Here is a 57,671-nt window from a genome sequence, read left to right as displayed (position 1 = left end):
TGGATTAAAGAAGGGATGGCTTCTTATTCTGAGGTGATGTGGACAGAACAAGAATATAGCCTCCCAGAAGCAGCTTACTATCGTTTATTGGAAGCTCGTCGTTACTTAAGCGAAGATAGCAGCCGTTATCGCCGGCCGATGGTAACGCACGTTTACAGAGAAGCTATTGAACTTTACGATCGCCACATCTATGAAAAAGGGTCTTGTGTTTATCACATGATTCGCACCCAATTGGGAGATGAATTATTTTGGCAGGCAATTCAAACATTTGTCCAAGATAATGCTCACAAAACCGTAGAGACAATAGACTTACTCAGGGCGATTGAAAAAGCTACCGGACGTAATCTTTCGTTCCTCTTTGACCAATACGTTTATCGTGGTGGTCATCCCGATTTTAAAGTAGCTTACTCTTGGGATGGGGATGCCAATTTGGCAAAAATAACAGTAACTCAAACCCAAGCTGCTGAGGGTAAAAATGGCAGTAAGGATTTGTTTGATTTAAAAATACCTATCGGTTTTGGTTATGTACAGCAGGATTCATCTGCCAAAGCCAGCACTTCATTTTCAGCACTGACTACTTTCACAGTGCGCGTGAATGAACGCGAACAAAGCTTCTATTTTCCCCTAGAAAATAAGCCCCAATTTATCAGCTTTGATGTTGGGAATAATTACCTAAAAACAGTAGCTTTAGAATATCCAATCGCGGAGTTAAAAGCACAGTTAGAATTTGATCCCGACCCAATTTCGCGTATTTATGCAGCAACAGCTTTGGCGAAAAAAGGCGGATTGGAAGCAATCATTGCACTGTCTAAGTCGCTCAAAAATGACCCATTGTGGGGTGTGCGTGTGGAAGTGGCGAAGCAACTAGCCAAAATCAATTTAGATCAAGCTTTTGATGCCTTAGTCGCTGGGTTAAAAGATAAAAATGCTTACGTGCGACGATCTGTAGTGGAAGCACTTAATCAAATCAAAACTGCTGAAAGCTATAAACTGTTGAGAGGAATCTTGCAAAAGGGCGATCCTAGCTATTACGTGGAAGCTGCTGCTTCTCGTGTAATTGGGGCGATTGCATCCGCAAACTTGGAAGACAAACCCAAGGAAGACAAGGTATTAAAGCTGCTGAAATCAGTTTTAGAAGAAAAAGCAGGTTGGAATGAAGTTGTGCGGAGTGGGGCTGTTGCTGGTTTAGCTGAATTCAAAACCTCAGAAGCAGCTTTAAATATACTGATCGAATACACCAAACTCGGTGTAGCACAACCCCTACGTTTAGCCACAATTCGCGCTTTAGGAAAGATTTCTGTTGGTCAAAGTCCGGCTAATTTGGAACGGATTTTAGAAAAATTAACAGAACTAGCCAAAGAAACCTTCTTTTTAACCCAAGTAGCGGTAGCCGCAGCCTTAGGACAAATGGAAACACCTAAAGCAGTGGGTATTTTGCGATCGCTAGTTGAACAAACAGCTGATGGGCGTGTACGTCGTTCTGCTGAAGAAGAAATCTCCAAGGTGCAAAAGAATATTGGTTCAGAAAAAACTCTACGTCAATTGCGGGAAGATTTCGACCAACTCAAACAACAAAACCAGGAATTGAGAAGCCGTTTAGAAAACTTGGAGGCCAAATCTAAATAACACTACATGATAATTAAAAGTAGCTAATTGGTAATTGGTAATTGGGGCGAAACCACTACCAATTACTAAATTTTTACTTAACCTAGTAATTTTTATTGTGGACACGCTAAATATCGTATTTTCCACTTAAATCGCAGGGTATAAATAAACATAATACCAAGATCCCCGACTTCTATTAGAAGTCGGGGATCTTTATGTTGTAAGTGGTTACTGAGTTCTCATATCTTCCTTCAATTTGCATACATAAGCAAATATCTATATTTATATAAAGGATAGTTAAGAAAAGATAAAATCGTCTAGAGGCTGGATAATTAGTTGTAGTTTTATAAAGTATAATTAAGAAAAAGATAAACAAATCTAGGCAGTATATAGATACTAAAATCGCCTCGAACACTATGCCCAAAGGTAGAGTTCTAGTTGTTTTAGATAAAAAACTACCGGTATCCTGAACTTGCAACTAACTTGTGAGTCAAGAGAAAAACAATCATTGTAAATTTTTCAGTTGAAGAGGCAAAAAAAGGCGTGGGTCAGTATCAACCTACTCAGCTAAAACTCTATAATCCAGATGCGATCGCTCGCTACTATAGTTACCGCCCCTGGTTAGCTTGGGGGCGACTGCTGAGAATTATCTCCTCTTTTGCAGGATTTATATTCAATCTGAAGTGGGACGAATGGCAAGATAAAGTTGAGCAGAACAAGGGTAAACGAGCTATCCAGTTGCGAGAACTGCTCACCAACCTCGGCCCGACTTTTATCAAAGTTGGTCAAGCTCTCTCCACCAGACCAGACCTGATACGCAAAGACTTCTTAGAAGAACTGATCAAGTTACAAGATCAGTTACCACCTTTCGATAATGCGATCGCTTACCAGATAATTGAAACTGAACTAGACCGCCCCATTCACGAAAGCTTTAGCGAACTCTCACCTAACCCAGTCGCGGCTGCTAGCTTGGGTCAAGTATACCGAGGTCGTTTAATTAGCGGCGAAGAAGTCGCTGTCAAGGTGCAACGCCCCAACTTACACCCGGTAATCACACGCGACCTATATCTGATGCGTTGGGCGGCAAGTTGGCTAGCTCCTTGGTTGCCTTTAAATCTCGGCCATGACCTGACTTTAATTGTGGACGAGTTTGGCATAAAGTTATTTGAAGAAATTGACTATATTAATGAAGGCCGCAACGCCGAGAAATTTGCCAGCAACTTTCGCAACGACCCGCAAGTAAAAGTTCCAGGCATTTACTGGCGTTATACCAGTACCCACGTTTTAACCCTGGAATGGATTGATGGCTTTAAGCTGACGGATACTCAACACATCCGCGAAATAGGTTTAGACCCAGAAGCAATTATCCAAATTGGCGTTACCTCAGGATTGCAACAGCTTTTAGAATATGGCTTCTTTCATGCTGACCCTCATCCTGGTAACTTGTTTGCCGTGCCTGATGGTCGTATGGCTTACATTGACTTCGGTATGATGGATCAGTTGGAAGAAGGCACCAAAGAAACATTGGTAGATGCGCTAGTGCATTTGGTGAATAAAGACTACACCGATTTAGCCGAAGACTTTGTAAAATTAGGCTTTCTGACTCCAGACACGAATATTTGTCCAATAGTGCCAGCATTAGAAGCAGTGCTAGGAAACGCTATTGGTAAAAATGTCAAGGATTTTAACTTCAAAACTATTACCGATGAATTTTCGGAACTGATGTATGAATATCCTTTCCGAGTCCCAGCGAAGTTTGCTTTGATTATTCGTTCCCTGGTAACTCAAGAAGGTATCGCTCTGAGCCTTAACCCAGATTTCAAAATTGTGGAAGTGGGTTATCCCTACATAGCGCGGCGGTTGCTGACAGGGGAATCACCAGAATTACGGCGGCGGTTATTGAATGTGTTGTTCAAAGATGGTAAATTTCAGTGGCAGCGGTTAGAGAATTTAATTGCGATCGCACGTACTGATAACAACTTTGATGTATTGCCCACAGCCCAAATGGGATTCCAATTCTTAATGTCGGAAGAAGGCAAGTTTCTCCGGCGCCAGCTGGTGCTTGCTCTCACCGAAGATGACCGCCTGCACACCGAAGATGTCCAACGCCTGTGGAACCTGGTTAAAGATGACTTAAAACCAGATCGTTTATTCAATGTAGCGATCGGTATTTTAACAGACTTATCCAGAGAAGGCGCAGCGGCTATCCTCCCAAAAGCTACATTACTTGGATCTTTTGCTGAAAACCAGTCAACAAATACAAACTAAAAAATCTTTAATATAAATCAGGAGTTTTCATGTACTATTTCCCTGAGCAACCGCCTTATTTTCTCTTACTGGTTGGTTTTCTGACGGCATTAACATCTGGTTTAGCATTATCTGGCACTTTAAAATTAATTGTGCAGAAATGGCCAAGCCAGCGTACAGAAAATACTAAACCGCGTTCTTCACTGAAACAACTACTTGTACCATTTATCGGCATAACTGGCGGTACTTGCCTATTTCTCTCTTCAGGCTTAGAGATATTTGGCTTTCCCTCCTCTTTAGCTTTAGGAGTTGGTCTACCAATTAGTCTCTTTACTTGTTTATTAGTTTGGTTGCAGTTGGGAAGTATGATGACTTTTATAGAACGTGAAGGTATGCAATCTTTAGATTTAGATTCTTTTTCTTAGATTGGTAACAATATGTTTAAGTTATTATTAACTGAACTGTCTTGAGGTTTAGGATACTTCAGTAATATACCAATAAACCCAAATGCTCACCATACCTGGTGAGCATTTATACTTTTGTTTAAGCACTCGTCGATGCTTTGTACAAATGCAATTAGTCGCATATTAACATATTTTAGAGATTATATAAATTTAGTAATTAGATAAAAATAAGTACTATTACAGTAGTCAGTTTCCACATTGTATATGTGAATATAGTGTTTGATTTAAATCGGAGGACGCTGCATAATTCTGCTGTCTCTAAACCCCAAATTTATTAGAAAGCTTGAATAAATAGGGGTCAAAAACTACCAAAATCTATATTGCACAAGAATTACAGCAGTTTTAAGTATGACTCTAAGTCAAAACGATTGTATACCGGAACAGTTCATATTTGACAATCATATCTGATGCTATGAAAATAAGATATCTTCTTCACCGCTTAAAGTTAGGTCTGCATAACAAGTGGTGGTTGTTGAATTATAAATTTCGAGAACTACTGATTAAACTACAGTTCTATTGGCTTCTGTATCAAGGGAGTCAACAACTAAATATTAACCAGAAATCGGTAATTGTATTTTCTCCTCACCAAGATGATGAAGCACTAGGTTGTGGGGGTATGATTGCACTCAAGCGAGAACAAGGGATACCAATTAAAGTTGTTTTTATTACAGATGGAGGAGGTTCTCATCGAGGTCATACTAAGATTTCGCGTTCAGAAATTGTTCAAATTCGTAGAGAAGAAGCGCTAGCAGCTTTGAAAATTTTAGGGGTGGAATCAACAGATATTCACTTTCTTGATAAATGTGATGGTGCATTATCTAAAATGACAGAAACTGAACAACAGCAAACCATTGAAGAAATTGCCCAATTATTAGGTAGTTTTAAACCACAAGAGGTGTACGTTACTCACAAACAGGATCGCAGCCCAGATCATGAAACTACTTATCAATTGGTTAAAGCTGCTATTGCTAAAGCAGAAGTGACAGTAGAATTGTGGCAATATGCCATCTGGTTGCTTTGGAAGTCTTTATTATTTAGCAGCCTGAAATTTGATGAATTACTAGGCGCTCATCGAGTTGCAATTCATCAAGTGCAATCTAAGAAAAAGCAGGCTATTGAAATTTACCGTTCTCAATATTTACCTATAGATGCTGAATCGAGTGCCGTACTTCCCCCTGGTTTCCTCTGGAGGTTTTTCTTGCCTTATGAGGTTTTTTTCAAATCAGACTCTGGTCAAGAATAAAAAAGGCTTTTTATCTTGTTTGTAGAATAAAATCCTGTACCTAATTCAATACTTATCAGTAAATGCGGAAATAAAAAGGGTTTTAATTTACTTTTACCCTTTACTTCTCCTTTTTTTGAAATCAGACTTTTGTGAGTCAACCAGGATTGTTAGGTTTCTCAGAAAAATATTAGTACCTTACTAAAAAGCAATCCATTGCATTAACTAATTAAGTTCTTTCACCTTTTCAAGGCTTTACTATAAAATCCTCCAAATATGAGTCAACAAAAATTCTGCTTTTGTACTTTAGCATTAGGCAAAGTGTATCGGGAACTAGCTGGTTTATTAGCAAAAGACTTAGAGATATATTCACCCAATACTGCTTTTATAATTCTCACCGATCATCCTCAAGAGTTTAGCAAATATCCTCAGGTTTTAGCATTTCAGCATCAGCAGCAGGGTGTTAAGTGTTATCACGACAAAAAATTTGCCATTGCTAAGGCATTATCTCTATTTAATTCATGTATATTTATTGATTCAGATATGCGAATCTTAGCACCAGTGCCAGAAGATATGGAATGGCTTTTAGAGCCAGGAATAAGTGCTAGGGCTTGTATGGAAATGCCGAAAAAATTTGCCAAAGCTTTAACAAAAACTGACAAGAATTTTTCTAGAGAAATTGAAGTAATTAAAAAAGCTGCACAATTTTTAAATTTAGATCCAGAATGTAAAAATGTTACGTTTGTCCATGAGTATTTGTTTTCTGTTACTAAGTCAACAGGAAAAGAAGTTGAGTTTTTAGAAACATGGTCAATCCTTGCCAAATATTTTGAGCGAAATGGAGTTTATGAAGGCGAAGGCAATGCCATAGGTCTAGCTGCCTATAAAGCAGGGCTGCCAGTTAGATGGAGCGAGATGTCAGGTATTTCCTTTTTTAATAACAAAACCGAACTGATTAAAATTCAAAAGGGACAATCAAACATGGATGAAATGTTGACGTATTTTGAAGAACACAAAAGAATTGCACATCCTAAACGCTCTATCCTGGGGAAAATTGCCTTTAAACTTAGCAAAGCCATCATGCATTTTTATAGAGAAATAAAGTACAGAATCGAATGGCAGGAAGAAAAGCTCTAAACTGTACAGAATAAGCAAATGGCAGAATTGAATGAAAGTGTGACTGTGTAGAGTGTTTAAACTTATGGTTTCACCTATAACTCGAATTTCTGGTATTACTGGGGATTCTGCTTCTGATGCTAATGGATTGGGTAAAGGTATTGATAGCAGTTTTGCATTGAATTTAATCCCTTTACCAACAACTCCTCTGTTTGGTACAGATGGGATTCGCGGACGAATGGTGCAAAGTTATCTCATGTATTGCAAGCAGAAATTGAAGCGCGGAACACAACGCCGACTTAGGCTTTGCTTTTGATGGCGATGCCGATCGCGTTTTAGCTGTAGACAGTAGACCGCGATCGCCGTTTAGGAAAGATTGCCAACCCATACAAAAAGCGATCGCCCTTGCCGAAGGTGCGATGGGTGATTCTGGTAGGATTTTAGTTCGCGCCTCTGGCACAGAACCAGTAATCAGAGTTATGGTTGAATGCGCCAATGCAGACCTTGCCAACCACTGGACAAATGAATTAGTTTCCCAAGTTCAGCAACATCTAATGGAGTAATGTATCTGGATGCCTCCTAACCTAGATTTCTCACAAAGAGATAAAAAAAGGGGTCAAAAACTGCGAAAATGTATATAGCATGTTCAGTAATTTTAATTATTATCAACTAGGAAACTTTCAAAAAACATCAACAGGCTGATTTAATAGGCATATCTTTGGTACGTTACTAGTAACCATTAATTCTATCTTTGAAGTTACGATACTTTAATTTCATATTGTTCACTCTTTGTTGAAGAAAACTACTAGTAGACTTTTGCAAAAGCGTTATCTGGCTTGGGCGGGTAAAACTTTGAGGACGTTTCTCAGGTGATTTAAAATAGCGATAATATAAGAAAATATCACGGTAAGGAATATCTACATCTTCCCCCCCACAAAGCCGCACAAAAGCTGAAGAAGATACACTCATATAGTGTAAGTAGGTCAATCTGCGCCCTTGGTCATAGAGGATATTATCTACCACATCAAATTGAGAACTCCAGTGATTACCAGTTGCCTGTTCGCAGTCATAAAAAGCAAAGTTATAATAGGAAATTCCACTTCTCAATACCATGTAGTTAAATAAAGATTGGTCAGGCGCTAAAAAAGCCATGACATCAGCTTCACCCGCTGTTAACTTTTCAATTAATTCGGCTCTGACAGTTGCAGAAAAAATATTTTTCTTAGTGGCAAACCAACCAGCACAAAATACTTTAGATTGCAAATTATCTGATTTGAAAACTTGCTGCATAAGCTCTGGTGAACCATCAAAAATAAATTTCAAATCAGACTTATACTGAAAATCATTGACTACCCAATCGTAATTATCTAATTTTTCATATACATAATCTACGGGCCCCATTAACAAGGTATCTGCATCAAAATAAATAAATCTATCAAAGGGGCCATCCACAGCACAAAATTTCCGGTGCATTGGTAACTCATAGAGTTCTGGAAAGCCCCACTCTCGCCAAGTTTTTTGCGCTCTAGGATAATTTTTCCATATTTGAGTAGCAAAGTTATCCCAATAAGCGATGGAATCAGCATCTTCAAACAAAGTGATATTATCTCTAGATACAATCTCTGCTTTTACCTTGTCTAACCGATTATTATATGGAAGTATACAAATAGGAATTTTCCTACCAGCATTAGCTTCTATACTGTTGAGCAACGCAATCAATTGGTCATAAACAACATCATTGGCTAAGATGTAAATGCCATCAATCATTGGGATACTCCTAAATATTAAGTGCGGGCAACAACAAAGGGAAATAAACGGCGAGTCAGTTTGGGGATGAAAGCGAATTTACCCTCGTGGAGATAGCGATAGTGTTCCCATAATTGCCAATAAGGACTTCCAGTTTTCATCCGTGTACCAGCCCAATGGAGATATTTTAATCGTTGTCCTCGGTCATAAAGAGCATATTCTCGCTGTTGGAAATTTTGCGAACCTGCCCAACTACCAGGGCCTCCCCCAGGAATTTTGACGAGATTTCCACGTTTGGCAATTAGTTTGAGAACAAGATAATTTAAAATTGGTTGGTCTGTAACTCCTTCAGAAAAATCAAAATATTCGCGATGCGTTGCACACTCGCGCAAAGTTTCATCCATCTGTTGTTCGGTAATAATTCCTTTTCTCGAAGCCCAAAAACCGCTGTTGAAGACATCTTGAAGTTGGGCATCGGAAAAAATTTGCTGCTCTTTCACAAATGGGGAAAAGATATTTCGCAGCTTGTCATTAGCATGATGGTAATCACAACAGAAGAAATCGACTTCTGAAAGTTTGTCTAAATTGTCGGCGATTTTTTCAAAAACGACAATATCCGTATCAATATAAATAAATTCATCTAAAGGCCCAAACCACGCCACCAATTTACGCATTTTGTTTGGTAAGGCAAGGAAATCGCGATCAAAAATTTCTCCGATGCGTTTGGTAAATGTATCAATAAGTTCTAAATCTGGAAAAATTTGGACGTTGTGTAAGGTAGCAAGTTGTTCTGCTACTTTGTGATAATTGTCATTAAAAGGTATGAGATAAACGGTAACTTCTTGGTCATAGCAACGAATGCTATTAAGTAAAGCAATAGCATTATCAATAACTCGATCATTGGCAACTATATAAATGCCCCTACTCATAATTATCCTTGATTAATTAACTTAAGTTTTCGCAAAGCTCTTGTAAGTAAATTTGTTACTGGAGCGTCATTATAACTTCTAGGAGGATTTATAAATACTGGACGCTTCTCTGGCTCATGTAGGTAACGATAATAGAGAAATAAATCCCGATAGGGAAAATCAATATTTTCTCCAGCGCAGACTGCTTGATTAATATTAGGAGGAATACCAATATAATGAAGGTAGGTTAGTCGATTACCTTTGTCATAAAGAAGGTGTTCTCGTTCTTCAAAGTGCTTAGATGTGGCAGAACATCCCGTCTTTTCATTATCTAGTAGTTGGCGAGCAAAGTTATAAATAGCAAGATTAGACCTCATTACCATGTAGTTGAGTAGTGGTTGTTCACCAGCACCGCCATACAAAATTTCTGCCTCCCCATTTTTTAAATAAGATATCAGTAAATCTCTTTGTTGTGAGTTAAATATTCCCCGTTTTGCGCCATAGAAACCTGAGCAAAATATTTCGGAATCGATCCGTTTTTGCTCAAAAGTTTCTAGTAATTTTGGAGAAGTAACATTATATATTTTGCTAACGTCTTTAAACTGGAAATCGTAGACAACAAAATCATAAGTATCTAGCTTTTCAAACACCGCCGCGAGAGAGTTCATCACTAAGGTGTCTGCATCCAAATAAATAAACTTATCGAATGGCCCATCAAATGCACAAAAACGACGGTGAGCGCCATACAACCGTGATTTACTCCGATTCAATCGTTCTGGTGCTGCTGAGAGCATAAATTGATCCCAGTGGTTGATTGATTCTTGATTATCGTAAAGAAATACATTAGGGCGTTTAGCTATTTCATCAGCAATTCGCTGTGTCTGATCGTCGAAAGGATAGATACAAACAGGAGTTTCCGTCCCCAAAATAACATCAATACTGTTGAGCAAAGCTACCAGTTGATCGAAAACATAATCATTGCCAAGGGTACAAATACCATTCATAATTTATGAGTGTTGATCGACAAAGTTTGACAACCAGTTAAGCAGGTTTAATTTGTGTAAGATAATTTGACGTGCTTCTGCGATCGCATCTTTGGCAGCATGCCAAGCATCAGGTGTAGCGGTCACTTCTTTGATGTAAGCAATGCCTTTTTCGTCTAAACTGGGCAATCTTAAAAAACTACCCGGTGGCAATAATTTATCAGCTGCCGGGCCGCCATAATAAATTGGCAAACACCAAGCAAGCAAACTATCCCAAAGTTTCTCACTTACATACCAATTATTATCAGCATAGTTTTCAATTGCCAGATTGTAATAGTATGGTGCCATGCCATACCATTTGTTACCTAGCTCTCCCGATTTATTCGCCCATCCTGGTAAGTTCCGCCCATACAAATCAAACTTAATACCACTAGATTGTAGTGACTGCAAAAAGTCTAAACGCTCACGATGTTTAGCAGTGCGGTTAATTCCTGAAGTAATCCAACTACATGGAGCAACCTTTTGAGGCGGTGGCATTTCATTCAAATCTTGAAATGAATTTGAGTGATACCAAATAGCAGGCATATAGTTGGGGGTGGGAGCAAAATCATCGGGGCCAGAAATGTAACCGCAATATTTTTGTGATTGCTGATAATTATAATTAGTTACTTCTACAATTTCATCTAAAGGCGGTTCTCGTAGTAAATAAATAATCCGCTCTTTATTCACACCACGCAGTAGAGAATCAACATTAACTGCTGATTTTTGCTGGCGTTTGCGAAAACTATCTAACCAAGATTTTTGTGGCGATGCTTGGGGAAAATCAAATTGATACATTAGCAGAAAATCTGGTTTTTCTGCTAGTGCTTGCATTTGTATATTGCCCCAAGTTCCAAATTGATGCGGGGTTTGTTGCCATAGCCAATCGGCTCTAGTTTCTAAACCTCGATAGCTGCTAATCATTCCAACAGTTGTAATAGTCATTTTAGTTATTAGTCATTAGTTATTTTATTTAACCTCCTTTATTCTTCCTTATGCGATAAATGGGGAAGTAGAGATTTATCAACATAACTAAGAATTTTTGCCGCTCGATTTTCCCAAGAAAACTGCTTGACAAACTCGATACTATCTGGATAACCCTCTATTTTTCTGGGATGAGTTTCTAAAACCCGCTTCAGACTTTCGGTAAATTTGCTGGGGTTATCTGGTTCACACCAAGCGGCGATCGCTTGGGTATCTTGAAACTCAACTAATGATGGAATCTCCGTCGAAACAATGGGGGTTCCAGAGGCGAAGTAGTCAAACAGCTTTAAAGGAGATGTAAAACTTGCCGCTTTTCCCGAACAATGGGGATGAGCTAAAACATCGGCTGCTTGTAGCAAAGATGCTAACTCATGATGCAAAATATATCCCAAAAATTTAATATTATTAACCTGCTTTTCTTTTACCAATTGCTGATAATATTCAACTTCTGTTGGCTTACCACCTGCACAGGCAAATTGCACATTAGGCATTTCTTTAGCTACATCAATTAGGACATCAATCCCTTTAAATTGTTGTAGCGCTCCCGCATAAACTACCAACTTTTGGCTGTCGTTTTGCAAGAGTTTTTGACGCCATTCTGCCGCTTTTTCCGGTTGTCTCTCCATAAATAAGCGATTAAAACCGTTGTGTAGCTTAATCACTTTTTCTGGTGGCATCCCATTTTTAATCATACTTTCGCGGATGGTGTCTACAACTGTGACAGCAATTTGTAACAGCGGATTTGTAACAATTTCTAGCTCAAATGGCTTGTCTTCGTGGTGGTGATGTTCGTAAATTGCGGGAACGCCATTTTTGATGGCAGCTTTGACAAAGTTCCAGTTGCGACTATGGACAAGTTTAGTAGTTGGAAGTATGTGAAACGGTAAATAATACTTGCTGGCAATGGTGTTAGAGTCAGTAAATTTGCTCCGAAAATGGTCAATTGGCCAAGGCATCGGTAAGGGAGCAACTTTTAATTTGTCATGAAGATTGTAATACTTAATAAGTTCTATGGGTGTTTGTCTCGGTTGAAAAGGACGAGCTAGATTAACTAGGTTAATTGCTTTTGATCCTTTATCTGGGTACACCAAAACTGTTGAGTATCCCAAGTTGGCGGCGGCGTTAGCTGCATTTGTAGACTGTACTAGATGAGCCTCTGGCTGCGGCAACTCTTCACCGATGAAAAAAATATAGTGTTTTTTTAAATTAGGATTCTTCAGAATTTCAAACATTAATACTATCCTCAAATTTTCCTAAATCATCGAGTAGATATATAGCAGATTCATAACTTTCAGCAATTAATCCATTTTGTTCTTCTGTTGTGTATGTCAAATTATCAGCTAGAGAGCGGAGAGAGCTAAGTATGATGTTAAGAGAAGTCCGAAACTCAACGGAGATTTGATTAAAAACTTGATAATGCTTACTGATAACATTTTGATTTTGATCAGAAATTGAGAGCATTTGCCCCCGGATTTGCAAGTTAATAACATCCTCAAAAACATCAATGGTGTTGAGAATTCTCAAGGCTGATTTATAAGAGTCTTCAATTAATTCGTGCCGTTCTTGGGAATCGTCTACTAAATCATCAAGTAATAAACGTAGGAACCCAATCATCGAGTTCATCTGCGTCCGAATTTCGTGAGAGATACGGAGCAAGCTTTGATTGTGTTTGGCAGCAGTTTCAGGACGTTCTGCAAATTGCATTGAGTACAAACGTGAGTAGTAGCCACCCTTGTGTAAAAGTTCTTCATGGGTTCCGATCTCTACTACCTGTCCTTGATCTAGTACGGCTATTTGATGAGCTTTTTGGACTGTGGAAAGGCGGTGAGCAATTACTAGGGTGGTGCGATCGCGACTTAGATCGTCGAGTGCAGCCTGTACTAAGCGTTCGGAAACCGTATCTAAAGCGCTAGTGGCTTCATCTAAAATAAGAATTTCGGGATTTTGTAGGAGGGCGCGGGCGATCGCTAATCTTTGCCTTTGTCCACCAGATAACATGACGCCGCGATCGCCAATTAAGGTTTCAAATTCCTGAGGCAATTTGCTAATAAACTCATAAGCATTAGCCCGCTTGGCTGCTATCAGAATTTCATCATCACTAGCCTCTGCTTGCCCATAAGCGATGTTATTTCGCACCGAATCATTAAAAAGAAAGGTATCTTGACTGACAATTCCCATCCGCTTTCGCAGGGATACAAGATCGAACTCCCGCAAATCGATGCCGTCAATGCTAATACTGCCAGCGATCGGATCGTAGAATCTGGGCAAAAGGTCGGCTAAAGTCGATTTACCAGCACCAGAACCACCTACTAATGCTAAGGTCGTACCATGCGGTAAATATAAATTCACATCTTTGAGTACCAACTTCTCATGACCAGGGTAGGCAAAGCAAAGAGAATTAAAAGACACCCCTTCTTTTAATTTTGTATAGGGAAGCTTACCTTTGCCCATGAATGGCTTATCATGCAAGCTTAAAAACTCGTTAGCAGCATCCACACTAGCGGCGCTACTGGCAAAGTTGCTGCGAATCGTATTTAACTGAGAAATCAATGGTAGTACTCGCAGCAGCACTAATAAATATGTCAGAAGTACGGTAGAAAGAGAAGAAACTTGGTTAGCAAAGAAGGTTTTACTCAAAAGTACAATCAGCAGTATAGCTGTAATACCCATCACCTCACTTAGGGGTGTAATCGCTTCCGAATTAACCTGAGATTTGAAATCTGCTATTTCGCGATCGCGAATTAATTTTTTAATCCGTTGATATTCTTTTTCTTCATTTCCCGTTGCCTTTACCAGTCTAATTCCATTCAGGGTTTCTAGTATAGAGATTGAGTATGCTCTAGACATCTCACTGAGCTGCTTCCCAAAAGTTTTAGACCGAGAAATCGCATATTGATTTATTAACGTCACTAACGATAGCAAAAGTGTCGCAACAATTGTCAACTGCCAAGATATTGACAGTAATAAACCAACAAAAACTAAAATTGTAATTCCCACAATAACTAGTTTGACCGTACTACTGATAGCACCAGCAGCCCGGCCAACTTCTCCACCAAGACGGTTGATTAAATCACCAACCTTTGTCTTGGCATAATAATCTATATCAACATCTAGTAATAGCCTTAAGCCATTTTCGCGCATATCTGATGTCAGCTTTCGGCTTAAAGAGCTTGATGCTAATGAACTGGCATAATTAGCTAAGTTCTTTAAAATAATTGTGAAAATAATCGCTCCAGCCATTACTCCTACTCGGTAAGCCTCTGGAGTATTATCAAAGGGAGACATAATCTTTTTCAGAATTGGGGGAGCCGCACTTAAATCTATTTGTTGCCCCACAATTTTTAAAACCACTGGCACAATTAAAGCTGTGCTGATCCCATTAAATAAAGCTCCAGAAAATCCTAACAATATTGTTAGGAAAATCAACCCTGGATATGGTTTAGCGAATCTTAGTAGTAGTTTTCTGGTAGACATTGGATATTTTTATGACACTTTTACTTATTAATATTATTCACAAAATTACTTGCCAAATAAAGCTAATCATCAAAGAAATACGGGACTGGGTACTGGGAAAGAAAATATGATTAAGATTTGGTTGGATTCCTAATCCCAAATCAAGATTCATAACCGAGAAATTACTAACTTGAGGGTGGAAGCCATCGCTTCTATGCTATAGTGTTTCACACACCTTTCTCTTGCCTTGATACCTTGCTGGTTTGCTGACTCTAAATTCTGAAAAATCAATTGAATTTGTTCAGCAAGTTGTTCAGGAGAAGCAGGTTCGACTAAATAACCAGTATCACCTAAAATTTTAGGAATATCTCCAACACGCGTTGATAATACAGGTTTAGCCATTGCCATTCCATCTGTCAACTTTAAGGGAAATTGAGCGCGAGTTTCTGGGGTGTTTCGCTGGGGAACGACTACAATATGAGCTGCTGCTACTAAATCAGGCATAACATCAGCTGGATACTTTGGTAATTTAATAATCCAGCGTCCCCACTTTTGTTGGAGTTGTCGATCGTAATCATCATAGGGACTACCACCTACAATCACTAGTCTTAAGTCTGGTTGATTAATTTTATCCAATGCCATAAGAATATCTTCTAGACCTTTGTAGGGTCTTGGCGCACCAGGAAACATTAAAATACGATATTCAGATAAACCATAACGATTTCTGCTGGACTCAGCATCATATCGAGTGGGATCGAATAGAGAAATATCTTTACCATTAGGAACAAATGTACCGCCAAAACGCTGCTGCAAAAATTCAGTATGCACCGTCACAGCATCAGCATGACTTACTAAACCTTCCATCCATTTCACATACAAAGGATGATAAGGATTCCTGAGTGCGCCGTCTGGTTTCAATAATTCCCTGGCTAATTTTTTAGGTGTGGGACTATAATGCCAGTCATCGCCACCATACCAACTGAGTTCCCAATCATCTATGTCTAGAATTAATGGTTTTCTGCTAAATATTTTGTTTAGTAGAGCTACTCCAAAACTCGCTATTTGTGGTTTGATAGCATAAACTATATCTCCATTAATATTTGGTAAAAATTTACTAATTTCTCCAAAAAACTCTGGGAAATTTTTGCCTGGCAAATTATAAACTTTTAATTCCGATGGTAAATTTCGATATAAGTTATTTCCAAATAAAAACCCCATAATTTCAACTTCATATTCTAAAGTTCTGAGGGCTGTTGCTATCAAGTATGCACGCAAAATAGCTGCACTTGATAAATCTGAAACTAACAGCGATATCTTGAAAAATTTTTTCACGATTTTTATACTTATTTTTATTTAGTGCGCCAAGGATTTGTAACTTGATTCGGTAAAAATACTTGAGCGAATCTGTCAAAAATCCTTGTATATAAGGAACGAGTAATATTTTTAGCATACTGGGGTCGATAAGGATAAGTACAATGAAGAACTTTAATTTTATCTTGAATATCATAATCCTCTTCCCACTTACTGAGATAATTATAGGTAGGTGGTAGTATTTTTTTATGGGGTTGTACAGATGCGATCGCAGATGCAAAAGCCCCTTGATCTTTTAGAAGCAATTTATCTTGATTGTTTTTGACAATCTCAAAATAACGTTGAAATTCTTCAAAGAATATCTTGGTTACTTCTGTTTTACGAAAAGCCATAAAACCGCCATTATACTGGACACTATCTGCTTGTAATGGTAACCCTACAGATTGCAAAATCGGCAAAACATTCGGTAAAAGGTCTTCTTGCTTTCCACGTAGTAAATTTGTAGCTTTTAGAATAGAAGGTTGCACATCTTCAGTTAACAGAAAATCATATTCATTTAAATACTCAAATACATCGTTGATATCAGAAAGTAAGCAAATATCTGAATCGAGGTAAATCGTTTTATCAAACTCCGATGCTGCATATAAAGCCAGTTTGGCTTGCCTAGATGCTAAAACAGTATTTTCATTTGTAGGGGACGGCTTTAAAATTACATTTTTGAAAGCCTTTAGTAACGGATAGAGAACTACTGGAACTTGGTCAATTAAAATAATGATTGGCTCTTGATGAAACTTTCTAATTGCGGCTAAAAAATGAATGCAATCTTGAAAAGAGTAAAGTCCGGTTAAAATAGTAATAAATCCTCTGGTTTCTTTTTTCATAAATAAGCTAAATAATTGTTACTTTTAATCCTAGTCCTTCAATCTAATTTAATGTGTCCATTCCCAGAAACTTTTACTCCAGTCTTCGTTATAGTGGAAAACTCCTTGCCATTGATAAAAGTGAACAAAATCTTTGAGTTCTAACATTTTATTTACGTCTCTAATCATATAGAGAGGTCGCTCACCATAAAATGATGCCCACATACTATAACTACTAGGAGGGCCAATAATATAATCACATTTAGCTAAGGAATACATATCCTCAATTATATGATTATTGCCATAAACATAAGATAAATGTTGAAAAAAATCGTCATTTTGCCTTTGGTTTGAGCAAATTAAAAATATCACTTTTTTGTTAGAAAATAATATCTTTGCTGATTCTATCACCTTCAAATAGTCTTCAATTAAATAAAAAAATCTACCATTTTGATGTTGCTGATAATCTCCATGACGGATATGGACTCCAATTATTATATCCGCCTGGCTACGAATATTAGATATGAGCTTTTCTACATTTAATTGATACTTTTTTAAAGGTTGAAAGTAAGCACGAATTTTTTCTCCATGTTTCTGTAGGTTTGATATATCGTCTATAAACCATCCATCGCGAAACATCCATCCTTGAAAAAAGCTTATATTCTGTGATTTCAACTCTTTTGTAATGCTTGTTGAATTGCTCCAGTTAAAAGGGTAATCACGCTTAATATTAATTGTGTTAAAACGTCCACTTTCCGCCAAATAACGATTGATATTATAGTAGTATTTGCGGAGCCATTTGTTTCCGGCAATTGAAAATGGTCTAGAAGGATAGCAACATAAAAAATCTTGATATGTCGATCTAAAAAAATCAGCATACTCTTCAAATGCTGGATTGATAACTGTAAAGTTATTTTCACTCGCAAATGCCATAAAATTAGCAGATAACAATAACCTGTTGCCTAGTTGTCCAGACTTTGCAGATATTACTAACATATATAAAACCTCTAAAAATAAACTATGCTCAGATTTACTGAATATTTAATATATAAATATCTATACATAAAATTTAAATTCTATCAGACCTAACAGATGAAAAAATATTCCCTATGATTAGATAGATTTTTGGTATCTTGAGAACAGAAAATAACAAAATAAATCTAACTTTGTATTTGCGGTTTTTCCCAGAGAAAATTCACTGATAAATTTAGACACCTTATACTTTATTCTGCTATGTTTGCCGTATAAACACGGTTGTATACTATAATAACTATTGATGAAGCATTAGATTAGTACGAAAGCAAATATAAATGCTTAATAAGCTTTATACAAGTACACTGATTAATTGCTGAGACTTAGGATTGTTACCGATACCAAACATCTATGTTGTAAGGGAGACAGAGGTAATGCAGATAATCCGTCTGGAAGCACTCTCAGACAACTACATATTTTTATTACACGATCGCAAACAAAATATTGCCGCCGTTGTCGATCCAGCAGAATCTCAACCAGTATTAAAAAAACTGGCAGAATTAAAAGCTGAGTTGGTAGCAATTTTCAACACCCACCACCATAACGATCATGTGGGTGGTAACAAGCAATTAATAGAAGAATTTCCCCAACTGATAGTTTACGGAGGAGCCGAAGATCGTGGGAGAATTCCTGGACAGCAGGTGTTTTTGCAACAAAGCGATCGCGTCCAGTTTGCAGACCGCATAGGTGAAGTTATCTTCGTCCCCGGACATACCCGCGCTCACATCGCTTACTACTTTCCCCCCGAAAACGTTGGTGAGACAGGCGATTTATTTTGCGGAGACACCTTATTTTCTGGTGGTTGCGGTCGCTTGTTTGAAGGAACACCAACCCAAATGGTGGACTCTTTAAGCAAACTACGTTCTCTCCCTGATGATACATATATTTGGTGTGCCCACGAATACACCTTAAATAATCTGCAATTTGCCCTAACTGTAGATGGCGACAATGCCGACTTACAAAAACGCTTCAATGAAGTAAAGGCTTACCGTAGTCGAGGAGAAGCTACCATACCGTCGCAGCTGGGAGTGGAGAAGCGAACCAATCCCTTTTTACGTTGGGATCAACCATCATTACAATCAACCGTTAAGGGTAGCGATGGAGTGCAAACCTTTGCGCGGATACGGGAAATGAAAAATAACTTTTAGGTATTGGGCATGGGGTATTGATTTTTCTCCCCTGCTCCCCTGCTCCTCCAACTTTCTAGCGCTAATAGTTGCGATCGCACCCTTTCTTTCGCTACGATCTGTAAGCTTTAGGGAATTAGGCCAAAAAGCTTGGAATACAGCACTGAGATTGTGAGCTATGCTGCCCAAACCCAAATTAATCAGATTTTACAGGAAAAACGAAAAACGATGGCGAAACGTGTGCAGTTAGTTTTAAATCAGGATATCAGCAAGCTGGGCAAATCTGGCGACTTAGTAGAAGTAGCTCCTGGCTACGCTCGTAACTATCTGATTCCCCAGAAATTGGCAACCAATGCCACCCCTGGTATTCTCAAGCAAGTAGAACGCCGTCGCGAGCAAGAACGTCAACGGCAATTAGAACTCAGACAACAAGCTCTTGAACAAAAAGAATCTTTAGAAAAAGTTGGCAGCTTGACAATTGCCAAGCCAGTTGGTGAAAACGAAGCAATTTTCGGTACTATCACCACCCAAGATGTTGTAGATGCAATTAAGGCAGCCACCGGTCAAGAAATCGATCGGCGTGGAATTACCATCCCCGATATCAATCACCTTGGTACTTATCAAGCCGAAATCAAGCTGCATTCGGAAGTAGCGGCGCAAGTCAATATTCAAGTCGTGGCTAGCTAACTTAGGAGAGCGATGAGGGAGCAAGGGAAGTAAAAGTGGATAATAACTCCTAACTCCTGTACAGACGCGATTAATCGCGTCTCTAGCAAAATATCAAAACTAAAATCGTTTATGGCTGAAGAACGGAGTTTTCAAGGCGATGGTAGCGATGCCTACGGCGGTAAACTACGCCTCCCGCCCCAAAATATAGAAGCGGAAGAAGCGATTTTGGGTGGTATTTTGCTAGATCCAGAAGCGATTAGTCGAGTTAGCGATCGCCTCCTTCCCGAAGCTTTTTACATTAGCGCTCACAAAGATATTTATCAGGCAGCTGTGAGGCTCCACACCCAAGGTAAACCCACAGACTTACTCTCAGTTACCAGTTGGCTAACCGACAATGAAATGCTAGTCCGCATTGGTGGCAGAAATAAATTAGCAACTCTGGTAGACCGTACAGTGTCAGCCGTTAACATCGACGCCTTAGCAGGGTTGGTGATGGAAAAATATCTGCGGCGACAGTTAATTAAAGCTGGCAATGAAATTGTACATCTTGGTTACGAGACAGAAACCGAGTTACCACAGGTTTTAGATCAGGCAGAACAGAAAGTTTTCGGCGTTACTCAAGAGCGTCCGCAATCGGGTTTAGTTCACATTTCTGATACTTTAATTAATAATTTTCAGGATATTGAAGATAGAAATCAAGGCATCGCTTTACCTGGAATTCCCTGCGGATTTTACGATTTAGATGCTATGACTAGCGGCTTTCAGCGTTCTGATTTGATTATTATCGCTGGCAGGCCATCAATGGGAAAAACAGCATTTTGCTTAAACCTAGCTCATAATATTGCCGCTTCTTATAAATTACCAGTTGCTTTTTTCAGCTTGGAAATGTCTAAAGAGCAACTGACGCAACGTCTATTAGCTAGCGAAGCGCAAATTGAAAGTAGTTATCTGCGAACTGGCCGCCTAAGTCAAACACAATGGGAACCTTTAAGCCGTGCTATTGGTATCCTCTCCGAGATGCCAATTTATATTGACGACACGCCGAATATTACAGTCACACAAATGCGTAGTCAGTCAAGAAGACTGCAAGCTGAAATAGGAACTGAATTAGGATTAATTGTAATAGATTACCTGCAATTGATGGAAGGAGCAGGCGATAATCGCGTACAAGAATTATCAAAAATTACGCGTCAACTCAAAGGTTTAGCGCGTGAATTATCTGTACCAGTTATTGCTTTATCTCAGTTGAGTCGCGGGGTGGAAGCGCGTACTAATAAACGCCCGATGTTATCTGATTTGAGAGAATCTGGTTGTTTAGCAGGCGATAGTCTGGTGACATTAGCAGATACAGGATTGCAAGTACCAATTAAGGAATTAGCAGGTAAATCTGGTTTTGCAGTTTGGGCGTTGAACGAAGCTACAATGCAGCTAGAAAAAGCAATTGTTAGCAATGCTTTTTCCACCGGTGTAAAGCCTCTGTTTACTTTAACAACTCGATTGGGCCGCAAAATACGTGCCACAGGTAATCACAAGTTTTTAACAATTAATGGCTGGAAAAGACTTGATGAATTAACTCCTAAACAACATCTATGTTTACCAAGACATCTCTCTAGTTTTGGTAAAAAGACCATGACTTATGCGGAAGTTGCATTATTAGGGCATTTAATTGGTGACGGTTGTACATTGCCACGTCATACCATACAGTACACTACCAGAGAGATAGATTTAGCTCAGAATGTTGCTTTCTTGGCAACAGAAGTTTTTGGATATTCAATTGTTCCTAGAATTTCACCTGAACGTGGGTGGTATCAAGTTTACTTATCCGCAGCACAGAATCTAACTCATCGTGTAAGAAATCCAATAGCCAAATGGCTAGACTCTCTCGGTGTTTTTGGTTTAAGGTCTTATGAAAAATTTGTACCTCAAGAATTGTTCTCACAACCCCAAGAGTTAATAGGTTGCTTTCTAAGACACCTTTGGAGTACAGATGGTTGTATCAACTTAATTGCAGGAAAAAAGCCAAGACCTATTGCATTTTATGCAAGCAGTAGTGAGAGACTAGCTTTTGATGTACAGACACTTTTATTAAGGCTTGGTATTAATGCAACACTAAGAACAGTTCCTCAAGTTGGCAAGGGTAGAAACCAATATCATGTAACAATCACTGGCAAGCCTGACCTTGAGTTATTCATTCAAAACGTTGGAGCAGTAGGAGAATATAAGCTAAGTTCATTAGAAAAAATTGCTGAACACCTTGAAAAGTGTATTCATAACACTAACAGAGATATAATTCCCAAAGATGTTTGGAAAACACAGGTTGTACCTGCAATGCAATCTGTTGGCTTGACCACACGGCTATTACATTCCTCCATTGGAACATCCTATTGTGGCTCTACCCTTTATAAAGTAAATTTAAGTCGAGAAAGAGCTTTAAAAGTCGGCAACGTTGTTAAATCATCTAAACTGATCGCTCTTGCCAAAAGTGATGTTTATTGGGATGAAATAGTTTCAATCCAATATAGCGGCGAGGAAGAAGTTTTTGACCTCACCGTTCCTGGTTTGCATAATTTTGTTGCAAATAATATTATTGTTCACAATTCAATTGAACAAGACGCGGATTTAGTAATCATGTTGTACCGCGATGAATATTACTCTCCCGATACTCCCGATCGCGGCATTGCAGAAGTTATTATAGCTAAACACCGCAATGGGCCTACGGGTACAGCGAAACTTTTGTTCAATCCACAATTTACAAAGTTTCAAAATTTAAAAATTTAGCCAGCCTAAGTAATTATTTGAGCAATGAATGAGCCTGATTTACTCATTAATGATGTATTTTTACCAAATAGTCATTCTCTATTTGATAGTCTTATATCCATAATTAACTGGGATGAGCGTATACGGGCACGAAAAACAGCTAGTTTTGGTTCACCATATAACTACTCAAACATTTCTTACGATTCATCTCCAATGCTGAATGAGTTACTTCCTATTATTGATAGGCTTGAAAAAGACTTTGGGTTTCGACCAAACAATTGTTTAGTCAATTACTACACAAATGGTAACTCAACAATGGGATTTCACTCTGACTCAATTGATGAACTAATGGACGATACTGGGATCTCTATTATTTCGTTAGGAGCTGAAAGAATCATTACATTTCAGAATAAACAAGATAAAAGCATTGAACATAGTTACTTACTCAAAAGTGGTTATCTACTTTTTATGCCTCAGAAGACACAGCAATACTGGAAGCATGGAATTCTTAAGCAACCAGAAACATTTGGACGTATCAGTTTGACCTTTAGATTGTTGGTATAGTCGCGGCAATCCGATCAAAGTTATAGATACTTTTCTTATGTTTTCTAGCTGTACTTCTGCCCTATCCGTACTCTAAAATACTTAATTTATTTGATAGGTTACTGGGCATTGAGAACACAGAGAATGAAAACTTCTTTTCATAATTCTCCCTTGTCCCCAGTACCCAATCCCCAGTTCCTAGTCGCTATTTTACTCCCAGCAATTCCACATCAAAAATTAGAGTTGCATTGGGCGGAATCACGCCACCAGCACCACGAGCGCCATAGCCTAATTCAGATGGGATGATTAACTTACGACGACCGCCGACTTTAATAGTGCTAACTCCTTCGTCCCAACCTTTGATTACCTGTCCAACGCCAATTTTAAAGCTGAACGGTTGGCCGCGATCGCGTGAACTATCAAACTGAGTACCATCTTCTAGAGTGCCGACATAGTGAACTTCAACCGTTTGTCCAGGTTTAGGAGTCGCCCCAGTCCCCTCTTTTAAATCGACGTACTTTAATCCAGAGGGGGTAGTTACAGCATTAGCATCTGACATAGTATTACTCGCAATTAAGATATTGTTTTCAGTTACAGCTGTGGATACTGGCGGAGTTTGGGTTAACTCAGCAGCAATGGCAGTACTCTGTTTACTGCCTACTTGCCCCACAAATAAAAGCACAACACACACCAGCATGAACGCCACGCTGAGGAAAATTGGTTTCAAAATCAGTTCTCCTTACTTAAGTATCCTGGCAAAAACATTACCAACAGGACACAATTAGTTTAAATCAGAAAGGGCGTTTTAACGCCAAAGCTTATTTTCTAAATCGCGCAATTGACGCTCTAAACGGTCAATTCTACCCCGCAGTTCGTCCACTTCCGACTGGCGAGCCACCCCCAAATCCTGCATCATATTTCGCATTTGCCGCTGCATTTGGATATCGAAATTTCCCTGTTCCGACTTTAACTGCTGGGCAATATCATCTATTACTGCCTTGGCTTGCTCAGGATTGAGCTTACCGTCTTTAACTAAATCATCGCTGACTTGCCGCAGTTTTTCTGCGACTATAGACGTTGTGCCAAGACCGACCATCATTAGCTGTTGTAACCAGTTGTTGTTGTCCATACTCCCTTCCTCTTAACTTATTAACCAGTCGCCCCTTGCTCCTGAGTGTAGGCAATCAAGCTTCTTAAAGCGTGGTTATTCTAGCCTACAGCTCTATTTTGGCAAATTGGCAAGCACAAGGATAAGGATCGAAGGTCGTGATTATACAACTCCTCAAGTTTAAAGTTGTCCAAATTTATCTATTTTGGCGATGTCAGAGGTGATTGCCATAAATTACAAAGCTCACATTCACCGCAAAGGGTGAGTGTGAGTAGTTCATGGGAAGATTTTATCTAGAAGGAGGCACAAATTTGGAGCGATCGCTGAATATCAGGATTTATCCTTAAAAGAGAAGTTAAATTTGTGTACGCCATTTCTGAAAAGCGATCTCGTAATCCTCTGATTTGCTCTGATAAACACTCCACCAATGAAAAAATAGTCCTAATCCCCATCCTAATACTGGAAAAATAGCCCAAAAATAACTAGGACTAGTGATTAAGTTTAAGAGAATGAGGAATAAATTCACCGCGAGGAAAGAAACAACGTGTGTCCCAAAGGCTCTGCGTCGGAAAGTATTAAATCTGTGTCGTAAACGTTCCTCTTCTTGTTGAGCCAACCATTTTTGTTCAGTTGCTTCCAACGTCTTAGAAGAAATACCTAACTCAGATGCCATTTCTAAAAGCTGTTCTCGTGAAAATTCACCTTTGTCTTTACGAGTGAGTGCTTTTTGCAGGATTTGTTCTACATCTTCAGAATCGTAAGTCATTTTAATTACCTTATAAGTTTGTGTGTAAATGCGCCTTTGATTTCACGAAATTATCAATCCGCTTCGTTCAATTCAATTAGCAAATGCATCCACATTTTGCACCCAATACTTAGTTACATTCGCAACACTATTATTTTCTCACAATTGATTTATGGCTACTGTATTTGTCAATACCTCTATAATTACTTTGATGAGTGCGATCGCTATTACGGCATTAAGCCAAAGGATTCTGTTAGCTCGATTCCAGGTAAAGAACCCACTACATCTTGCTGCCTCAATCGAGTAAATATCGCTGAAACAACTCTTTGAAATTTCCGAAAATATTAAATTTAATGGAAGATTTAAGATATCAGGAAGGGTGTACGCTACCTAGTAGTCTGTCAAGTTTAATTTGATAGGTTCGTAGTTTGCACTTTAGCGCAAACTACAAACAATCCACACCCCTCAACTATTTCTTGATAGACCAGCGGGAATGCGTCAATAGAGGACTCAATCAATGGGATATGTAATTGCTACTGCAAATATGAAAGGTGGCGTTGGTAAAACCACTCTCACCGTCAATTTAGCTACCTGTTTAGCTAAAAATCATGGCAAGCGGGTGCTTGTCCTTGATTTAGATAGCCAAATTAGCGCCACACTCAGTTTGATGTCGCCTTTAGATTTTGCCAAGCGCCGTAAACAAAGCAAGACATTTAGATATCTGATAGACGAAGTTATCAATCCAGATCCACAAGCAAAACTCACAATTCAGGATATCATTCAATCCCCGGTTTGTAATCTTCCCGGACTGGATTTATTACCAGGAGACATCGATTTATATGATGAATTTGTTGTTTCAGAAATGCTGCATAAGCAAGCAACTGCTTTGGGCGAACAAGACTTTGAAACGATTTGGAATCGCTTTGAAAGGGTTTTGATCAATAATATCTTAAAACCAGTACGTCAAGAATATGATTTTATCCTGCTCGATTGTGCCCCTGGCTATAATCTATTGACTCGTAGCGCTTTAGCTGCCAGTGATTTCTACATACTTCCTGCTAAACCAGAACCATTATCTGTAGTGGGTATTCAACTGCTAGAAAGACGAATTGCCCAATTAAAAGATAGTCACGGACATGAAACCAAGATAAATATAAAAATGCTGGGAATCGTATTTAGTATGTCCAGTGCTAACCTGCTCACTGGTAGATACTACAAACAGGTAATGCACCGCGTTGTTGAAGATTTTGGTGTAGAAAAAATTTGTAAAGTACAAATACCAGTTGATGTCAATGTTGCTAAAGCTGTTGATAGTTTTATGCCAGCTGTTTTAAATGCTCCCCAATCAGCAGGTTCAAAAGCATTCTTTCAGTTAACTCAGGAGTTGTTGCAAAAGCTGTAGCCCTACTTAATCATTGATGAGCTAAACGATTTCCGACTTATCCAACAGAATTCAGTAGTCAGGAGCGGGGCGCATTTGTGTCAACTTAACGTAAAAGTAAGTCTATAACTAGCTTTTAGATTGCCTCGTTCCCAGTCGGAGACTGAGAATGCTCGTCTTTGAGGCTCCGCCTCTCTTATTGGCGGCAGAGCCACCAGGAGCAGCATTTCCAGCCTCCGGCTGGAAATGAGGTTTGAAAAGGGTTTTAGCTTAAGTTGACACAAATGAGCGGGGCGTAGCCCATTCTGACTTCTGAATTCTTCAAGAAATTAGCAATATGAGTAAAAATGAATGTAGAGACGTGAAAATTAGCGTTTACACAAGAGTTTTCGACAAATAATAATTAATTTCAGCATATATCTATTAAATTAGGTCGGAAATCTGAATCTTTCGATTTTTATAAAGCTTTAAAGAAAGAGAATTTATACTTACTCGGCAAAAAAAAAAGCTACGTAAAACAAATCTTAAATCCCCATTTTAAAATTCTCTATTAAAAAAAAATTCTTGTAGGTATGGGGTCATTCTAAAGTCTAAAATCCACAATTCAGTGACAAATAATTTATCTTTTTCTAAAGTTCAGCAGTTATACGGAAGCTATAATTGGTGAGATTCAGCTATTGAGTGAAAAGGTAAGTAAATCTCACTAAGAAACTCACTGAGAAACTAATGGTTAGTAACGATTCTGCGCGGGTAGAGAACAATCAGCATTTGCTAATACGCCTACCACGGACTCTGAGTTATCTCGAAACCTGGGGCTTTGGGTTAACAGGTCATGTTGGATGGATTGGTACTGCCCCTATCATTCATGCAGCGTTAGGGCCAAAAGCTATCTTAGTTTGGTTTTTTGGCACGATTATTTCTTTTTTACTTAACTTGCAGGTACAAAGTTTAGGTAGACATTGGCCAGATATCGCTGGAGGAACACCAAACTATACCACAAGGCTATTAAAGAACTTTCCTGTATTAGGCCGTTACGCAGCTTTAGGATACTTTTTTAGCTGGGCAGCAGCACCAGCATTGTATGCGATTATTCTCACCGACCTAATTAAAGTCAATTTTGAAACATTAGGTATTTCTTGTCCAGAAACTTTATTAAGAGTTTTATTTACAGCGATTCCTTTTATTTTAGCCTTCAGTGGTACTCGTGCTTTAGCGCTCCTGCATCTGTTTTTTGTGTTCCCAGCGATTTTATTAATGTTATTGTTTTGTATTCAAGGCGTATTCTGGTTAGTCTTCTCATCTGCTAGTTTTAAATTGATCTCAACTAGCACACATAGTTTGAGTTTTGAAGAATGGGCAAAGTGGTTTTTTTTAGCTAGCTATTCAATTTATGCTTGTGAAACTACTTCTTCTTTTGTTGCTGATAGTCGCCACCCATATAAAACTTTAAAGTTCTTAACTGTTGCTGCTTGGTTAATTCCTCCAGTGTTTTTAGGTGGTTCTTGGGTATTAATGTGTTCGGCTCAAAATCCTATAATAGGTAACGATACGTTCTTAAATCTGGTGGCAGCTTCTAAGCCTTTTTGGGGTGAATCTGCCCCTTTTTTAGTAACACTTCTGATTACTATATCTTGCCTTTTAAGTTCTGCTACGGCGGTTTCCAACTCTCCTCGGATATTATACCAACTTGCCTGCGATCGACAGCTTTCTCCCATATTTGCATTGGTTTCTCGTCAAGGTGTCCTTGGGCCTGCAATTTTAGTTACCTTTATACTCAGTTTGCTTTGTCTAAATTTGGGAAATGTATCTCAACTTGTCACAGTGGCAGGTACATGTTATCTCATGTCAATTATGGGATTACATCTGGGATTATGGCTGTGTCGCGGTAAACCCCACGTGTTATGGCCTTGGTGGTCACTGGGTTTTTTCTTGGTAGAAGCGGTAGTGCTAATAGTGGGAGGTTTAGCTTGGAGTTGGAGAGATTTCTTAGTGGGCTTATTATTACCGATTATTTTGATGAGCGGAGATTTAGCACTACGTCGCCTTAGATTTGCACCATTACACCCGGACTGGTGGACACAGCGTTACGATACTAGGTCTACTAGAAATAACCCCGATTTTGTAGTATTACAAGTGATTGTTTTAGTGTCATTAATTTGTACTACTGCTACAATCAGTTGGATTATTCGTGATTTTTTAGATAGATTTTCTGACAATCCTCAAAACTCTTTACTAGCTATTTTATTAGTAACGCTTTCTTTTGCAGGAGTAGCGATCGCTTGCTGGACAACTTTACCACAAATTATTGCTATTGACGAAGCACGCAAACAAGCCAGAAACCTATTTATTACTACTCTCGATACTGTTCCCGACACAGTTTTAGTCTTAGATGAAGACGGTACAATCTCTCAAACAAACGCCGCTGCTGAAGAATTATTTCAAACAAGTATTCAGCAGTTACTTGGGCAAAATTTGAATCAAATTCTAATCTGCTATCGCGGCAAACCGGAGGAATGGTCTATTAGAAGTGAGCAAACTTTAAAAATCAACCAAGGTTTACGAATTGTTGAATCGACTATTTCACAGCCATTTAATTCGCAGCTACGGGAGTATGTTGTGATTGTCCGTGACATCACTAAGCGGAAGCTAGCAGAGGAAGAATTAGTCCAGTATCGTTATCAGCTTGAGCAGTTGGTGCTAGAACGTACTATTGAACTTATTAGAGTTAATCAACAACTGCAACAAGACATTATCAAGCGTCAAGAAGCACAAGAACAATTACTGCATAATAGTCTTCATGATGGGCTAACTGGATTACCTAATCAACGATTGTTTATGGAGCGGGTGCAGCAGGCAATAGAACATAGTAAACAGGAAAATAATTATTTATTTGCTGTACTTTTCTTAGACTTAGACCGCTTTAAAGTTGTTAATGACAGCCTTGGACATCTACTAGGAAATCAACTTTTGATTGCAATTTCTCATCGGCTAAAGTCAGTTTTGCGAGGTGGAGATATAGTTGCTCGTTTTGGTGGAGATGAGTTCACAATCTTAATTGAAGAAATTGAGGATATCAGTACCGCCATACAGGTAGCCGAGCGAATTAAAAAAGTGTTAGCTTTGCCATTTCAATTAAATGAGCATCGGGTGTTTACTAACGTTAGTATTGGCATTGCTTTAAGTAAAGCAGATTATGAGCAAGCAGCGCAGATTCTACGCGATGCTGATGTGGCAATGTATTGCGCTAAATCACTTGGGAAGGCACGTTATGAGGTTTTTGATCCCAAGATGCACGAGGGTGCAGCTTTGCTTTTGGAGTTAGAAACTGCTTTACGTCATGCGCTACTCAAGCAAGAAGAATTTCGCCTTGATTACCAGCCAATTGTTTCACTGACAACTGGCAAAATTATTGGATTTGAGGCCCTGATACGTTGGTATCATCCAGAACGAGGACTGATTTCTCCTCAAGATTTTATTCCTCTGGCTGAGGAAACTGGAATGATTGTTAGTATCGGACAATGGGTGCTGTATGAAGCCTGTCACCAAATGCATACATGGCACAAACAATTTCCTACCTCAACACCTCTGACAATTAGTGTGAATTTTTCTGGTAAACAAATTACGCAACCTGATGTGTTTAAAGAGGTGAAACATATATTACAGCAAACTGGATTGGAGCCGTGCTGCTTGAAATTGGAGATTACTGAAACCTTGCTGATGGATAATTTTGAATTGGCTATCACTGTACTTTCTCAGTTAACAGCGCTGAATGTCGAGATGCACATGGATGATTTTGGTACTGGTTATTCATCCTTAAGTTATTTGCACCGTCTACCAATCAAAACTCTTAAGATCGATCGCTCTTTTGTCACCAGTATAGGTAGTCGAGGAGAAAATTTAGAAATTATTCGAGCGATCGTAACATTGGCTCATAATTTGAATATGTCTGTAACGGCAGAAGGGATAGAAACTGTAGAGCAATTAGCACAATTGAAGGCTTTGCAATGTGATTATGGACAAGGGTATTTTTTCTTACCACCTATGGAACGTGCAGAAGTGGAACTACTACTTGCTGCTAACTTGTACGGAAAAAACTTTTTAAAGAGATAAACCAGGAGTCAGAATTCAGAATTCAGAATACTCTAACCATAAAGTCGCTTAACTACATCTAGATTAATTAGTGTAGTGCTGGTTGTAGCTGGAAATTATCGACATTATTAACTAACCCTTCTTCTAACAGAAGTTCGTTCACAAAAATATCGATTTTATCCCGATTTATATTTTGCATGACTATCAGGTGTACCCAGTTTTCACAAGTTGCTAACTGCCACTTTTTAATTAACCTTTGAGAAGGTTTTTGAAACACTACGGTATTGGAAAAATCATTGAGCATACATGGATATTCTCTAATTTTAAGTTGTTGGAAAAGATATTGGGCGTTATCAATACAGGTCTTTGCTTCTCTAGCTAATCCGTGATAACCTCTTGTTTTTATTGCATACCAGAGAATCAGAGGTGTGTGACCGTTTCTAGAACCTAGAATTGTTGTATCTGTTGAACCGATATATTCAATTGCTGTTTCAACTTTTTCTACCCATTTTTTCTTAGTTAAAACAACACCGCAAGGCAAGGGAGAACCAATGAATTTAGCAGAAATAGCTACACTATCTATGGGTTTTTGAAAGTTAACTTGGGGAGCGCCATCTAGAAAAGGTAATATTAATCCTGAAAGTGCAGCATCGCAATGAATATAGTAATCTTTTATCTGATTGCGCTCTAAAATTTCTAGAACTTTGTCTAAGTTATCAATCGCACCTTTGACAGTAGTCCCAATATTTAAATTTACAATCGCTGGACAATTGCGGTTTTCGCTAATGAGTTGTTCAAAATGCTCATAATTCATCTCTCCGTTAATTTGCGAATTAACAACATTGTGTTGGATGCGGAATAATTTGGCTGCTTTGGGTATTGAGTAATGAGAATCTTGTGATGAGTAAAGAATCCCATTAGGGTAGATTTCTCTTGCTAAGAATATTCCATATAAATTACCTTCAGTTCCGCCAGCAGTAACATAACCCCAAAACTTATTTTCTGGAATTTTATAGAGGTTAGCAAAAAAAGATAATACTTCTTGCTCAAACTTCCGAGAATGCAGTCCAAAATCTGGCTCTACGTAAGGATCTCCAGCATTATTCAACAGAAAATTGAAAAATTTGCCGATCGCACTGTAGTCACAACTTAAATTATATGGATAACCTGCGTGAAACTGCGATCGCTGTTCTATTTGCAGCAAAAAATCTGCCAATTCTTTAGCAACTGTATCTGACATATCTTTTTCTCTCTTGAATTTTGAGTTAATGGATGTTCTAGTCAAAAATCTACGTATTAATCCATACTTTTGTATTTTCTTAACAATCTAGCGGCTTCCCTTTCTTTAAAGAAGATACAGTTAAAATACGTAGCCATCTTCAGTAAAAATACTAGATTTTTTTGTTCTAAAATATATTGCCCTTAGGACTTACGCACTTTACAAAATGACTATAATGTGTATTACGTAAAATATCTATTTTCAGCGCTGACTCAAAAGACCTCTCCCTCGTTTTACTACGTAAAACAATCCCTCTCCGATTTGGAGAGGGAAAGACTGGAGATTTAGTTAAAAATAGGGAGAAGTTCGGCGAATTAACGTATATTTACTAGAATTCTCCGGCTAAGGCGGCAACGCATCGTTCGCAAATTAAGGGATGTTCTGCTGATTCTCCCATACGAGTAGAGTAGTTCCAACAGCGATCGCATTTTTGCCCATCTGCCTTTACTACAGCAATTGTCCAGTCTTCTGTCTGCGCGGTGTATTCTAATCCTTGCAACCCTTGAGCCGAATCTAATAATTCCACCTGAGAAGTCAGCAATAAATACCGCAGTTCGTCAATCCCGTTACCTTTAACAGGATTAAAGGCTTTGATAGCATCGCCTAACTGTTTGTGAGATATATGAATCAAAGCTTTGGCTTCCAGGGAAGAACCAATGAGTTTTTCTATCCTGGCTTGTTCTAAGACCTTATTAACATCGGTGCGGAGTTGTCGCAGCGCTTGCCAAAATTCTGCTAACTCAGGATTACGCCATTTTTCCTCTACCTGAATCCAACCGGCTTCAAACACTGATTTGTAAGGTGTTTTGTAAGGGAGATATTGCCAGATATCTTCGGCGGTGTGGGATAATACTGGTGCGATCGCTCTAGCTAAATTATCTATTGCTATCTTCAGCACCGTTTGACAACTGCGACGGCGGAAAGCATCTTTTGCACTAATGTAGAGTCTATCTTTGGCAACATCTAAATAGAAGTTGGATAAATCTACGACGCAGAAATTCTGCACTGTTTGGAAGAAGCGGAAGAATTGGAAACTCTCAAAAGCTTCTGTTACTTCCTCAAACACTTCGGTGATGCGGTGCAACATATAACGGTCAAGTTCTGGCAATTCTTCAAAGGGGACTGCATCTTTTTCGGGGTCAAAATCATCCAAGCTACCCAACAAAAACCGTGCTGTATTGCGAATTTTGCCTCTAACATCATTCATCTGTTTGATGATGTTTTTCCCAATGCGGACATCGCCGGAGTAGTCTACCGATGATACCCATAATCGCAAGACATCTGCACCGTAGGCTGGTTCTACTTTTTGATTTTTCCCGCCTTCAATAATTGTATTGGGGTCAACCACATTACCTTCTGACTTACTCATCTTTCGCCCTTGTTCGTCCAAAGCGAAGCCGTGAGTTAGCACAGTTTTGTAAGGTGCAATGTCATTTACCGCTACACTGGTGAGCAAACTTGACTGGAACCAGCCGCGATGTTGGTCGGAACCTTCCAAATATATCTCAGCAGGGTAGTGTAACTCTGAACGCTGTTGAGCGACAGCAGCCCAAGATGAGCCAGAATCAAACCATACATCCATTGTGTCTGTACCTCTGCGGTACGACTTGCCATTTTGGCGATAGGATTCTGGTAATAATTCCTCAACCGAAAGTTCCCACCAAGCATCAGAACCTTTTTCGGCGATGATTCCTTGAACGTGATTGATAATTTCCTCATTCAGCAGTGGTTCTCCCGTGGCTTCATCGTAGAAAACGGGAATGGGTACACCCCAAGCACGCTGACGAGATATACACCAATCGGAACGTTCCGCTACCATTGGCGTGATGCGATTTTCACCTTGGGCTGGAATCCATTTTACCGTGGCGATCGCCTTTAGTGCTTCTTCTCTAAATCCTTCCACCGAAGCAAACCATTGTTCAGTCGCGCGGAAAATCGTTGGTTTTTTCGTCCGCCAATCATAAGGGTACTTGTGGGGATATGCTTCTTCTTTCAACAAGGAACCAGCAACCGTTAATGCATCAATTACCGCCTGATTTCCATCACCCAGCACATTTAACCCCGCAAATTGTCCCGCTTCTTCGGTAAAATTGCCATTGTCATCGACTGGTGCAAGGATGGGCAAACCGTAGCGCTGACCAACAATGTAGTCTTCTTGACCATGACCAGGTGCAGTATGTACCAACCCAGTACCCGACTCAGTTGTGATGTAATCACCGCCCACAACAATCGGACTTTCGCGGTCAAATAGAGGATGACGGTAAGTAGTATGTTCTAAATCATTCCCCTTGAACGTGGCTTTTAGAGTTAACTCAACTCCCAACGTTGAAGATAAACGTTCTACTAAGTCAGCAGCAACAATCAGGTATTTGAAATTACTCTGCGCCTGTGCTTCTGGGTGGGAAACTTCCACCACTGCATAATTCAAATCCGCGTTCACCGCCACAGCCAAATTCGCCGGAATTGTCCAAGGTGTAGTTGTCCAGATAGCCACACCCAAATCTGACTGATATTCCGCCAACAGTGGTTTTACAGCTGACGCCAAACTCGTGATTGGGAAAGCTGCATAGATACTGCGGGAAACGTGACCTTCTGGATATTCCAACTCAGCTTCCGCTAAAGCTGTTTTAGAACTAGGACTCCAGTGAACCGGCTTCAAACCGCGATAGATATAGCCTTTTAAGAACATCTGACCAAATACGCCAATTTGAGCCGCTTCGTATTCCGGCTTCAGAGTTAGATAAGGGTTGTCCCAATCGCCCCAAATACCGTAGCGTTTAAAATTTTGGCGCTGGTCGTCTACCGTAGCTAGAGCAAATTCTTTCGCTTTTTGCCGCAGTTGTAAAGGTGTTAAATTCTGCCGTTCTGCTGACTTCATGTTCTGCAAAACTTTTAACTCAATTGGCAATCCGTGACAATCCCAGCCAGGAACGTAGCGAACTTTACGACCTTTTAGTAGTTGGTAGCGATTAATAATATCTTTGAGAATTTTATTTAAGGCATGACCAATATGGAGTGAGCCATTAGCGTAGGGAGGCCCATCGTGCAGTATAAATAATTCGCCGGGGTTATTTTCAAAGAGGCGATCGTAAATTTTATTTTCTTCCCAAAATTTTTGGATTTCAGGCTCGCGCTTGATGGCGTTTGCCCGCATATCAAAGTTAGTCTTGGGTAAGTTTACAGTATCTTTATAACTTCCTGGTTCGGTCACAGTCTCATGCCTAAAATTAGGGTGTGCAGGTTCTATTAATTATAGAAGATGGCATGAGAAGAACTGAGGGCTGAGTGATGAGTAATGAGTAAAAATACTAGTCCCAATCCCCAGCCCCCAGTCATTTTCATTCAAGGCTGTGAAACTTGTTTCATCGGGACTGCCTTTGTTGATCGCAATTAAAAATTACGCCCAGCGGCAACTTGATATAGTGATTGGATCGTTAGTCCATCACTGGGGTATTCAACTACAGCAAAATTACATGTTACCTGAAAGCGATCGCCATCGAAGGCTGTAAATATTTGCTGACGGAGGGTAGTTAAAATGTCGTTAAGGCGATCGCTGATTTCTGTTTTGGTTAACCCAGAAACTCCCATGACAAATTCACCATTACCCCAATAACCCAGCACTTCACCACTGCAAAATCCCAATTGAAATAAACGACTCCATCTTTGCAATACCTGGTTTCCAGCCTGATGACCATATTTAATATTAATTTGCCGAAAATCAGTCACGCTTAAAATCGCCAAGCAAACAGATTGCTGATTTTTCTCGGCTTGAGCAATTAGATTCTGCAAGTCGCGGTTAGACTGAAACTGATTTGCTAATCCGGTTAAAGAATCTTTGCTAGAAAGGGACTGTAGTAAACGGCTGCGTTCTAAACGATGGGTAATGCGTGCCAACAATTCTGCCCCAACAACAGGTTTAACCACATAATCATCGGCCCCAACAGCAAACACTTGCTGCACAGTTTCCATCTCTCGGTGAGCAGTCAGAAACACAATTGGTAATTCCTGCCATCGGGGATCGGTACGAACTGCTTGGCAAAGTTCGATACCAGTGACATGAGGCATTTCTACATCCAAAATCAACAAATCTGGTGCAGTAGATTGCAGTACTTCCCAGAAACGTAGCGGATTCTCTAATCCGGTCATTCGTATGCCCCAAGGTTCTAACATTGGGCGCAGTGTTGCTAAAATTAGCGGGTCGTCATCTACTGCTAGTATATTTACCCGTAAAGAACGAGTGCGTTGTAATAGTTGAGACGAAACATCCCAAACCTGAGCAGCTGTTACAGGCTTAACCAGAAAACCCCGCGCCCCGTACTGAGCGAAAGTTACCCGTTCTGCTAACTCATCAGTGGCAGCCAGCACGAGAACGGGTACGGGTGGGGTACGTGTTGCTAAGTCCGAAAGTAATGCCAAGCTTTCTTTACGCCACCCGGCATCATCGACATTTAAGACTACTAAATCGGGTGATGTGGTTTGTAGAACGTTTTTTGCCTCCTCTAAGTTGGAGATTTGCTGCCAGCCTTCAACCAGTTGTTGCAGCTGATCGCCTAGTTGCGGATTGGGGTCAACTAATATCAATCGGGTACTAATTTCAGGTGCGATCGCACCTGAAATCTGGTTATCTGCATTTTGCCCCATCAGATTGATTAAGCTACCCAAATCTTCAATCAGTGACAGCAATTGCCGCTTTTCACCTGCGGCAAAATCACCATCTTTACCTAAAATTTGTTCAATTTTCCGCGCTATTTGAGTGCCATTGTCTTGCTCAAACATTCCCAAGACACCAGCTAGTTTGTGCGCCTCTCGTTCTGCCGATTGCCGCAATTCTTTAGTCAGCGTTTTACTTGATAATGCGGCTGCAAATTCTTGCAATACGTTCAACCGCTGCACCATCAACCCCTGATATTGCTGCCACAAGCCGCCCATTGCTTGCTTAAACTGCTGTTCAACATCACGACTAGGGATTTGAGGTTTTTCTTTTTCCCGTTGCTTCCTGCTCTCTGCTGCCTCTCCTCTTCCAGGATTCAGCCGATATCCCAAACCATAAACATTTTCAATCCAGTCTACTGCTCCAGCGGCTTTCAACTTTTGTCGTAAATATTTAATGTGTGATTTTACAGTCTCCTCTTGGGGTGGATCGTCAAAAGTCCACAGGTGTTCAATGATATCCCCCCGACTAAAAACACGCGATGGATTCCGTAGAAATAACTCTAGTAAGCTGTATTCTTTGGCTGTTAATTCCAGCAGTTTGTTGTTATATTTAACCTCGCAACTACTAGGGTCTAGTCGTAGTGCGCTTACTTCCAGTATTGGGGTACGGGGGCGATCGCCCCGACGGATTAGTGCCCGTATCCGTGCTTGCAGTTCTTCCAAATCTAAAGGTTTGATCAGATAATCGTCTGCACCTGCATCAAGTCCCTGAATCCGTTCTCTATTACCATCTTTCGCCGTCATCAGCAAAATGGGAGTGAAACAACCACCAGAACGCAATCGCTGACACAATGTAATACCGTCCAGTTTCGGAAGTCCAACATCTATTAGGAGCAAGTCGTAGTTAGTACTTTGCGTATATTCCCAACCCATTTGTCCGTCTTGTACTACATCAACAACATAATGTTGTTTAGTAAGCGACTTCAACAAGACACTTGCTAAAACCTCTTCATCTTCGATTAGCAAGATTCTCATCTCACCTGTCCAAAATATAATTTGCTACTTCACCCAAAAAAATAGTACTGTAGGTGGTTATTTTGCTACAAGAAAAAAATATCATAAGTTAGCTGGTTCCAGGAATTGTGTAAAGTTGTATAAAATAATTCCCTTAACCTAATGTTAAAACCCTTCATCCTAAGGAACGGTTTTGAATCCTAAACTTTCAGTTACCCTGAAATTGATATATGAAAGAGCAATTTTAAAATGACCATTTACTTTTATAAGGTTTGGCAGCCTTATGGCTGTTTTTCTAACTTTTCTCCCCACGGAATCCACATCGAGGGTACTTACTGGCCAACGGTTGAGCATTATTATCAAGCACAAAAGTTTGTCGGCAGCACAGATGCAGCAATTATACCCCTCATCCATGCCGCTGCCACTCCAGAAGAAGCTGCCATTTTGGGAAGATGTAGCACTCGCCAACTCCGTCAAGACTGGAATTTGGTCAAAACTCAAATTATGCGAGAGGCTGTACTCAAAAAGTTTCTTACTCATACTGATATTAGAGAAGTTCTCTTGAAGACAGGTGATGAGATTTTGGTGGAAAACTCCCCAACCGATTCTTTTTGGGGCTGTGGTGCTAATCAAGCTGGTCAAAACTATCTCGGTAAAACTCTCATGAGTGTGCGTGAAGAAATTCGGAATTTACTATCTTTAACGATAGTTTACGAATAGTTTAATCAAAATTGTTACATTCAATATAAAGTCAGCAATTAAACGGGGAATTTAGAAATTCCCCAGTCAAAAATATTTAAAAAAGTTACCAATAATTTAGGAAGTGATTTTAAAAAATCTTAATTAATTGAATTCATGGGCAAAAATGATCAAAAATATTTTTAATTTCACTAAATTATTGCCTAAATAATTTAAGTGAAATTACTGGAATAGTTTAATGGGTGAGAATATAAAATTAATAAGTGTCAATGATTAAACTTTTCTGAACTTTAGATTTGAGATGATACTTAAAAGTCTTTAATGATACAGCGTTTTGATATCTCTCTAAATCCACTTTAGAAGGGCTACGGGGATCAAGCAAAATATCTGATGCTTTTCAAATATCCTCTGAATCCATTTCCAAAAGTATTTACAATAAATGAATGTACGCCTCTAGCAATAAATTTGTAGTGGAAAATCCTGGAAATATGGTGAAAATCAAAGCATTGTAAGTTAGAAATTACTATCAGAGACGATTATAAAAAATTATACTTTAATTGTGGCATATACCAGTAATGACACTTAGCGATAAACCAAACGGATTGCAGCAAAGTTTAGTAGACCAAGAAAGTTTACTGCACCGGATGACAAAACAGATCAGGCGATCGCTCGACCTTCAAGAGATATTAACGACTACTGTGAGCGAAGTGCGTTTATTTTTGGGTGCAGATCGGGTAAAGGTATATCGCTTTGATGCTGATGGTAGTGGTGAAGTCATCGCTGAATCTATTTATGAGCAACGTCTGCCGTCTGTATTGGGGTTACGCTTTCCAGTTCACGATATTCCAGAAGCCGCCAGAGAGATGTTTTTGTTAGCTGGGCAACGCTCAATTGTGGATGTGGCAAATGAGAAGATTGGGCTATCGCCTCTACAGTCAAAAGAAACTGGTAAACGTCTACAAACTAATATCTACTATCGGCAGGTAGACCCATGCCATATTCAATACTTAAAGGCAATGGGCGTGCAGTCTTCATTAGTAGTGCCAATTTTACATTGCGATCCACAAGAACAATCAGCAAAAGCGAAATTGTGGGGATTATTGGTATCTCACCACAGTGAACCGCGAGAGATTTTGAAGCGGGAACTAAAAGTATTGCAGCAAGTTGTTGACCAGGTAACGATCGCGATCGCTCAAAGTAATATACTCACCACAGCCCGCGCCAAACAAGAGCGAGAAGCTACTATTAATCGAGTTACCACACTATTGCATAAACTGCCGACAATCCAATTACAGGGAGCGCTAGAAGAAGTTATTGTTGCCTTTAGTGGAGTCGGTGGCAGACTTTACATTGAACAGACTGGAGAACTATATACTTGGGGCGACCAACCGACACTTCCTTACGAATTAGATAACAGTATTCTCGAACAGCATCCCATCTGGCAAAACTGGATGGCTGAGTGTAAACAAGGTGATATTTGGTCAACCCCTGATCTATACAAAGAACCACGTTTACGAGTTTTGGCTTTAGCGTTTCGTTCTACTCAAATTCGCGGACTCATGGTGATTCCTCTACATTACCGTGAAGAATTTATCGGTGTATTAAGTATTTTTCGCTCTGAATTTGAAACAGAAATTTTGTGGGCGGGACAATGCGATCAAAATCGGCGACAACTATTACCCCAGGTTTCCTTTGATGTTTGGCGAGAGCAAAAAAAGGGACAATCACCTGAGTGGAAGCCAGAAGACATCTTATTGGCACAAGCCTTATGTGAGCATTTCTCAATGGCAATTGAGCAACAACAGATGTATAAACAGGTGCAAGCCCTGAATGCCAACCTAGAACAGCGAGTGCAAGAGCAAACTGCTGAACTGGAAAAATCATTATTGTTTACCAAAGTACTCAAGCAAGTTACAGAGCATATTCGCCGTACATTAGACCTACAGAAAACCCTACAAACTATCGTTCGGGAAGTCCGTTCCCTACTAAATTCCGACCGAGTGCTGATTTTTGAACTGAAGAGTAAATCGGTAATTGTGGAAGAGATTAATGGCGATTGGCAGTCAGTTATAGGAGTGAATGCACCACTAGAATGCTTTCCTGATGAGTATACCCCTCTATACTTTCAGGGCCGGGTACGGGCAATTAACAACGTTGCAGCGGATTCTTTAAGTGATTGTCATCGAGAGTTTTTGGAAAGTCTGCAAGTGCAAGCAAACTTAATAGTTCCGATTAATATAGGTATTGAACTATGGGGTTTATTAATTGCCCATGAATGTGAGGCTCCCAGAAATTGGCAAGATGCAGAAATTGATTTATTGCAACAGTTAGGAGATCAAGCTGCGATCGCTATTCAACAAGCACAACTCTACAAACAAACCTACGATGCTGAAATTGAAGCTAGAAATCAAGCTGTTCAGGTAGAGCATACCCTACGTGAACTCCAAGAAACACAGACAAGATTGGTTCAGACCGAAAAAATGTCTGGCTTGGGACAGTTGATAGCAGGTATCGCTCACGAAATCAATAACCCCGTTAACTTTATTTACGGTAATCTCTGCCATGCCGCTGACTACACCGAACAACTCCTAGAAATTTTACGTCTCTACCGACTACACTATCCCCATCCCCATCCTGAAATTATCGCCGCGATCGAAGCGATCGATTTTGAATTTTTGATAGAAGACCTCCCCAAAATTCTGACATCAATGCAAGTAGGAAGCGATCGCATCCGTTCAATAGTGTTGTCGTTACGCAATTTTTCTCGCTTAGATGAGGCTGAAAACAAGCGCGTAGACATTCACGAAGGTCTTGACAACACCTTATTAATTTTGCAACATCGGCTAAAAGGAAGCGCTGGATCTCCACGCATTGAGATAATCAAAGACTATGGCAACATTCCACGGGTAGAATGCTATGCCGGTCAAATGAATCAGGTATTCATGAATATTTTCAGCAATGCCATAGATGCTTTGGGAGTGGCGAGTCGAAAGTGGGAACTAGGGAATAGGGATGAGGGAGATGAGGAGAATAATTCATGCCCAATTCCAACTATTCAGATTTCTACTAAAGCCTCAGCAGACAACTCTCGTCTGTTGATTCGTATTAGTGACAATGGGACTGGAATGACTGAAGAAGTGAAAAAGCGAATTTTTGACCCGTTTTACACTACCAAACCCGTAGGTAAGGGTACAGGTTTGGGACTGTCAATTAGCTATCAGATTATTGTCGAAAAACATGGGGGAATAATGGAGTGCATTTCAGAACCAGGCAGAGGTACAGAGTTCTGGATTGAGATTCCCATTAAACCTCCAGCCAAAATAGTTAACTAAAGGTAGAGGAGGTAGGGGCACGGGGCATTAGTCTCAACTTAACGCGAAACCGCTTGTCCGCCGGGAATTGAAATTCCCGTCTCATCGCTAAAGTCATCTTCAGATGACTAGATATCGCCAAAAATCTCCAGTCTACTTCAGTAGACTTTAGCTAAAAGCCAAAAAAATTTATTTTTGAAGTAATAAGTAATAAGTAATTGGTATCACTTATTACTTATTACTCATTACTCATTACTCATTTATTTATTTCCGGGCGGGCATGGAAGCCAACAGTTAAGCTATTTCCAGCTTAAGTTGACACCAATGAGCATTGCTGTGCCCTTACGACAGATGTGGTTCAAATACATGAAAACTGCTGTAAGCAAAGATGTAATCAATGTTATTAATAGCAATAATTCAATAAATATACTTAGGGTTTTAAAGTATAAGTATAAAGCTTAAGTGTTTATAATGATTTTTTTAAGCATTGAAATAATTGAGTAAAAAATCATCTTCAGGTAATGACGATCATTGATTACAAGTATTAACCTGTGAATATGCAGATTAATGAAAATATCAAAAAATAAGCAACATGGCTAAAATTATTATTACTGGAGCCGCTGGCTTTATTGGCTCTCATCTTACAGAAACATTGCTGCAACAAGGGGAAGAAGTGATCGGGATTGATGAATTCAATGATTACTACGATCCGATGTTAAAGTTTAAAAATATTGCACACTTACATCAGTCACCTGGCTTTACTTTAATTGAAGGAGATATGCAGTTTTTAGATTGGCAGCAACTCCTAAAAGATGTTGATGTAGTTTACCATCAAGCAGCCCAAGCAGGTGTCAGAGCAAGTTGGGGTAAATCTTTTCGAGGTTATACAGAACGAAATATTAATGCTACACAAGTTTTGCTAGAAGCAGCTAAGGATGCTAAACACCTGAAAAGGTTAGTGTTTGCTTCTTCATCAAGTGTATATGGTGATGCGGAAACATTACCTACCCATGAGAGAATTTGTCCTCAACCAGTTTCTCCTTACGGCATTACGAAGCTAGCAGCGGAGTTTTTATGTGAAGTGTATCACAAAAACTTTGGCGTACCCTGTGTGGCATTGCGTTATTTCACAGTTTATGGCCCTAAACAGCGCCCAGATATGGCATTTAATAAGTTTTTTAAATCCATTTTGCAAGATGAGGCGATTCCTATTTACGGCGATGGACAGCAAACGCGGGAGTTTACCTTTGTTAGTGATATCATTGCCGCTAATTTAGCAGCCGCCACCGCACCCGAAGCCGTGGGAGAAATCTTTAATATCGGTGGTGGTAGCAGAGTAGTTTTAGCAGAAGTTTTGGATACGATTGAAGAAATTGTCGGAAAACCAATTAAAAGAAACCACATAGAAAAGGCGATGGGAGATGCCCGCCACACGGCTGCTGATGTATCTAAAGCGCAGAAACTCCTGGGATATCAGCCGCAAGTTTCCCTAAGAGAGGGTTTGACACGGGAATGGGAGTGGATTAAGTCGTTGTATTAACTTTAGACAAGTAGGGATTGGGTTTTAGGTTTTATCTAACAGTCAAGCAGGCTTTTGTATTAGGCCGTTTCAGCAAAAGTTAGACATTAAGTAGATAAACAAAATTAATTACACAATGACTGTAATTAATTCTGTCCGCTTACTTATGATATCCTCACAAAACATTCCTGGTAATTACTGGTTCCAAAAATCACTTCGGTACAGGAAGCTAGAGGAGGTAAATTTTTTCTGGATATATGAAATTAATCCAAATACTAAAGGTAGCTGTAATTCCTGTTTTGACTGTATTTAGCTTTGTATCTACATCCAATACAGCACTAGCTGACTATTTAAATAGTCAGGGTTCAGGAGGTAATTACCGTTATGAATTATGGTCTAGTGATGATAACAGTGGTTACTACTTGAAAATTTGGTCATCTAAAGCAAGTCAAAACAGTGACGCACACTCCACAACTAGAGCATTTGCTTCTAGTAGAGAAGCTCTAATTTATTTTGATTGCAATTACGCTGAGAGAAGTTTACCAGAATGTCCGCGATGAGAATTGTGAACACCTCTCAGCATAATTCGTAATTACTAATTCGTAATTCGTAATTCTTTAATTACGAATTACGAATTACACTTCTGCGGGTTGATATTCTTGTTGTCTTTCCACAAACGACTGGACACGAGCGCGGTAGTTTCTCACAGTCTCATCTACCCATTCGCGATCGTTGCTATTTGCATACAAATGCACCAGTGGTTCGCTGGCATCTGGTAAAACTAACAGCCAACTGTCATCATAAGGTTGACAAATTTTCACTCCATCGATTAACTCTAGGTTTTGGGCTGGGTGAGTTTCCACTAAGTAACGCATCAAAGCACCCTTAGCTGTCCACGGACAGCGGACTGTATAAGTTTTGTGAATTACACGGGGTAATTCCGATCGCGCCGCCGCAAGCGATCGCTCTTGTATAGTCAACATCTCAATGATCTTGGCAATGCAGAACATAGAATCAAATCCCGGATGCAGTTGCGGGAAAATAAAACCAGTCTCTCCACTACCTCCCAATACCACATTTGGGTTTTTCTGACAAGCCTCCATTAAAGCTGTCGGGTTGGCTTTGGTGCGAATCACTCTGCCATCATGGCGACGGGCGACTTGTTCAATCGCACTGGAAGCATGAACTGGTACTACTACTGTTCCTCTGGGGTTAGCCGTCAGAATCATGTCTACCATCAGTGCAGTTAAAGTTTCTCCACGAATTGGGTAGCCTGATTCATCAACTAAAATTAGTTGTTCCCCATTCGCGGATACTTGCACGCCAAAGTTAGCTTTTAATGCTTCCACAACATGGCCTAATTGAGTCAGCAATGCTTCGCGGTCAGTGATTGACATTGCCGTTTTATTGACACTGGCATTCAACACTACTGCATCAGCGCCAAATTTATCTAACATTTGGGGTAAAACTGCCCCTGATACGGCATAAACATAATCAATCACCACTTTTGCCCGACTGTTGCGGAGTGTATGAACATGCAACAATTTTTCAAAAGCAGTGCAGTAGCGCTCCATGACTTGGCTAGGATAAGATACATCGCCAATTTCATGAATTAGCGCCCGCCGCATATCTTCCTTAAAGTAAGCCCCTTCAATTTTCTTTTCCAGGGCTTTGGAGATATTAATCCCCTTGGCATCCATGAATTCAATCAAAATGTAATCAGGGCGATCGGGGTGTACTCGCACATGGATACCACCAGCTACCGACATTGTGGGTATAACTGTGCGGGCAATGGGAATAGCTGTGGCATCGAGATTTTGAATATCAATACCTACTGACATTAAACCAGCAATGAGCGATCGCGTCACCATCCGAGAGACATTACGCTGGTCGCGGGAAACCGTTACTTTAGAACCAGGTTTCAATGTAGAACCGTAAGCAGATCCCAATTTCACGGCGAATTCTGGGGTGATGTCGATATTAGCTAATCCTTGGACACCACGTTGCCCAAATAAATTTCGTTGGGCGGTGTTTCCCCAAATCAAGTTAATGTTTAAAACTGCCCCTGACTCAATCTTTTTACTAGGCCAAACACGCACACCAGGGCTAATTTGGGCTTCTTCTCCCACCGTGGAAAGGGAACCCACAACAGCAGCTTCTAATACATGGGCGCGGCGGTCTACACGAGTGCCACGGGAAATTACACAGGCCGAAAGATGTGCTTCATCGCCAATAAATGCCCCATTCCATACTATGGGACGTTTGAGATTAGCATCAGCGCCAATAGTGACATTATCCCCAATTACGGTTCCCGCCTCAATTTGGACTCTTGCACCGATGCGGCAATTATCACCAATCACTACTGGGGTTTCAATCACAGCCGTCTGGTCAATGTAAGTATTTTGGCCTACCCATAACTCATGAGAAATTTCTTTGTAGGCAAAATCGAGATTGACTTTCCGATCTAGAGCGTCATACTGAGCTTCCCGATAGGCATCTAAGTGACCGACATCACACCAGTAACCTTGAGCAATGTAACCATACATTGGCTCATCTTTTGCTAATAGTAAGGGGAATAAGTCTTTGGAAAAGTCACATTCAATATTTGCTGGCAGATATTCCAAAACTTCTGGTTCGAGAATGTAAGTACCAGTATTGACGGTATCAGAAAAAATTTCACTACTAGAGGGTTTTTCTAAAAATCGCCGAATTCGCGCTTCCTCATCGGTAATCACCACCCCAAACTCAATCGGGTTGGGAACCCTGGTTAAAATCAAAGTAGCTTTTGACTTCTTTTGTTTGTGAAATGCGATCGCAGCTGTAAGGTCGAAATCTGTTATGCTATCACCGCTAATGACTAAAAAAGTTTCATCAAGAAGTTCGGCAATGTTTTTCACACAGCCGGCTGTACCCAAAGGCTGATCTTCTTCAACCGCATAAGTCATTTGGACGCCAAAATCGCTGCCATCTTGAAAATAGTCTCGCAAGACATCAGGTAAATAATGCAATGTCGCAATAACTTCCGTAATTTGATGTCTTTTGAGGAGATTGATAATATGTTCGGCAATTGGTCGATTTAGAATCGGCACCATCGGTTTCGGCAGATCGCAAGTTAATGGGCGAAGCCGCGTTCCCGAACCCCCTGCCATCAGTACTGCACGCATAAATTCTCCTTAACTAGTTACAGCCTTCGCTACTGCAAGACTTATGAGATATTTTTTATTCTTCCTTCTTTAGTCTCCTATGGATATTGAGATTTGAGGAACTTCCATAAGATGCATCTAGATTGGGGTATTGGGCATCTGACCGAAACAGATTGAAGAATTCAGAAGTCAGAATGAATCTGTGCGGGATTAGACCTGCCAATGGAAACCATTAATCAAACCACTTATTAAATATTAATAATTTTGTCATTATTTATACTAATTTACAAACACGTTGTAACGCTTGTTGAAGTAGCATTTGATATTCTTTATCCCCAACCCGATAAGCACCAAACCTTTCCAAATGGGGATTCATCATTTGGGCATCAAAAAACACAAATTTCCTCTGGCGCAATCTTTCTACCAACTTCACCATCGCTACCTTTGAACCTTCGGGAATGCGGTAGAACATCGACTCACCAATCAAAGCGCCACCAATGACAATCCCTAAAATTCCCCCAGCTAGTTCCTCACCCTGCCAAGTTTCAAAACTATAAGCATAACCATTCTGGTAAAGTAGCGAATAAATCTCTCGTAATTCTGGTGAAATCCAGGTTGTCTCTCTGTCAGCACAGCCAGCCACCACAGCTTGGAAGTCTTGATTAATCGCCACACTAAACCGTTCTTGATTGATAACGCGCTGTAAAGACTTCGGGTAGCGAAACCGTTCATCCAAAGGAATCAAAGTCCGATCGCGACTTCCGTACCAACTCAGGCGATCGCGTTCATCAGCCATGAGAAAATAGCCTTGTGCATAGCCCTCAACAATAGCGGCGATATCATATTGCATAAATAAATATAAAAAAACACTCTTAGAAACGCAATTTGATGCTAACAGTCAACCTCAGCATTCCTCTGCGTTTCCCTCCGCGTCCCTCTGCGTTTAAAAAAAATGACTCAACCAATTCCACCCATCACCCTACCACCACCCGAAAACCCTCTGCTCGAAGGTGAATGGTTACGAGAACGCCTACAACGGTGGCTAGATACAGAATTTATCCCCGAAGCAGTCAACCAAAATATTGCCCAACGAGCCGCACAGATTTTTGTGCGTCAACGGATGGAAGGAGAAAACGACCTTGGTTCTCTGGTAATTGCCATTGTCACAGAGATGCAGTCCTATGATTTTTCTAATAGCTTTTACGGAGAGTTTGCGATCGCCAACGCCGTCAGCGATCTACTCTTAGAAAGTCTGGGAATTGATAAGTGTTGTGGTCAATAATATTTTGTCATTTGTCATTTGTCCTTTGTCATTTGTTCTTTACCAATGACTAATGACTAATGACTAATGACTAATGACTCTCGACTACCAGCTAGACTTAACAACTCCAGGTAAAAGACCTTCATGCGCCCATTCTCGCAGTACGTTCCGAGACAAACCAAAATCGCGGTAAACACCTCTAGAACGACCAGTCAACCAGCAACGGTTGCGGTGGCGGGTGGGCGCACTATTCCGGGGTAGCTGTTGAATCTTCCGGTGGATTTCTAGCTTATCCAAAGGAGATGCTGCACTTCTGAACTCTTCTAGAAGCGCTTCTCGCTTGTCAGCATACTTTTCTATCAACCTGGTGCGCTTTTTCTCGCGCTCAATCAAGCTCTTTTTTGCCATAAATTCTCTAACTTAATTTAAAGACACCGTTTTCCATTCTACAGTCTCGCCATCAATTCTGGGGTTACTTGTGTCGCTTACCCTACAACTACTGGCTGATTCGCAGCAGGACATAAATCAGCAAGCTCACAAGCAAAGCAAGCGGGAGAGCGAGCTTTACAAATAGCACGACCATGATAAATCAGCCGAATTGACCAATTTTCCCAATCAGGCTGGGGCAATAGACTCATTAAATCTTGTTCAATGCGAACGGGGTCTGTATGTTCAGTTAAACCCAAACGTCCGCTGAGGCGCTTGACGTGAGTATCTACTGTCACGCCGGCATTAATGCCATAAGCATGAGCCAATACTACATTTGCGGTCTTCCGCGCCACACCTGGAAGCTTTAATAATTGCTCCATTTGGTTGGGGACAACAGAGTTAAACTCGGTGACAATCATCCGACAGGCGGCTTGAATGTTTTTGGCTTTGTTGTGATAAAACCCTGTGGAACGCACCAAACTTTCTAATTCTACCAAGTCAGCAATCGCTAAACTTGCAGCATCAGGAAACTTACCAAATAAAGCTGGTGTTACCTTATTCACTCGCTCATCAGTACATTGAGCCGAGAGAATCGTTGCTACCAATAGTTGTACTGGTGTTGAGTAATTCAAAGAGCAGGTAGCATCTGGATAAAGACGCTTCAGACGAGCTAAAATTTCTAGCGATCGCTTCTTTAAAGGTGAAAGTTTCTCTTTCCTACTCCCCACTCCCTATTCCCCGCTCTCTATTTTCATTGGAATAATTTTTGTACCCACTCCAATTGACTAGTTAATTGGGTAGTTTCTTTGACAATCAGAAAAATTCCTAACCCTAAGAGTAGCACCAAACCGGTTTGCATTACGCCTTCTTGAATCCGGGCAGGTACGGGCTTACCGCGTAAACCTTCAATCAGCAGAAAAGCTAGTTGTCCGCCATCCAAAGCTGGTAAAGGCAAAATATTGATAATAGCCAAGTTAATGCTGATAATTGCTGCAAAAGACAACAGATTTACACTATTATCCTCAGCTAATTTCGCGCCTATTTTGACGATATTAACGGGGCCAGAGACTTGTCCAGCAGTTTGTTGAAAGTTGGTAATTAACTGACCAAAACCGCTGAGTGTCCCAACAAATAATTGTTGAAATCTATTAGCAGCAAGACCGAAAATTTCAAAAGGACTATTAGGACGGCGATAAATTGCTGTAGCATTTGGACTAAGTGCCACACCAACTACACCTTTGCCATCGCCTCCCAGTTTTGGCGTTAATTTCAGGGTTTGTTGTTGATTTTCACGCAGAATTTTCAGTTCAATTTGCTGATTAGGATGAGTTTGAATTTCTTTTGTCAGCAAAGGAGTTGATTTATCAGAAGCCGGGAGTTCTTGACCGTTAACAGCCAGAATAATATCTCCTTCTCGAATTCCTGCTTGATAGGCAACAGATTCTTGATTAACAGGCTGTACAAGGACACCAGCTTGATAGGTTAATTCCTTGGGAATGCCAACAATACCCAATTGCAGAGCCAACACCAAGTAAGCAAATATTAAATTGGCGATTACTCCGGCACTGATGACAATCGCCCGGTCTAAAACTGGACGGTTACGCAGCAGATTTGGGTCATTGGGTGGAACATCGCTATCGGGGTCATCATCGGGAAAGCCGACAAAGCCGCCCAAAGGAAAGGCGCGGACAGCATATTCGGTTTGTGAACCTTGGTACTTCAAAAGAACTGGGCCAAAACCCAAAGAAAAACGGTTAACGAGAATGCCTTGAGAACGTGCTGCAACAAAATGCCCCAACTCGTGTACCAAGATCAAAACAGCCAAGACTGCGATCGCTGCTAAAACTGACATAGAGTAAATTTAGTGAAGATATTAAGCTATAGTTATCTCCATTCTAATTGGGCATTGGGTATTGGGCATTGAGCATAGGTCATTAGTAAAAAACAAAGGACAAATTACAAAACTTCACGTCCCAAGTAAGGTTGCAATACTTCTGGTATCTTCACCGTTCCATCAGGTTGTTGATAATTCTCCAAAATTGCTGCCATTGTCCTTCCCACTGCCAAACCCGAACCATTCAGAGTGTGTACGAACTGAGTTCCTTTCTTCCCCGCCTCTTTGAAGCGAATATCAGCCCGTCGCGCCTGGAAATCTATAGTATTGGAACAGCTAGAAATTTCGCGGTATTTGCCAGAAGAGGGCAACCAAACCTCTAAATCATAAGTTTTGGTAGAGGCAAATCCTAAATCTCCAGTACTTAAATTTACTACTCGGTAAGGCAACTTCAACGCCTGTAAAATTGCTTCTGCATTCCCTACCAATTTCTCCAATTCATCAAAAGATGTACTGGGTTCGACAAATTTCACCATTTCCACCTTGTTAAACTGATGCAGGCGAATTAATCCCCGCATATCCCGCCCATAACTACCAGCTTCGCGGCGAAAACAGGGAGTAAAAGCACAGTGGTAAATAGGCAAATCTTCAGCAGCGAGAATTTCACCCCGATAGAGATTTGTAACTGGAACTTCCGCTGTCGGAATCAGCCACAAGTCATCATCAGCGCATTTAAAGCTTTCTTCCGCAAACTTGGGTAACTGACCGGTCGCCGTCAAAGACTCAGTATTCACTAACAACGGCGGACTGACTTCTACATACCCAGCTTGAGTATGGAGACTCAGCATAAATTGAATTAATGCCCTCTCCAATGCCGCACCAGCACCCATTAATGTCACAAAGCGACTTTGGGCAACTTTTACAGCTCGTTCAACATTGAGAATACCCAGCTTTTCGCCAATTTCCCAGTGAGGGAGAATATTCGCATTTTGGGGAATATACTCATCACCCCAACGGCGCACTTCTACGTTATCTTCCTCATTCTTTCCAAGGGGTGTAGAGTCGCTTGGTAAGTTCGGAAGTGCCAAGACAAGTTGAGCAATTTCAGCTTTGAGGTCTTTTTCTTGGGGTTCCAGTTGACTCAACGTCGCTTTAACAGAGTTACCTTCATCCCGCAAAGCTTGAATTTCTGGGTCTTGAGGATTGATCCCAGATTTAATCTTCTGACCGACAATTTTACCAATTTCGTTGCTCCGGGCTTGGAGTTGACTACGCGTCCCCTCAAGTTCCCGTTGTTGCCGATCTAACAGTAATATCGGTTCGATGTCGTATTTACCACTACGACTATTCAATCGTTCTTGAACGAATTGCGGATTTTCTCGTATTTGCTTGATATCCAGCACAGATTTTTCTCAGTTTTTAGCCTATTATCTTTTTGTCAATACAGTTAACACATAAGCATCCAGCATATAGTAATTTCGGTTTGCTATGACTGGAAAAACAAAGTTTTTTAGAAAAATTAGTCTTAACCTATTATCAAAATTTTACCCTAGCATCATTGCCAGGGCTACGAAAGCAGATAATGCATTTAACTAATCATGGACTGGTATTTGAAGTCACTGTCGTTTCAGCAACCTGAGCTAAAATTTGACCATTGCCATTAGCGTTTTCAGTTGCGGAAAACGTCTTTTGAGTGATATTCGGTGGTTCCTTCTCGTCTCTATTTTGCCCAGGTGAAGGTAGCCAGTACGCAAGTACACTTGATAAACCACCCCAGTAAAGCGCAATATTCTTCTCATCCCCTAGTGAACCAAGTTTGAAAATGCACAGTCCCAGTACGATGCTACTAAAGAAAACCTGTACGCCAAATCTCCAAGCTTCTTGATTAAATTTCCGTCCTGGTTGATTTTTCATAGTGTAAGACTTCCAAAAAAGATGTTTATCATCCCTGTGCCACTTTTTAGCAGGATGTTTTTTTCAAATAATCTATAGTTGTCTTCACACCTTGGGCTATATGTTACGGAAAAGTAGAATAGGATTACGCAATTAATTTGCTAAATAAAAAAAGATCAGGGGAAATTATTTACTCTCCCCGACTCCCCACTTGTATTAAGGACGATTAATGCGATTGAGTAACCAAAGTGACGCCACCAGCCCTGCAAAGTGGGCTGAGACAGTGTTGGTGTTTGCCTGTACTACAAGCATATCTAGACCGCTAATAATCCGGGTAGGGTCAAAAAATTGGGTAGTTATCGCTTGCGGAGATATGGATCGTGCTACCAGTGTGCCAACGATCGCCTGCGCCCCCAAAAGAGTCACTAGCGTTCCCCCTAAATTCACCCACACCCCTAAGCGTAATACTTGCACAGTCTCGCTTTTCCGAGGGCGGTTGCTGGGATTGGAGGATTCTAATTGCTTGCCAATTCTCGTATAACGGTAAGCTAAATAAATCCCCCCACCCAAAACAACCAGTCCACAAATTGCTAAAAATACACCAAAGCCAGTCCCAGGATTATTACTAGGACTGCCAGTTCTTTGATTAAAGACGGCGAACAGCAGCACAATTATGCTAGAAACAACGCCTAGTACTAGCTGAATCCAGAAGCTAATCCAACCTGTCAGGCGAAAAGTTTGGGCAATTGCCCGCAGAGTTGAGGAAGATGATGGGGCATCAGGAGTTTGTGACATAGTACCAATGTGCTGCGCTTGATTAAGGGACAAGAGTAAACAGGAACGTGGGGACATGGAGAGTTTTTTACCCACCTCCCTTGTGTCTTATTTGATAAATTTACTATCACACTTGCCACAAGAGACAGCAATGGTTGCTACTTAAGTGTTTTCACTGGCGTAGCAGCTTTAACCCAGACATATCCCTTAGCGTAAGCTTTGATAATCCGCACTGGGAAAATTACTGTAAAACAAAGTGTTTATTAACATTTACAGACAAAATAGCATTTTACCTGTAAAATTTCTTCGATGGCATTTTATTGCTTAAGCTGTTCTAACCACTTTGGCATCACTTAACACCAAGATAGTGACTTCGCCACTGTCTGTTCGCTCCTCAACACACTGTATCGAGCTTGGGTAGGGATACATTATTTTGTACCCCTAGAACTCGCAAACTCTTCCCACAACTTCACAGATGTGGGTGATTATTTGGTGTTTACGCAATGGATATCTAGTCTAAGTAGCTTTATATGTACTACTCACTTAGCAGTAGCACTGTATACTGACTACAAGGATTGTAGACCTTACCCTAAGGCATTTTTTTAGCCATTCACTAACCATGAAACTTGAGGATATATATCATTTTTTTGAGAATCCTCCGCCAACTTACCTTTGTCAGGAACTTGCAGTTTGTTACATACTGTCTGTTTTATTACAAGGTGAATCCTACGGAACCGAGTTGATCGAGCAATTAGAAACTGAGTATCCCATCTATCGACTTTCAGATACCGTACTTTATAGTGCAATCAAATTTCTGGAAGACCAAGGGGCAATCACTGGATATTGGAAGAAACTCGAAGGACGAGGACGCCCCAGGCGGATGTACCAAGTTTCTCCCGAATGGCAAGTTCAAGCTCAGGATTTAGCTGTTCTTTGGCAACACTACATTAACGGGAGGACAAAGTAATAGGATTTTAGATTGTGTAAGAGTCGCTGGTAATCGCTTTTTGGCACTCTATTTGTCGCAATCATTGTTCAAATTGGTATAACGAATAATTGATAATGAATAAGTCTCCTCCAGTCAAACATTAACAATTCGTTATGGATACTGCTATTCTGCCATCTACGTTCCTGCTAACCTTGTTGTTATCGGTTGGGCTGTTTTTCTTTATTCGTGCCTCGACTAAAGACCGCACAGAAATAGTGCAACTGGTATCCGAGCAAGACGAAGCTGCTTTGATGTCTCAATTAAAAGAGTATTTTCGATCGCGGTCTTACCGAGTGGCAGCGGTAGACCGAGAACAAAACCAAGTGACTTTTGAAGGTTTTGTTCGCCCCAGCTGGTTCTTAGCTATATTCCTAACTTTACTTGCAGCTACCGGGATTGTTTGTTTATCTCTGGTTGTATCCCTGCTTTTTCCTCGCCTGAGTACTGTTGTTCTGGCGATGGTTCTGCTGTCGCCTTTAAGTGGTCTATTTTATTGGAAAAAGTCTGGAAGACTTGAGAAGGTGTCGCTCAAAGTAGAAACAACTCAGAGCGAACAAACCTCCTCAAGTAGGATCACCGTAGTTGCCCATCGAGATGAACTCAGTGAGTTGCAAAGGACTCTACAGTTAAAGCCTGGGAAATAATTGTTGATTTTCGTGACCATCTTTTAACTATGATATGCAGACTTCTGACCTGACCTACTCTTTAGGCAATGGAAAGTAGGAAGGAGGAAATCAAGACCACTGCTTTGTCAGTTTTCCCCACGACTTGTGTCGCGGGGAAAAAATTTAAATTCATTAACTTAAATTCATTGACAGAGCTTTCTCAATATCTACGGCATAAGAGCGCAACTTCACTAGCACTTTTAGACGCGCCTGGCTCCATACCAACTCCCTTCTGCATCATCAAAATAGTATCAACCCATGCAATCTAGCGTGGTTTGAGACAGGTTTACTTTCCAACTACCTGGACTAGATTTACTGGCAATCAGCTACAAACTAAAAAAAAATTAAATTTTGCATAAACTTAGCAATTTTGCCAGTTAATGATAGTCAGGAGCCACATTCAATGCCTAAGATGACCATTGATGGTTCACCTACCAGCTAAAGCAAGAGGTTCCTGACCTGGCGAAGGTTCTAACACCCTCAAACTAGGAAACAAGAAATGGTTTTCCTCTACGTATTGAGCACCAAACAGTCCCTTTTCTGCCCAGAAATAACGATCTGTAGTGTGTTCATTGCGCTTTACGAGTAGCAACGCTGGTGGCAAAATCCCTTCAGCTTGAATGAATCTTCTCGCTGCTGTCACAGGCTTTTCTTCGCCACTTTCGATGCTATATTGAGGCACGTGTTCCAAAATGCGCCGTCCTTCCTGACGACGACGACTCTTCCTTTTGCGTCTCCTTGCCAATCTATTGTCCTCCTCTTTCAAGCTATAGATTGTAGTGATAGCTACAAAATCCGTCGTCATTATATAGGTTCTAGTTCAGAATATCAATAGTTTTTAACCTTTTAATATAAGAAAGTTAATATCTTTGAAAATAGACAAAACAAAATCACCTAAGAATATAATCCCTTAGTAGAAACCATCTCTAAGAAAATTTTAGTTAAGCTTTATTAAATGAGTGAGGTAAAAATTAAGTATCCTCTCTTACATCATGCCTCAAAATCTATAATCTTGAGCAAGAGCTAAAAAATGTTAATGTCTGCCAGTTCCGATTTTCTTGCTCTGTGTCGAGAGCAAATAGCGCTGCTAACCCAAGGGCTGGGAGCAACTTTAAGTATTGTGTACTTAACACAAGAATTGGTAGAAACTCCTGCGGGTGATGCAAAACTTATTCCTGTGGTGATTTACCCAGAAACGGCATTATTACCACCAGGGGAGGAGACTGCTGAAGCGACGGCATACAAGCAACTTCAAGTTGGAAATGTGTTTGTATTACCCAATCATCAGGGAAGGTTATTGACAGCAGGTTTAGAATCTCCAAATTCGTCGGGAGAGTCTGAGATACCAGATGCGTCTCAACCCGATCTAAAAGAGGAATACCTACTTAGTGGCAACCAAATTGTTTTACCTCTGGTCTATGAGGGTGTGATGATGGGGTTACTAGTGACAGGTAGAAAAGATCGGGCGTGGAATGAACATGAGCAAAGTCAGATTCAACGGATAGCCCAAACATTAGCGATCGCTTGTATTTTAGATCAGAGACGAGCCTGGTTTGAGCAGCAGTTGCGCGAGCAACAAATTCTCCAAGAAAAACAGCAGGATTTACTGGATAACCTGTTGCATCAGTTTCGTAACCCATTAACGGCGTTGCGGACTTTTGGCAAACTGCTGTTGAAACGACTACGACCAGCAGACGCTAACCGAGATGTGGCAAATAGTATTGTGCGGGAAAGCGATCGCCTCCAAGAATTACTGCAACAATTTGAGCAAGTAATTGACTTGACGGAGGCAGATTTAGCACCATTACATCTGACAGAAGATGAAGTATTTGTAGAAGCAACTATCCAAAAAGACGCGAAACCGCCGCTATTATTACCGGGAACAGGAGATAAAGCAGTTGACTGCTCCCTAGCAGATATATTAGAACCATTATTAATATCAGCCAAAGCGATCGCCCAAGAGCGAAAGCTAAAACTCATAACTGAAATTCAACAAAATTCATCTCTAGTACGTGCCAACGTCAAAGCATTACGAGAGGTGTTAACTAACATTATTGATAATGCTTTAAAATACACTCCCACTGGTGGCAAAATTTTGATTCAGGCGGGGCAAAAAAAAGCGAATTTTCAGGGAATAGTCATTAGTGATAACGGGCCTGGAATTCCACCCCAAGATTTAGAACATCTTGGAGAACGACATTATCGGGGTGTACAAGCGCAAACAGAAATCCCCGGTACAGGTTTGGGGTTAGCGATCGCTAAACAATTAATAGAGCAAATGCAGGGCGAAATCGAGGTTTTCAGCCCTGCAATCAACTCTAAGCTAACTTCACCCAATGCACCGGGAACTACATTTATTATTTGGTTGCCGGAAGTTTAGAATTTGTCATTTGTCATTTGTAAAGACTAATGACCAATGACCGATGACCAATGACTAATGACTAATGACTATCTTAGTGAAACCAACAAGTTTTGATTGATTGTCATTTGTAAATCGGTATTTGGATCAATAGCGATTAAGTCAACACTTTTCTTACCGAAGAACAGACCAATCAATGCACCGATACCAGCGCCACCCAAGACTTCTTCTGTGGCAATGGCGCGATCGCCTGTGACAGCAGATACCGCTGCGGCTGCACCTGCGCCTAATACAGTATTTCTGATAATTGCACCAGTACTAGTACCCTTGTTGACGGTTTCAGTTTTGGTAATCACGTTAGAACTAGCGTTAAGTTGATACTCTTGACCATTGGTTAAAACCAGTTTCTCAGCAATAAATTGAGAACCGCCTGTAGCCGGTTTGAGTTGACCAATAACTTGACTACCAGCAGGAATCACTACAGATCCGTCTTGCGTAACCACGTTTTGGGATACTGTCAATGTCAAAGGTGATGTTTCATCCTTTGTAACTAGAATTTTTTCTGCCTTGTCATACTTCACAGGAATAGCAGTCCCTTGAGCAATTGTCACTGATGTAGGTGTTGGGTTAGTAGATCCGACAGCCACAACATAGGGTGAGTTAATTGCTGAAGCTTGATTAGAACTAACCAATGCTTGGTAAATAAAAGCTGCTACCTGGGCGCGAGTGGCGGTTGCAGTTGGATTCAGGAACTTCACATTCGGATAGTTCACCACAATTTGCTTTTCGGTTGCTGCTGCGATCGGGCTACGGGCATAGCTAGCGATGCTAGAGGCATCATTGAAATATTGCAGAGTACTTTCGGTATTACCACTGGGGTTATATTCCAGACCGTTAGCGAGGGAAACTAAAACCTGTTCGCGGGGAATAGCTTGGTTAGGCTCAAAGCGATTACCAGGATATCCTGATAAGAAACCAATGGTATAAGCTTGCTGAATGGCACTGGATGCCCAATAGTTGCTAGGCACATCAGCAAAATTGATTGGCTGCCGTTGCTGTGCTTTTTGGAAAGCTTTATTGACCATCGCGGCAAATTGAGCGCGTGTCACCGGTTCTTCTGGGCGGAAGCTACCATCAGGAAATCCGGCAATAACACCTCGCTGTGACAATTGTTGAATAAATTGTGCTGCCCAATAGTTAGATGAAACATCAGAAAAAGTAGTTTGAGCTAAAGATGGCGAAGCTGTCATGAAAGGTGCTACAGTTCCGACTGTGACGCTCAAAGCCATAAGTGCAGCTGTTCTAGATTGCCAACGATTTAAGTTAAACATTATTTTTTACTCCAGTTCAATTAGTTTTTTTACTGTTAATTAATTAGACATTTACTAAAGTATTAGGTTCCATTCTTTTGTGCTTTTTGTAAAAGCCATTACTTTAGTCATATAGTGATAATCTAAAAAT

General features: G+C 40.3%; 45 protein-coding genes and 1 pseudogene (1 of these 46 only partly in view). 21 read left to right on the top strand and 25 right to left on the bottom strand.

The features are described from left to right. From V7L31_RS03085 to glmM, 6 genes and pseudogenes are all read left to right on the top strand, one after another. Nucleotides 1-1,626, top strand: the 3' portion of a protein-coding gene (locus V7L31_RS03085) for a M1 family metallopeptidase (protein WP_334694890.1). Its footprint begins 987 nt before the window's first position; only the last 1,626 of its 2,613 coding nucleotides appear in the window; its start codon lies off the left edge, out of view; its stop codon occupies nt 1,624-1,626. 522 nt (nt 1,627-2,148) lie between these two features. After that, the gene (locus V7L31_RS03080) at nt 2,149-3,873 is read left to right on the top strand and encodes an ABC1 kinase family protein (RefSeq protein WP_334694889.1); all 1,725 of its coding nucleotides are present in this window, start codon (nt 2,149-2,151) and stop codon (nt 3,871-3,873) included. A 29-nt stretch (nt 3,874-3,902) separates the two neighbouring features. Further along, on the top strand, nt 3,903-4,277 hold the full coding sequence (locus V7L31_RS03075; RefSeq protein ID WP_334694888.1) for a hypothetical protein: 375 nt from the start codon (nt 3,903-3,905) through the stop codon (nt 4,275-4,277). Nucleotides 4,278-4,728: 451 nt separating this feature from the next. Continuing rightward, nucleotides 4,729-5,559: a PIG-L deacetylase family protein gene (locus tag V7L31_RS03070; RefSeq protein WP_334694887.1), complete on the top strand. Its 831-nt coding sequence runs from the start codon at nt 4,729-4,731 to the stop codon at nt 5,557-5,559. 255 nt (nt 5,560-5,814) lie between these two features. Beyond that, complete coding sequence (locus tag V7L31_RS03065) at nt 5,815-6,675, top strand: hypothetical protein (protein WP_334694886.1); 861 nt, start codon at nt 5,815-5,817, stop codon at nt 6,673-6,675. 350 nt (nt 6,676-7,025) lie between these two features. After that, a pseudogene (gene glmM, locus V7L31_RS03060) lies at nt 7,026-7,217 on the top strand (phosphoglucosamine mutase); the annotation flags it as partial. 166 nt (nt 7,218-7,383) lie between these two features. On the opposite strand, the gene V7L31_RS03055 reads toward glmM, so the two are convergent. The 9 genes from V7L31_RS03055 to V7L31_RS03015 all read right to left on the bottom strand — a co-directional run bounded on the left by V7L31_RS03055 (nt 7,384) and on the right by V7L31_RS03015 (nt 17,934). Beyond that, nucleotides 7,384-8,421, bottom strand: a complete 1,038-nt coding sequence (locus V7L31_RS03055; protein ID WP_334694885.1) for an Npun_R2821/Npun_R2822 family protein — start codon at nt 8,419-8,421, stop codon at nt 7,384-7,386. A gap of 17 nt (nt 8,422-8,438) precedes the next feature. Beyond that, nucleotides 8,439-9,329 (bottom strand): Npun_R2821/Npun_R2822 family protein, encoded by an 891-nt coding sequence (locus V7L31_RS03050; RefSeq protein WP_334694884.1) that lies wholly within the window; start codon nt 9,327-9,329, stop codon nt 8,439-8,441. Between the two features lie 2 nt (nt 9,330-9,331). Next, the gene (locus V7L31_RS03045; protein ID WP_334694883.1) at nt 9,332-10,312 is read right to left on the bottom strand and encodes an Npun_R2821/Npun_R2822 family protein; all 981 of its coding nucleotides are present in this window, start codon (nt 10,310-10,312) and stop codon (nt 9,332-9,334) included. Nucleotides 10,313-10,315: 3 nt separating this feature from the next. Beyond that, a complete protein-coding gene (locus tag V7L31_RS03040; RefSeq protein ID WP_334694882.1) occupies nt 10,316-11,275 on the bottom strand; it encodes a glycosyltransferase family 10 domain-containing protein in 960 nt (319 codons plus the stop codon). Nucleotides 11,276-11,313: 38 nt separating this feature from the next. Beyond that, complete coding sequence (locus V7L31_RS03035; protein ID WP_334694881.1) at nt 11,314-12,546, bottom strand: glycosyltransferase; 1,233 nt, start codon at nt 12,544-12,546, stop codon at nt 11,314-11,316. After that, nucleotides 12,539-14,788 (bottom strand): ABC transporter ATP-binding protein, encoded by a 2,250-nt coding sequence (locus V7L31_RS03030; protein ID WP_334694880.1) that lies wholly within the window; start codon nt 14,786-14,788, stop codon nt 12,539-12,541. Before V7L31_RS03030 ends, V7L31_RS03035 begins: the two co-directional genes overlap by 8 nt. Before the next feature lie 147 nt (nt 14,789-14,935). Then, a complete protein-coding gene (locus V7L31_RS03025; RefSeq protein WP_334694879.1) occupies nt 14,936-16,099 on the bottom strand; it encodes a glycosyltransferase family 4 protein in 1,164 nt (387 codons plus the stop codon). Nucleotides 16,100-16,116: 17 nt separating this feature from the next. After that, on the bottom strand, nt 16,117-16,959 hold the full coding sequence (locus V7L31_RS03020; protein ID WP_334694878.1) for a putative nucleotide-diphospho-sugar transferase: 843 nt from the start codon (nt 16,957-16,959) through the stop codon (nt 16,117-16,119). 48 nt (nt 16,960-17,007) lie between these two features. Further along, nucleotides 17,008-17,934 (bottom strand): alpha-1,2-fucosyltransferase, encoded by a 927-nt coding sequence (locus V7L31_RS03015; protein WP_334694877.1) that lies wholly within the window; start codon nt 17,932-17,934, stop codon nt 17,008-17,010. Between the two features lie 410 nt (nt 17,935-18,344). Here V7L31_RS03015 and gloB point away from each other — a divergent pair, with 410 nt between their 5' ends. From gloB to V7L31_RS02995, 4 genes are all read left to right on the top strand, one after another. Next, nucleotides 18,345-19,118, top strand: a complete 774-nt coding sequence (gene gloB, locus V7L31_RS03010; protein ID WP_334694876.1) for a hydroxyacylglutathione hydrolase — start codon at nt 18,345-18,347, stop codon at nt 19,116-19,118. A gap of 207 nt (nt 19,119-19,325) precedes the next feature. After that, nucleotides 19,326-19,784 (top strand): 50S ribosomal protein L9, encoded by a 459-nt coding sequence (rplI, locus tag V7L31_RS03005; protein ID WP_196529173.1) that lies wholly within the window; start codon nt 19,326-19,328, stop codon nt 19,782-19,784. A 111-nt stretch (nt 19,785-19,895) separates the two neighbouring features. Beyond that, a complete protein-coding gene (locus V7L31_RS03000) occupies nt 19,896-22,544 on the top strand; it encodes a replicative DNA helicase (protein WP_334694875.1) in 2,649 nt (882 codons plus the stop codon). Between the two features lie 24 nt (nt 22,545-22,568). Beyond that, complete coding sequence (locus V7L31_RS02995) at nt 22,569-23,087, top strand: alpha-ketoglutarate-dependent dioxygenase AlkB (protein WP_334694874.1); 519 nt, start codon at nt 22,569-22,571, stop codon at nt 23,085-23,087. A 184-nt stretch (nt 23,088-23,271) separates the two neighbouring features. Here the strand turns inward: V7L31_RS02995 and V7L31_RS02990 are convergent, their stop codons facing one another. From V7L31_RS02990 to V7L31_RS02980, 3 genes are all read right to left on the bottom strand, one after another. Further along, nucleotides 23,272-23,793 carry an FKBP-type peptidyl-prolyl cis-trans isomerase gene (locus V7L31_RS02990; protein ID WP_334694873.1) on the bottom strand — a complete coding sequence of 174 codons (522 nt, stop codon included), beginning with the start codon at nt 23,791-23,793 and terminating at the stop codon, nt 23,272-23,274. 78 nt (nt 23,794-23,871) lie between these two features. Then, entirely contained in the window at nt 23,872-24,195 is a 324-nt protein-coding gene (locus V7L31_RS02985) for a phasin family protein (RefSeq protein WP_179066815.1), read from the bottom strand. A gap of 334 nt (nt 24,196-24,529) precedes the next feature. Continuing rightward, nucleotides 24,530-24,940 carry a 2TM domain-containing protein gene (locus V7L31_RS02980; RefSeq protein ID WP_334694872.1) on the bottom strand — a complete coding sequence of 137 codons (411 nt, stop codon included), beginning with the start codon at nt 24,938-24,940 and terminating at the stop codon, nt 24,530-24,532. Between the two features lie 151 nt (nt 24,941-25,091). Here V7L31_RS02980 and V7L31_RS02975 point away from each other — a divergent pair, with 151 nt between their 5' ends. The 3 genes from V7L31_RS02975 to V7L31_RS02965 all read left to right on the top strand — a co-directional run bounded on the left by V7L31_RS02975 (nt 25,092) and on the right by V7L31_RS02965 (nt 30,410). Beyond that, nucleotides 25,092-25,226, top strand: a complete 135-nt coding sequence (locus V7L31_RS02975; RefSeq protein WP_334694871.1) for a hypothetical protein — start codon at nt 25,092-25,094, stop codon at nt 25,224-25,226. Between the two features lie 210 nt (nt 25,227-25,436). Further along, nucleotides 25,437-26,321, top strand: coding sequence for a ParA family protein (locus V7L31_RS02970; RefSeq protein ID WP_292854619.1), 885 nt, complete (start codon nt 25,437-25,439; stop codon nt 26,319-26,321). 705 nt (nt 26,322-27,026) lie between these two features. Next, nucleotides 27,027-30,410, top strand: a complete 3,384-nt coding sequence (locus V7L31_RS02965; RefSeq protein WP_334694870.1) for an EAL domain-containing protein — start codon at nt 27,027-27,029, stop codon at nt 30,408-30,410. A 67-nt stretch (nt 30,411-30,477) separates the two neighbouring features. Here V7L31_RS02965 and V7L31_RS02960 read toward each other — a convergent pair whose 3' ends face one another. The 3 genes from V7L31_RS02960 to V7L31_RS02950 form a co-directional block, all read right to left on the bottom strand. After that, on the bottom strand, nt 30,478-31,629 hold the full coding sequence (locus V7L31_RS02960) for a histidine decarboxylase (protein ID WP_334694869.1): 1,152 nt from the start codon (nt 31,627-31,629) through the stop codon (nt 30,478-30,480). A gap of 367 nt (nt 31,630-31,996) precedes the next feature. Then, nucleotides 31,997-34,879 (bottom strand): isoleucine--tRNA ligase, encoded by a 2,883-nt coding sequence (gene ileS, locus V7L31_RS02955; protein ID WP_334694868.1) that lies wholly within the window; start codon nt 34,877-34,879, stop codon nt 31,997-31,999. Between the two features lie 179 nt (nt 34,880-35,058). Then, nucleotides 35,059-37,356, bottom strand: a complete 2,298-nt coding sequence (locus tag V7L31_RS02950; RefSeq protein ID WP_334694867.1) for a response regulator — start codon at nt 37,354-37,356, stop codon at nt 35,059-35,061. Nucleotides 37,357-37,584: 228 nt separating this feature from the next. Between V7L31_RS02950 and V7L31_RS02945 the strand changes: the two genes are divergently transcribed. The 4 genes from V7L31_RS02945 to V7L31_RS02930 all read left to right on the top strand — a co-directional run bounded on the left by V7L31_RS02945 (nt 37,585) and on the right by V7L31_RS02930 (nt 43,424). Then, complete coding sequence (locus V7L31_RS02945) at nt 37,585-38,055, top strand: NADAR family protein (protein WP_334694866.1); 471 nt, start codon at nt 37,585-37,587, stop codon at nt 38,053-38,055. Nucleotides 38,056-38,609: 554 nt separating this feature from the next. Continuing rightward, the gene (locus V7L31_RS02940; protein WP_334694865.1) at nt 38,610-41,366 is read left to right on the top strand and encodes a GAF domain-containing sensor histidine kinase; all 2,757 of its coding nucleotides are present in this window, start codon (nt 38,610-38,612) and stop codon (nt 41,364-41,366) included. A gap of 571 nt (nt 41,367-41,937) precedes the next feature. Further along, nucleotides 41,938-42,885, top strand: a complete 948-nt coding sequence (locus tag V7L31_RS02935; RefSeq protein WP_334694864.1) for an NAD-dependent epimerase/dehydratase family protein — start codon at nt 41,938-41,940, stop codon at nt 42,883-42,885. 236 nt (nt 42,886-43,121) lie between these two features. Further along, on the top strand, nt 43,122-43,424 hold the full coding sequence (locus tag V7L31_RS02930) for a hypothetical protein (protein ID WP_334694863.1): 303 nt from the start codon (nt 43,122-43,124) through the stop codon (nt 43,422-43,424). Between the two features lie 75 nt (nt 43,425-43,499). On the opposite strand, the gene V7L31_RS02925 is transcribed toward V7L31_RS02930, so the two are convergent. Continuing rightward, nucleotides 43,500-46,028, bottom strand: a complete 2,529-nt coding sequence (locus V7L31_RS02925) for a mannose-1-phosphate guanyltransferase (RefSeq protein WP_334694862.1) — start codon at nt 46,026-46,028, stop codon at nt 43,500-43,502. A gap of 253 nt (nt 46,029-46,281) precedes the next feature. Next, nucleotides 46,282-46,857 (bottom strand): leucyl/phenylalanyl-tRNA--protein transferase, encoded by a 576-nt coding sequence (gene aat, locus V7L31_RS02920; RefSeq protein WP_334694861.1) that lies wholly within the window; start codon nt 46,855-46,857, stop codon nt 46,282-46,284. Nucleotides 46,858-46,959: 102 nt separating this feature from the next. Between aat and V7L31_RS02915 the strand changes: the two genes are divergently transcribed. Further along, nucleotides 46,960-47,289, top strand: coding sequence for a hypothetical protein (locus V7L31_RS02915; RefSeq protein WP_012410384.1), 330 nt, complete (start codon nt 46,960-46,962; stop codon nt 47,287-47,289). A gap of 84 nt (nt 47,290-47,373) precedes the next feature. Here the strand turns inward: V7L31_RS02915 and rpsN are convergent, their stop codons facing one another. From rpsN to V7L31_RS02885, 6 genes are all read right to left on the bottom strand, one after another. After that, nucleotides 47,374-47,676 carry a 30S ribosomal protein S14 gene (gene rpsN, locus V7L31_RS02910; protein ID WP_292724399.1) on the bottom strand — a complete coding sequence of 101 codons (303 nt, stop codon included), beginning with the start codon at nt 47,674-47,676 and terminating at the stop codon, nt 47,374-47,376. A gap of 77 nt (nt 47,677-47,753) precedes the next feature. Further along, nucleotides 47,754-48,425 (bottom strand): endonuclease III, encoded by a 672-nt coding sequence (gene nth, locus V7L31_RS02905; RefSeq protein ID WP_334694860.1) that lies wholly within the window; start codon nt 48,423-48,425, stop codon nt 47,754-47,756. Between the two features lie 23 nt (nt 48,426-48,448). Next, entirely contained in the window at nt 48,449-49,549 is a 1,101-nt protein-coding gene (rseP, locus tag V7L31_RS02900) for an RIP metalloprotease RseP (RefSeq protein WP_334694859.1), read from the bottom strand. Between the two features lie 104 nt (nt 49,550-49,653). After that, nucleotides 49,654-50,934, bottom strand: coding sequence for a serine--tRNA ligase (gene serS / locus V7L31_RS02895; RefSeq protein ID WP_334694858.1), 1,281 nt, complete (start codon nt 50,932-50,934; stop codon nt 49,654-49,656). Between the two features lie 193 nt (nt 50,935-51,127). Beyond that, nucleotides 51,128-51,445, bottom strand: coding sequence for a hypothetical protein (locus tag V7L31_RS02890; protein WP_334694857.1), 318 nt, complete (start codon nt 51,443-51,445; stop codon nt 51,128-51,130). A gap of 195 nt (nt 51,446-51,640) precedes the next feature. Continuing rightward, on the bottom strand, nt 51,641-52,219 hold the full coding sequence (locus tag V7L31_RS02885) for a DUF3611 family protein (protein WP_334694856.1): 579 nt from the start codon (nt 52,217-52,219) through the stop codon (nt 51,641-51,643). 598 nt (nt 52,220-52,817) lie between these two features. Between V7L31_RS02885 and V7L31_RS02880 the strand changes: the two genes are divergently transcribed. After that, nucleotides 52,818-53,165, top strand: a complete 348-nt coding sequence (locus V7L31_RS02880) for a PadR family transcriptional regulator (protein WP_334694855.1) — start codon at nt 52,818-52,820, stop codon at nt 53,163-53,165. 134 nt (nt 53,166-53,299) lie between these two features. Then, nucleotides 53,300-53,830: a cofactor assembly of complex C subunit B gene (locus tag V7L31_RS02875; RefSeq protein ID WP_334694854.1), complete on the top strand. Its 531-nt coding sequence runs from the start codon at nt 53,300-53,302 to the stop codon at nt 53,828-53,830. Between the two features lie 448 nt (nt 53,831-54,278). Here the strand turns inward: V7L31_RS02875 and V7L31_RS02870 are convergent, their stop codons facing one another. Next, nucleotides 54,279-54,596, bottom strand: a complete 318-nt coding sequence (locus V7L31_RS02870; protein ID WP_099100497.1) for a DUF3155 domain-containing protein — start codon at nt 54,594-54,596, stop codon at nt 54,279-54,281. A 285-nt stretch (nt 54,597-54,881) separates the two neighbouring features. Here V7L31_RS02870 and V7L31_RS02865 point away from each other — a divergent pair, with 285 nt between their 5' ends. Further along, the gene (locus V7L31_RS02865) at nt 54,882-56,231 is read left to right on the top strand and encodes a GAF domain-containing sensor histidine kinase (RefSeq protein ID WP_334694853.1); all 1,350 of its coding nucleotides are present in this window, start codon (nt 54,882-54,884) and stop codon (nt 56,229-56,231) included. A 68-nt stretch (nt 56,232-56,299) separates the two neighbouring features. Here the strand turns inward: V7L31_RS02865 and V7L31_RS02860 are convergent, their stop codons facing one another. Beyond that, nucleotides 56,300-57,541 (bottom strand): S-layer homology domain-containing protein, encoded by a 1,242-nt coding sequence (locus V7L31_RS02860; RefSeq protein ID WP_334694852.1) that lies wholly within the window; start codon nt 57,539-57,541, stop codon nt 56,300-56,302. Between the last annotated feature and the right edge of the window lie 130 nt (nt 57,542-57,671).

The organism is Nostoc sp. (assembly GCF_036916655.1).
In the GTDB taxonomy this organism is placed as follows: Bacteria; Cyanobacteriota; Cyanobacteriia; order Cyanobacteriales; family Nostocaceae; genus Nostoc.
Note: the sequence above shows the minus strand (reverse complement) of the source record. Positions and strands in the feature narration are given on the sequence as shown.

Excerpts from the sequence above, each read along its gene's own strand:
- V7L31_RS03075 (WP_334694888.1), top strand. The coding sequence starts at position 3,903 with ATGTACTATTTCCCTGAGCAACCGCCTTATTTTCTCTTACTGGTTGGT.
- V7L31_RS03070 (WP_334694887.1), top strand. The coding sequence starts at position 4,729 with ATGAAAATAAGATATCTTCTTCACCGCTTAAAGTTAGGTCTGCATAAC.
- V7L31_RS03065 (WP_334694886.1), top strand. The coding sequence starts at position 5,815 with ATGAGTCAACAAAAATTCTGCTTTTGTACTTTAGCATTAGGCAAAGTG.
- V7L31_RS03055 (WP_334694885.1), bottom strand. The coding sequence starts at position 8,421 with ATGATTGATGGCATTTACATCTTAGCCAATGATGTTGTTTATGACCAA.
- V7L31_RS03050 (WP_334694884.1), bottom strand. The coding sequence starts at position 9,329 with ATGAGTAGGGGCATTTATATAGTTGCCAATGATCGAGTTATTGATAAT.
- V7L31_RS03045 (WP_334694883.1), bottom strand. The coding sequence starts at position 10,312 with ATGAATGGTATTTGTACCCTTGGCAATGATTATGTTTTCGATCAACTG.
- V7L31_RS03040 (WP_334694882.1), bottom strand. The coding sequence starts at position 11,275 with ATGACTATTACAACTGTTGGAATGATTAGCAGCTATCGAGGTTTAGAA.
- V7L31_RS03035 (WP_334694881.1), bottom strand. The coding sequence starts at position 12,546 with ATGTTTGAAATTCTGAAGAATCCTAATTTAAAAAAACACTATATTTTT.
- V7L31_RS03030 (WP_334694880.1), bottom strand. The coding sequence starts at position 14,788 with ATGTCTACCAGAAAACTACTACTAAGATTCGCTAAACCATATCCAGGG.
- V7L31_RS03020 (WP_334694878.1), bottom strand. The coding sequence starts at position 16,959 with ATGAAAAAAGAAACCAGAGGATTTATTACTATTTTAACCGGACTTTAC.
- V7L31_RS03015 (WP_334694877.1), bottom strand. The coding sequence starts at position 17,934 with ATGTTAGTAATATCTGCAAAGTCTGGACAACTAGGCAACAGGTTATTG.
- gloB (WP_334694876.1), top strand. The coding sequence starts at position 18,345 with ATGCAGATAATCCGTCTGGAAGCACTCTCAGACAACTACATATTTTTA.
- rplI (WP_196529173.1), top strand. The coding sequence starts at position 19,326 with ATGGCGAAACGTGTGCAGTTAGTTTTAAATCAGGATATCAGCAAGCTG.
- V7L31_RS03000 (WP_334694875.1), top strand. The coding sequence starts at position 19,896 with ATGGCTGAAGAACGGAGTTTTCAAGGCGATGGTAGCGATGCCTACGGC.
- V7L31_RS02995 (WP_334694874.1), top strand. The coding sequence starts at position 22,569 with ATGAATGAGCCTGATTTACTCATTAATGATGTATTTTTACCAAATAGT.
- V7L31_RS02985 (WP_179066815.1), bottom strand. The coding sequence starts at position 24,195 with ATGGACAACAACAACTGGTTACAACAGCTAATGATGGTCGGTCTTGGC.
- V7L31_RS02980 (WP_334694872.1), bottom strand. The coding sequence starts at position 24,940 with ATGACTTACGATTCTGAAGATGTAGAACAAATCCTGCAAAAAGCACTC.
- V7L31_RS02975 (WP_334694871.1), top strand. The coding sequence starts at position 25,092 with ATGGCTACTGTATTTGTCAATACCTCTATAATTACTTTGATGAGTGCG.
- V7L31_RS02970 (WP_292854619.1), top strand. The coding sequence starts at position 25,437 with ATGGGATATGTAATTGCTACTGCAAATATGAAAGGTGGCGTTGGTAAA.
- V7L31_RS02965 (WP_334694870.1), top strand. The coding sequence starts at position 27,027 with ATGGTTAGTAACGATTCTGCGCGGGTAGAGAACAATCAGCATTTGCTA.
- V7L31_RS02960 (WP_334694869.1), bottom strand. The coding sequence starts at position 31,629 with ATGTCAGATACAGTTGCTAAAGAATTGGCAGATTTTTTGCTGCAAATA.
- V7L31_RS02950 (WP_334694867.1), bottom strand. The coding sequence starts at position 37,356 with ATGAGAATCTTGCTAATCGAAGATGAAGAGGTTTTAGCAAGTGTCTTG.
- V7L31_RS02945 (WP_334694866.1), top strand. The coding sequence starts at position 37,585 with ATGACCATTTACTTTTATAAGGTTTGGCAGCCTTATGGCTGTTTTTCT.
- V7L31_RS02940 (WP_334694865.1), top strand. The coding sequence starts at position 38,610 with ATGACACTTAGCGATAAACCAAACGGATTGCAGCAAAGTTTAGTAGAC.
- V7L31_RS02935 (WP_334694864.1), top strand. The coding sequence starts at position 41,938 with ATGGCTAAAATTATTATTACTGGAGCCGCTGGCTTTATTGGCTCTCAT.
- V7L31_RS02930 (WP_334694863.1), top strand. The coding sequence starts at position 43,122 with ATGAAATTAATCCAAATACTAAAGGTAGCTGTAATTCCTGTTTTGACT.
- V7L31_RS02925 (WP_334694862.1), bottom strand. The coding sequence starts at position 46,028 with ATGCGTGCAGTACTGATGGCAGGGGGTTCGGGAACGCGGCTTCGCCCA.
- aat (WP_334694861.1), bottom strand. The coding sequence starts at position 46,857 with ATGCAATATGATATCGCCGCTATTGTTGAGGGCTATGCACAAGGCTAT.
- V7L31_RS02915 (WP_012410384.1), top strand. The coding sequence starts at position 46,960 with ATGACTCAACCAATTCCACCCATCACCCTACCACCACCCGAAAACCCT.
- rpsN (WP_292724399.1), bottom strand. The coding sequence starts at position 47,676 with ATGGCAAAAAAGAGCTTGATTGAGCGCGAGAAAAAGCGCACCAGGTTG.
- rseP (WP_334694859.1), bottom strand. The coding sequence starts at position 49,549 with ATGTCAGTTTTAGCAGCGATCGCAGTCTTGGCTGTTTTGATCTTGGTA.
- V7L31_RS02890 (WP_334694857.1), bottom strand. The coding sequence starts at position 51,445 with ATGAAAAATCAACCAGGACGGAAATTTAATCAAGAAGCTTGGAGATTT.
- V7L31_RS02885 (WP_334694856.1), bottom strand. The coding sequence starts at position 52,219 with ATGTCACAAACTCCTGATGCCCCATCATCTTCCTCAACTCTGCGGGCA.
- V7L31_RS02880 (WP_334694855.1), top strand. The coding sequence starts at position 52,818 with ATGAAACTTGAGGATATATATCATTTTTTTGAGAATCCTCCGCCAACT.
- V7L31_RS02875 (WP_334694854.1), top strand. The coding sequence starts at position 53,300 with ATGGATACTGCTATTCTGCCATCTACGTTCCTGCTAACCTTGTTGTTA.
- V7L31_RS02865 (WP_334694853.1), top strand. The coding sequence starts at position 54,882 with ATGTTAATGTCTGCCAGTTCCGATTTTCTTGCTCTGTGTCGAGAGCAA.
- V7L31_RS02860 (WP_334694852.1), bottom strand. The coding sequence starts at position 57,541 with ATGTTTAACTTAAATCGTTGGCAATCTAGAACAGCTGCACTTATGGCT.